Origin of the sequence: Rhizocola hellebori, from assembly GCF_016862955.1 — a bacterium.
Classification (GTDB): Bacteria; Actinomycetota; Actinomycetes; order Mycobacteriales; family Micromonosporaceae; genus Rhizocola; species Rhizocola hellebori.
Genome location: NZ_BONY01000030.1, coordinates 56,194 through 111,760 on the forward strand (window position 1 = coordinate 56,194; position 55,567 = coordinate 111,760).

The 55,567-nt window shown below is 67.4% G+C and carries 55 protein-coding genes (2 of these 55 running past the window's edge); 24 read left to right on the top strand and 31 right to left on the bottom strand.

All coding sequences use genetic code 11. The features are described 5' to 3' along the window. Together Rhe02_RS24090 and Rhe02_RS24095 are read right to left on the bottom strand one after the other, a co-directional pair. On the bottom strand, positions 1-548 hold the start of the coding sequence (locus tag Rhe02_RS24090) for a DUF6351 family protein (protein ID WP_203910603.1). Its footprint begins 1,660 nt before the window's first position; the window shows 548 of its 2,208 coding nt (coding positions 1-548); the start codon lies at positions 546-548; its stop codon lies beyond the left edge, outside the window. A gap of 41 nt (positions 549-589) precedes the next feature. Beyond that, positions 590-934, bottom strand: a complete 345-nt coding sequence (locus tag Rhe02_RS24095) for a VOC family protein (protein WP_203910604.1) — start codon at positions 932-934, stop codon at positions 590-592. 91 nt (positions 935-1,025) lie between these two features. On the opposite strand from Rhe02_RS24095, the gene Rhe02_RS24100 reads away from it, so the two are divergent. The 3 genes from Rhe02_RS24100 (at position 1,026) to Rhe02_RS24110 (ending at position 3,197) form a co-directional block, all read left to right on the top strand. Beyond that, the gene (locus Rhe02_RS24100) at positions 1,026-2,201 is read left to right on the top strand and encodes a sensor histidine kinase (RefSeq protein ID WP_203910605.1); all 1,176 of its coding nucleotides are present in this window, start codon (positions 1,026-1,028) and stop codon (positions 2,199-2,201) included. Continuing rightward, positions 2,198-2,860: a response regulator gene (locus tag Rhe02_RS24105; protein WP_203910606.1), complete on the top strand. Its 663-nt coding sequence runs from the start codon at positions 2,198-2,200 to the stop codon at positions 2,858-2,860. The genes Rhe02_RS24100 and Rhe02_RS24105 overlap by 4 nt, the downstream gene beginning before the upstream one ends. 76 nt (positions 2,861-2,936) lie before the next feature. Further along, on the top strand, positions 2,937-3,197 hold the full coding sequence (locus Rhe02_RS24110) for an SHOCT domain-containing protein (protein ID WP_203910607.1): 261 nt from the start codon (positions 2,937-2,939) through the stop codon (positions 3,195-3,197). Positions 3,198-3,686: 489 nt separating this feature from the next. Here the strand turns inward: Rhe02_RS24110 and Rhe02_RS24115 are convergent, their stop codons facing one another. Continuing rightward, positions 3,687-4,877 (bottom strand): collagen-like domain-containing protein, encoded by a 1,191-nt coding sequence (locus Rhe02_RS24115; RefSeq protein WP_203910608.1) that lies wholly within the window; start codon positions 4,875-4,877, stop codon positions 3,687-3,689. Between the two features lie 64 nt (positions 4,878-4,941). Here Rhe02_RS24115 and Rhe02_RS24120 point away from each other — a divergent pair, with 64 nt between their 5' ends. The 3 genes from Rhe02_RS24120 to Rhe02_RS24130 are packed head-to-tail and all read left to right on the top strand — an operon-like array spanning position 4,942 to position 6,131. Continuing rightward, a complete protein-coding gene (locus Rhe02_RS24120; RefSeq protein ID WP_203910609.1) occupies positions 4,942-5,127 on the top strand; it encodes a hypothetical protein in 186 nt (61 codons plus the stop codon). Positions 5,128-5,163: 36 nt separating this feature from the next. Continuing rightward, on the top strand, positions 5,164-5,478 hold the full coding sequence (locus tag Rhe02_RS24125; protein ID WP_203910610.1) for an LPXTG cell wall anchor domain-containing protein: 315 nt from the start codon (positions 5,164-5,166) through the stop codon (positions 5,476-5,478). After that, entirely contained in the window at positions 5,478-6,131 is a 654-nt protein-coding gene (locus tag Rhe02_RS24130) for a class F sortase (RefSeq protein ID WP_203910611.1), read from the top strand. The genes Rhe02_RS24125 and Rhe02_RS24130 overlap by 1 nt, the downstream gene beginning before the upstream one ends. Here Rhe02_RS24130 and Rhe02_RS24135 read toward each other — a convergent pair. Continuing rightward, positions 6,121-7,617: an amino acid permease gene (locus Rhe02_RS24135; protein WP_203910612.1), complete on the bottom strand. Its 1,497-nt coding sequence runs from the start codon at positions 7,615-7,617 to the stop codon at positions 6,121-6,123. The two genes, Rhe02_RS24130 and Rhe02_RS24135, sit on opposite strands and share 11 nt — an antisense overlap. Before the next feature lie 48 nt (positions 7,618-7,665). Here Rhe02_RS24135 and Rhe02_RS24140 point away from each other — a divergent pair, with 48 nt between their 5' ends. After that, positions 7,666-8,976 carry an RNA polymerase sigma factor gene (locus Rhe02_RS24140; RefSeq protein ID WP_203910613.1) on the top strand — a complete coding sequence of 437 codons (1,311 nt, stop codon included), beginning with the start codon at positions 7,666-7,668 and terminating at the stop codon, positions 8,974-8,976. A 177-nt stretch (positions 8,977-9,153) separates the two neighbouring features. Here the strand turns inward: Rhe02_RS24140 and Rhe02_RS24145 are convergent, their stop codons facing one another. From Rhe02_RS24145 to Rhe02_RS24170, 6 genes are all read right to left on the bottom strand, one after another. Beyond that, positions 9,154-10,038, bottom strand: coding sequence for a dienelactone hydrolase family protein (locus tag Rhe02_RS24145; RefSeq protein WP_203910614.1), 885 nt, complete (start codon positions 10,036-10,038; stop codon positions 9,154-9,156). A gap of 10 nt (positions 10,039-10,048) precedes the next feature. Further along, positions 10,049-11,224 carry an alanine--tRNA ligase-related protein gene (locus Rhe02_RS24150; protein ID WP_203910615.1) on the bottom strand — a complete coding sequence of 392 codons (1,176 nt, stop codon included), beginning with the start codon at positions 11,222-11,224 and terminating at the stop codon, positions 10,049-10,051. A 157-nt stretch (positions 11,225-11,381) separates the two neighbouring features. Further along, complete coding sequence (locus Rhe02_RS24155; RefSeq protein ID WP_203910616.1) at positions 11,382-13,631, bottom strand: M28 family peptidase; 2,250 nt, start codon at positions 13,629-13,631, stop codon at positions 11,382-11,384. A gap of 30 nt (positions 13,632-13,661) precedes the next feature. Then, complete coding sequence (locus Rhe02_RS24160; protein ID WP_203910617.1) at positions 13,662-14,444, bottom strand: DUF2785 domain-containing protein; 783 nt, start codon at positions 14,442-14,444, stop codon at positions 13,662-13,664. A gap of 63 nt (positions 14,445-14,507) precedes the next feature. Further along, positions 14,508-14,789 (bottom strand): hypothetical protein, encoded by a 282-nt coding sequence (locus Rhe02_RS24165; RefSeq protein ID WP_203910618.1) that lies wholly within the window; start codon positions 14,787-14,789, stop codon positions 14,508-14,510. A gap of 71 nt (positions 14,790-14,860) precedes the next feature. Next, the gene (locus Rhe02_RS24170) at positions 14,861-15,268 is read right to left on the bottom strand and encodes a hypothetical protein (protein WP_203910619.1); all 408 of its coding nucleotides are present in this window, start codon (positions 15,266-15,268) and stop codon (positions 14,861-14,863) included. A 67-nt stretch (positions 15,269-15,335) separates the two neighbouring features. Here Rhe02_RS24170 and Rhe02_RS24175 point away from each other — a divergent pair, with 67 nt between their 5' ends. Next, a complete protein-coding gene (locus tag Rhe02_RS24175) occupies positions 15,336-16,028 on the top strand; it encodes an HAD family hydrolase (RefSeq protein ID WP_203910620.1) in 693 nt (230 codons plus the stop codon). A 3-nt stretch (positions 16,029-16,031) separates the two neighbouring features. On the opposite strand, the gene Rhe02_RS24180 is transcribed toward Rhe02_RS24175, so the two are convergent. Continuing rightward, positions 16,032-16,556, bottom strand: coding sequence for a GNAT family N-acetyltransferase (locus Rhe02_RS24180; RefSeq protein ID WP_203910621.1), 525 nt, complete (start codon positions 16,554-16,556; stop codon positions 16,032-16,034). Positions 16,557-16,736: 180 nt separating this feature from the next. Here Rhe02_RS24180 and Rhe02_RS24185 point away from each other — a divergent pair, with 180 nt between their 5' ends. Continuing rightward, positions 16,737-17,888, top strand: a complete 1,152-nt coding sequence (locus Rhe02_RS24185) for a helix-turn-helix domain-containing protein (protein ID WP_203910622.1) — start codon at positions 16,737-16,739, stop codon at positions 17,886-17,888. A 501-nt stretch (positions 17,889-18,389) separates the two neighbouring features. Here Rhe02_RS24185 and Rhe02_RS24190 read toward each other — a convergent pair. Genes Rhe02_RS24190 through Rhe02_RS24200 form a run of 3 tightly spaced genes read right to left on the bottom strand, consistent with a single transcriptional unit; the run spans position 18,390 to position 23,199 of the window. Next, positions 18,390-21,530, bottom strand: a complete 3,141-nt coding sequence (locus Rhe02_RS24190; protein WP_203910623.1) for a helicase HerA domain-containing protein — start codon at positions 21,528-21,530, stop codon at positions 18,390-18,392. Further along, a complete protein-coding gene (locus tag Rhe02_RS24195) occupies positions 21,531-22,154 on the bottom strand; it encodes a hypothetical protein (RefSeq protein ID WP_203910624.1) in 624 nt (207 codons plus the stop codon). Then, a complete protein-coding gene (locus Rhe02_RS24200; RefSeq protein ID WP_203910625.1) occupies positions 22,147-23,199 on the bottom strand; it encodes an endonuclease domain-containing protein in 1,053 nt (350 codons plus the stop codon). The genes Rhe02_RS24195 and Rhe02_RS24200 overlap by 8 nt, the downstream gene beginning before the upstream one ends. Positions 23,200-23,394: 195 nt before the next feature. Between Rhe02_RS24200 and Rhe02_RS24205 the strand changes: the two genes are divergently transcribed. The 3 genes from Rhe02_RS24205 (at position 23,395) to Rhe02_RS24215 (ending at position 26,832) form a co-directional block, all read left to right on the top strand. Beyond that, entirely contained in the window at positions 23,395-23,814 is a 420-nt protein-coding gene (locus Rhe02_RS24205; protein ID WP_203910626.1) for a DoxX family protein, read from the top strand. Between the two features lie 50 nt (positions 23,815-23,864). Then, positions 23,865-26,156 carry an accessory Sec system translocase SecA2 gene (gene secA2, locus Rhe02_RS24210; protein WP_203910627.1) on the top strand — a complete coding sequence of 764 codons (2,292 nt, stop codon included), beginning with the start codon at positions 23,865-23,867 and terminating at the stop codon, positions 26,154-26,156. Positions 26,157-26,217: 61 nt separating this feature from the next. After that, positions 26,218-26,832, top strand: a complete 615-nt coding sequence (locus Rhe02_RS24215) for an NAD(P)-dependent oxidoreductase (protein ID WP_203910628.1) — start codon at positions 26,218-26,220, stop codon at positions 26,830-26,832. Positions 26,833-26,969: 137 nt separating this feature from the next. Here the strand turns inward: Rhe02_RS24215 and Rhe02_RS24220 are convergent, their stop codons facing one another. Genes Rhe02_RS24220 through Rhe02_RS24230 form a run of 3 tightly spaced genes read right to left on the bottom strand, consistent with a single transcriptional unit; the run spans position 26,970 to position 28,862 of the window. Further along, entirely contained in the window at positions 26,970-27,503 is a 534-nt protein-coding gene (locus Rhe02_RS24220; protein ID WP_203910629.1) for a dihydrofolate reductase family protein, read from the bottom strand. 28 nt (positions 27,504-27,531) lie between these two features. Next, positions 27,532-28,272 (bottom strand): SRPBCC family protein, encoded by a 741-nt coding sequence (locus tag Rhe02_RS24225; protein ID WP_203910630.1) that lies wholly within the window; start codon positions 28,270-28,272, stop codon positions 27,532-27,534. 2 nt (positions 28,273-28,274) lie between these two features. After that, complete coding sequence (locus tag Rhe02_RS24230; protein ID WP_203910631.1) at positions 28,275-28,862, bottom strand: ArsR/SmtB family transcription factor; 588 nt, start codon at positions 28,860-28,862, stop codon at positions 28,275-28,277. Between the two features lie 101 nt (positions 28,863-28,963). Between Rhe02_RS24230 and Rhe02_RS24235 the strand changes: the two genes are divergently transcribed. Further along, positions 28,964-29,674, top strand: a complete 711-nt coding sequence (locus Rhe02_RS24235) for a DinB family protein (protein ID WP_203910632.1) — start codon at positions 28,964-28,966, stop codon at positions 29,672-29,674. Then, on the top strand, positions 29,671-30,084 hold the full coding sequence (gene tsaA, locus Rhe02_RS24240; RefSeq protein ID WP_203910633.1) for a tRNA (N6-threonylcarbamoyladenosine(37)-N6)-methyltransferase TrmO: 414 nt from the start codon (positions 29,671-29,673) through the stop codon (positions 30,082-30,084). The genes Rhe02_RS24235 and tsaA overlap by 4 nt, the downstream gene beginning before the upstream one ends. Before the next feature lie 6 nt (positions 30,085-30,090). Here the strand turns inward: tsaA and Rhe02_RS24245 are convergent, their stop codons facing one another. The 7 genes from Rhe02_RS24245 to Rhe02_RS24275 all read right to left on the bottom strand — a co-directional run bounded on the left by Rhe02_RS24245 (position 30,091) and on the right by Rhe02_RS24275 (position 36,700). Further along, the gene (locus Rhe02_RS24245; RefSeq protein ID WP_239124013.1) at positions 30,091-30,297 is read right to left on the bottom strand and encodes a hypothetical protein; all 207 of its coding nucleotides are present in this window, start codon (positions 30,295-30,297) and stop codon (positions 30,091-30,093) included. A gap of 29 nt (positions 30,298-30,326) precedes the next feature. Next, positions 30,327-31,391, bottom strand: coding sequence for a LacI family DNA-binding transcriptional regulator (locus tag Rhe02_RS24250; RefSeq protein WP_203910634.1), 1,065 nt, complete (start codon positions 31,389-31,391; stop codon positions 30,327-30,329). Between the two features lie 110 nt (positions 31,392-31,501). Next, positions 31,502-32,806 (bottom strand): glycoside hydrolase family 18 protein, encoded by a 1,305-nt coding sequence (locus tag Rhe02_RS24255; RefSeq protein WP_203910635.1) that lies wholly within the window; start codon positions 32,804-32,806, stop codon positions 31,502-31,504. A gap of 54 nt (positions 32,807-32,860) precedes the next feature. Continuing rightward, positions 32,861-34,414: a beta-N-acetylhexosaminidase gene (locus Rhe02_RS24260; RefSeq protein WP_203910636.1), complete on the bottom strand. Its 1,554-nt coding sequence runs from the start codon at positions 34,412-34,414 to the stop codon at positions 32,861-32,863. 51 nt (positions 34,415-34,465) lie between these two features. Continuing rightward, positions 34,466-35,641: a L,D-transpeptidase gene (locus Rhe02_RS24265; protein WP_203910637.1), complete on the bottom strand. Its 1,176-nt coding sequence runs from the start codon at positions 35,639-35,641 to the stop codon at positions 34,466-34,468. Positions 35,642-35,689: 48 nt separating this feature from the next. After that, positions 35,690-36,127 (bottom strand): RDD family protein, encoded by a 438-nt coding sequence (locus tag Rhe02_RS24270; RefSeq protein WP_203910638.1) that lies wholly within the window; start codon positions 36,125-36,127, stop codon positions 35,690-35,692. Then, entirely contained in the window at positions 36,128-36,700 is a 573-nt protein-coding gene (locus Rhe02_RS24275) for a hypothetical protein (RefSeq protein ID WP_203910639.1), read from the bottom strand. It lies immediately after the preceding gene. A gap of 59 nt (positions 36,701-36,759) precedes the next feature. Here Rhe02_RS24275 and Rhe02_RS24280 point away from each other — a divergent pair, with 59 nt between their 5' ends. Both Rhe02_RS24280 and Rhe02_RS24285 read left to right on the top strand, forming a co-directional pair. After that, entirely contained in the window at positions 36,760-39,081 is a 2,322-nt protein-coding gene (locus Rhe02_RS24280) for an arylsulfatase (protein ID WP_203910640.1), read from the top strand. Positions 39,082-39,092: 11 nt separating this feature from the next. After that, on the top strand, positions 39,093-39,758 hold the full coding sequence (locus Rhe02_RS24285; RefSeq protein WP_203910641.1) for a hypothetical protein: 666 nt from the start codon (positions 39,093-39,095) through the stop codon (positions 39,756-39,758). Here Rhe02_RS24285 and Rhe02_RS24290 read toward each other — a convergent pair. Further along, entirely contained in the window at positions 39,755-40,657 is a 903-nt protein-coding gene (locus tag Rhe02_RS24290) for a formylglycine-generating enzyme family protein (protein ID WP_203910642.1), read from the bottom strand. The genes Rhe02_RS24285 and Rhe02_RS24290 overlap by 4 nt on opposite strands. 47 nt (positions 40,658-40,704) lie before the next feature. Here Rhe02_RS24290 and Rhe02_RS24295 point away from each other — a divergent pair, with 47 nt between their 5' ends. After that, entirely contained in the window at positions 40,705-41,259 is a 555-nt protein-coding gene (locus Rhe02_RS24295; RefSeq protein ID WP_203910643.1) for an HdeD family acid-resistance protein, read from the top strand. A 10-nt stretch (positions 41,260-41,269) separates the two neighbouring features. Here Rhe02_RS24295 and Rhe02_RS24300 read toward each other — a convergent pair whose 3' ends face one another. Both Rhe02_RS24300 and Rhe02_RS24305 read right to left on the bottom strand, forming a co-directional pair. After that, positions 41,270-41,683, bottom strand: coding sequence for a Fur family transcriptional regulator (locus Rhe02_RS24300; RefSeq protein WP_203910644.1), 414 nt, complete (start codon positions 41,681-41,683; stop codon positions 41,270-41,272). An 87-nt stretch (positions 41,684-41,770) separates the two neighbouring features. Further along, on the bottom strand, positions 41,771-43,198 hold the full coding sequence (locus Rhe02_RS24305) for a DHA2 family efflux MFS transporter permease subunit (RefSeq protein ID WP_239124014.1): 1,428 nt from the start codon (positions 43,196-43,198) through the stop codon (positions 41,771-41,773). A gap of 61 nt (positions 43,199-43,259) precedes the next feature. On the opposite strand from Rhe02_RS24305, the gene Rhe02_RS24310 reads away from it, so the two are divergent. Then, positions 43,260-44,228: a helix-turn-helix transcriptional regulator gene (locus Rhe02_RS24310; RefSeq protein WP_203910645.1), complete on the top strand. Its 969-nt coding sequence runs from the start codon at positions 43,260-43,262 to the stop codon at positions 44,226-44,228. Here the strand turns inward: Rhe02_RS24310 and Rhe02_RS24315 are convergent. Next, a complete protein-coding gene (locus Rhe02_RS24315) occupies positions 44,149-45,738 on the bottom strand; it encodes a VldE C-terminal domain-containing protein (RefSeq protein ID WP_203910646.1) in 1,590 nt (529 codons plus the stop codon). The two genes, Rhe02_RS24310 and Rhe02_RS24315, sit on opposite strands and share 80 nt — an antisense overlap. A gap of 72 nt (positions 45,739-45,810) precedes the next feature. Then, positions 45,811-46,413: a hypothetical protein gene (locus Rhe02_RS24320; RefSeq protein WP_203910647.1), complete on the bottom strand. Its 603-nt coding sequence runs from the start codon at positions 46,411-46,413 to the stop codon at positions 45,811-45,813. A gap of 272 nt (positions 46,414-46,685) precedes the next feature. Between Rhe02_RS24320 and Rhe02_RS24325 the strand changes: the two genes are divergently transcribed. Genes Rhe02_RS24325 through Rhe02_RS24335 form a run of 3 tightly spaced genes read left to right on the top strand, consistent with a single transcriptional unit; the run spans position 46,686 to position 49,683 of the window. Further along, positions 46,686-47,789 carry a sugar ABC transporter substrate-binding protein gene (locus Rhe02_RS24325; protein WP_203910648.1) on the top strand — a complete coding sequence of 368 codons (1,104 nt, stop codon included), beginning with the start codon at positions 46,686-46,688 and terminating at the stop codon, positions 47,787-47,789. Then, entirely contained in the window at positions 47,786-48,532 is a 747-nt protein-coding gene (locus tag Rhe02_RS24330) for an ATP-binding cassette domain-containing protein (RefSeq protein ID WP_239124015.1), read from the top strand. Before Rhe02_RS24325 ends, Rhe02_RS24330 begins: the two co-directional genes overlap by 4 nt. Further along, positions 48,529-49,683 (top strand): sugar ABC transporter permease, encoded by a 1,155-nt coding sequence (locus tag Rhe02_RS24335; RefSeq protein ID WP_203910649.1) that lies wholly within the window; start codon positions 48,529-48,531, stop codon positions 49,681-49,683. Before Rhe02_RS24330 ends, Rhe02_RS24335 begins: the two co-directional genes overlap by 4 nt. Here Rhe02_RS24335 and Rhe02_RS24340 read toward each other — a convergent pair. Next, positions 49,680-50,222, bottom strand: a complete 543-nt coding sequence (locus tag Rhe02_RS24340; RefSeq protein ID WP_203910650.1) for a GNAT family N-acetyltransferase — start codon at positions 50,220-50,222, stop codon at positions 49,680-49,682. The genes Rhe02_RS24335 and Rhe02_RS24340 overlap by 4 nt on opposite strands. Before the next feature lie 34 nt (positions 50,223-50,256). Here Rhe02_RS24340 and Rhe02_RS24345 point away from each other — a divergent pair, with 34 nt between their 5' ends. The 3 genes from Rhe02_RS24345 (at position 50,257) to Rhe02_RS24355 (ending at position 54,817) form a co-directional block, all read left to right on the top strand. After that, the gene (locus tag Rhe02_RS24345) at positions 50,257-51,024 is read left to right on the top strand and encodes a GNAT family N-acetyltransferase (RefSeq protein ID WP_203910651.1); all 768 of its coding nucleotides are present in this window, start codon (positions 50,257-50,259) and stop codon (positions 51,022-51,024) included. A gap of 32 nt (positions 51,025-51,056) precedes the next feature. After that, entirely contained in the window at positions 51,057-51,869 is an 813-nt protein-coding gene (locus Rhe02_RS24350) for an endonuclease/exonuclease/phosphatase family protein (protein ID WP_239124016.1), read from the top strand. 62 nt (positions 51,870-51,931) lie between these two features. Continuing rightward, entirely contained in the window at positions 51,932-54,817 is a 2,886-nt protein-coding gene (locus Rhe02_RS24355; protein ID WP_203910653.1) for an AfsR/SARP family transcriptional regulator, read from the top strand. Here the strand turns inward: Rhe02_RS24355 and Rhe02_RS24360 are convergent. Continuing rightward, positions 54,814-55,567, bottom strand: the 3' portion of a protein-coding gene (locus Rhe02_RS24360) for a hypothetical protein (RefSeq protein ID WP_203910654.1). 104 nt of this gene lie beyond the right edge of the window; the window shows 754 of its 858 coding nt (coding positions 105-858); its start codon lies off the right edge, out of view; its stop codon occupies positions 54,814-54,816. The two genes, Rhe02_RS24355 and Rhe02_RS24360, sit on opposite strands and share 4 nt — an antisense overlap.

A 55,567-nucleotide genomic window follows, 5' to 3' on the forward strand; every position in this document is an offset into this window, starting at 1 on the left:
TGCCCGTTGCTGGCGCGGTAGAGCCGGTCGTTGACGGGTGCGGCGGCCGCGCAGTCACGGCTCCAGCCGGTGACCGCGCCGGTCGCGTCCAGTACCCGATAACCCTGCCCCTCCTGGTTATCGACCACCGGCTGGCCAAGGTCGGCGCTCTCGGTGCGGCAGAGGAAGGGATATTGGCGTGGGCCGGAGAAGATCGGGCCGGCGCCGTGGTCGCGCACGAACTTGACCGCGGGGAAAGCGCTGGGCCCAAAGGCGATAAGGATGTTCCAGCCCTCACGCAGGCCGCCGACCACGCCGGTGAGCGTGCGGGCGGCCGGATCGGCGGTCAACGAGGCGGTGACGTCGACACCGTTGCTGGTCAGCTTGACCTTGTCCATTTTGGTGTGCGCACCCATTGAGACGCGGATGAGCGCGTCCCCGCCGGTCACCTGATCGGCACGGCTGGAGAGCACATCGATGTCGAGGCGGTGGTTGCCCGGTGAGGCGGTAGCCGGAGCCGCGGAGACCACCACTAGCAATAGGGCTGTTGCTATGGCTGGTAATTTCATGCCCGACGATGGCATGAAATCCATTTACATGTCTATGGTGTTCAGCGCAGCAGACAGAACTCGTTGCCCTCCGGATCGGCCATGACCGTCCAATGTTCCTGCTCACGCACGACGGTCGCGCCGGCGGCCAGGATCGCCGCACGATCGCCTCTGATATCGAGGTGGATCCGCCCGACCGGGAGCAGCTCCTCCGCCTGCGCGATCCACACATGCAGCGTGCCGTCGTCCTTGCGGCCGAGCAGCACCGACTCATCGGGGGCCAGGCTGCGGGCCTCGATCGCCGCTTGGTCCTCGGGGAAGATGGGCAGGCCGGTCACCACGCTCCAGAACGGCCCCATGACATAGGGGTCACGGCAATAAATCACCACCGAGTGAATGTTCGCCACGCCAAGACCATAGCGACTACTCCCGGCGGAGTAGGCCGATTATCTGCGCGGGGCGGATGCCGCAGGCGCGCGGATGGGCGATCATGCATAGGTGCGACGTCGACGCCACCGCTTTCGTCCCTGGCCGGTGCCCTTGGCCGTGGTCCAGGTGGCGGCCGGCCTCATTTCGCACACCGTCGGCCCGCTGGGCCTGCTGTTCCTGCTCGCCGGTCCCCTTCTGCTCGGCCTGACCTTGCGCAAACGGCCCGCGCTGGCGGTCACGGCTTTGGGTGCCTTGACTTTGATCTATCTTTCTTTCGGGTACCACATAGGCCCGGCCCTGCCGAGTGCCGTGGTGGCTGTCGCCTATGCGGTCAGCCACGGCGCTCGCCTGGCCGGCTGGCTGACCCTGGCCGGCGTCTACCTGGGCTGGCTCGCCCTCGGCTTCACCGACTTACGTGTTCAAGGCACGCTGTGGCAGGAGCTGCGCTGGGCCGGCCTGGCCCTGCTGATCGGCGGCTTCGCCGAGCTGGTCGACAACCGCCGCCAGCGGGTCGCCGCCTTCCGCCAGCTCTACGCCGAGGAGCGGCTGCGACGTGAGGAGGAACGCGGGCGGCGCGAGGAGCAGGAGCGGCTGCGCATGGCCCGCGAGCTGCATGACGTGCTCGCGCACAGCCTCTCCCTGATCGCGGTGCGGGCGTCGGTCGCGCTGGAGCTGATGGAATCCAACCCGGAAGAGGTGCGCAAGGCGTTGGTGGCCATCAAGGAGGCGAGCAAGGGCGGGCTCGACGAGGTCCGCACGGTCCTGTCCGGGCTGCGCGACCCCGCCCCGCGCTCTCCCGCACCCTCGCTCGACCGGCTCGACGAGCTGGTCTCGGAAACCCCCGGCCTGGCTGTCACGCTCACCAGAACCGGCATCAATTCGCCGCTCCCTTCCGCCGTGAGCCTCGCCGGCTATCGCATCGTCCAGGAGGCGCTGACCAACGTGATCCGGCACAGCCGATCCCGTAGGGCTGTCGTGCACCTGCACCAAACCTCGCACCTGCTCCTGATCGGCGTCAGCGACTTCGGCCCAGCCCACTCCCGGCCCGCCACCTCCGGCCCCGCCACCTCCGGCCCGGGCGACGCCGGCACGGCCGCTGCCGCGGGCGGGTCTGTGGGCGGCAGTGGGCTGATCGGCATTGATGAGCGCGCCGCCGCGCTGGGTGGGGTGGTGCAGGCCGGACCTGACCCGGCGGGCGGCTTCACCGTCCATGTGGCGCTGCCGCTGACCGGAGGTGTTCGATGATCCGGGTGCTGCTCGCCGACGACCAGGCCTTGGTGCGGGCCGGTTTCCGCGCCCTGCTCGACGCCCAGCCCGACATCGCCGTCGTCGGCGAGGCGGGCGACGGTGCCGAGGCGGTCGCTCTGGCCGCCACGCTTAGCCCGGACATCGTGCTCATGGACATCCGCATGCCCCGGCTGGACGGCCTCGAAGCGACCCGCCTCATCGCGGCCGCCGGGTCGTCCCCCAAAATCATCGTGCTCACCACCTTCGAGCTGGACGAGTACGTGTTCACGGCGCTTCGCGACGGCGCGGCCGGATTCCTGGTCAAGGACACCGAGCCGGCCGATCTGATCCGGGCGGTCCGCGTGGTCGCGGCCGGGGAGGCGCTGCTGTCGCCGAGCGTGACCCGCCGCCTGATCTCCGAATACGCCAGCCGCTCCCGTTCCACGCCGACCGGGGCCGGTCAGCTCGGCTCGCTCACCGACCGCGAACGCGAGGTGGTGGCCCTGGTCGCCCTCGGACTGTCCAATGAGGAGATAGCCGGGCGGCTCGTGCTCAGCCCGCTGACCGCCAAGACCCATGTCTCGCGCGCGATGGTCAAGCTCGGCGCCCGCGATCGGGCCCAGCTGGTGGTGCTGGCCTACGAGTCCGGTCTGGTGCGGCCCGGCTGGACGGGCTGACTACTCCCGCTGGGGTAGCCCCAAGTGTCGCCCGCTGTACGACGTAACATCCGCCCGCGGCGCACACCATCGAAGCATGACAACACTTCTGGCGCACGACCCCACCTGGGCCCACGGAGGCTGGTGGTTCCTCGCACCGTTCGTCTGGATCTTCTCGTTCTTCCTGATCGTCGGGCTGTTCCGGGCCATCTTCTGGCGGCGGCGGGGGCACCGCCACTGGTACCGCCACCACCAGGGCACGGGCCGTTCCATCCTCGCTGAGCGCTACGCCCGCGGCGAGATCGACGAGCAGGAGTACCGGACAAGACTCGCCGTACTAGACACGCCGCCGCAATAACCGCATTTCGCCTACCGAGATGGTTGGGTGTATCTGACGAAGATCACCCAACCGTCCTGTGAGGTGTTACGTGCAGATCGGCAAGCTTGCCCTCTCCTGCTCGTTGGCAACCGCCGCAGGCCTGTTGTTGTCCACCTCGGCCATTCCGGCCAGCACCGTCGGCCTGCGCCCCGATCAGCTGAACACCACGTCATGGGCCTTCGCCACACACGACTGTTCGGCTTTTCCCGGGATCCTCTACACGCTGGACGGCTGGCACTTCGTTCTCCCCGAAACCACCGGCCTGCGTTTCCTCTCGGTCACCTTCATCTTCGGCCCCGATCGCCTGGTCGTCGGCCCGGTGCTGAGCACCAACCGCGACCGACCCAGCCGGGGCTCGGGATGGACCGGGCACCTTTCGCCCGACGGCCGCAACGCCTACATCAAGGTTCCGGCCGGCCTCACCCTCCTCGAAGGCACCGCACAGGTGGAGCCCAACTCCGCCAAGGGTTACTTCGACCTGGCCGACGTGTGCGCGCGCCCCACCAAATCCCCGCGCCCCCAAGCCTCGTCCAGCGAAAGCGCCGGCCCCAGCGGCTCGGCCGCCCCCGACAGCACCGCCCCGAACAGCTCAGGCCCCAGCGGTTCCTCCACTCCGAACGGCCCGCGTTTCCCCATCGGCCCGGGAGCGCCCATCGGCCCCGGCTCCCCGAGCCGTCCCGGCTTCCCAAGCCGACCCAGCTTCCCGTCAACCCCGGGCTTCCCCTCAGCCCCCGGCAGCGCCTCCGGCCCTCGCACGCCGTCCGGGCCCAGCCACCCCATCGTCCCCGGCGCACCCTCCGGCCCGAACTCCTCCCGCCCGAACACTTCCGGCCCCAACTCCTCCGGCCCCAACTCCTCCGACCCGAACTCTTCCGGCCCGAACTCGTCAGACCCGAACTCGTCTGGCCCCAACTCTTCCGGCCCCAGCTCGTCGGGCCCGCGCTCGCCCATCGGTCCGGGCGTCCCGGCCGGCCCAGGCTCCCGGCCGGGCTCAGGCTCACCGTCGAGTCCATCGGGCTCCGGCTCACCGTCAGGCTCAGGCTCACCATCAGGTCCCGGCGCACCATCGAATTCGGGCTCGCCTGTTGGTCCGGGGTCGCCGTCGGGTCCGGGCTCGCCGTCGGGTCCGGGCTCGCCGTCGGGTCCGGGCTCGCCGTCGGGTCCGGGCTCGCCGTCGGGTCCGGGGTCACCCTCGGGTCCAGGGTCACCCTCGGGTCCAGGGTCGCCGTCAGGGCCGGGGTCGCCGTCGGGCTCAGAGGCGCCGTCGGGGCCGGGGTCACCGTCAGGGCCGGGAGCGGGGTCGGGGGCGCCGTCGGGGCGGGCTCCGATCGGGCCTGGCCGGCCGAGCGAGTCTGCCACCCCGCGCGGCCCTGGCGCACCGGGCGGGTCAGGGTCGGGGGCGCCCAAGGGTTCCGCGACGCCGGGCGGATCCGGGACACCCGGTGGGTCGGGCGCGCCCAAGGGGTCCGGAACGCCGAGCTGGCCCGGTACCGGTGTGCCCAAGGGGTCTGGCACGCCGGACGGGCCGAAATCCGGTATTCCCAAAGCTTCAGCCACGCCAAGCAGCGCGGCATCCAGCGCCGCCAATGGTTCCAGCGCACCGAGCGGGCCCGGGGCGGGCAACTCCGGTGGCGCGGGCCCGAATACCGGCTCGGCCACTCCCGAGGGCCCGGCAGTGCCGCAGCAGGGCGGAAAGGGTCCCGGCGGCGCGCCAGAACCCGATGTGACACAACAGTTTTCGGACGATCCGAACGAGGACGTTCCGATGGGCGGCGTGGAAACGGGTGGCGGCGCGAGCCAGCACACCACGTTGGCGGGCCGCGCCGCGTTGCTGGGGGCGGCCGCCCTCGGCGGGCTTCTGCTGCTTATGCGCAGCCTCGAAGCTCGTCGGCGTACCCAGAAAAATTGATCCAAGCAACCGAGTAACAGTCTGTGGAGGTATCTGATGCGCGTTGGCAGAATCATTGTGGTGACAGCGATCGTGGCGCTGTCTAGTGCGTTCGCCGGAAGCGCCGCGCAAGCCATGCGGCCCTGGCCGTCCCCGTCGACGAATGGCGGCACGGGCGGCGGCCCGGCCAACAACTGGACCAAGACCACCGCGCCGCCGACCACACCGCCCGCGCCGCTTCCCAGTGGCGGAGCGGACACCGGTGGCGGCGGCAGCAACGGCGTGGCCTTCGCCGGGATCGGCGCGCTGGCCGTGGCGGGCGGCGCTGGGATTGTCCTGTTCCGCAACCGCCGGCGCGACGAGTTCGTCTGATGCAACGGAAGTGGTGGTGGGCCGGCTGCGCGGCCACTGTGGCGCTGGCAGGTTGGGGAGTCTGGCATCTGCACCCAGCGGGCGGGCTTTCAGCCGGCCCGCCACCACTTCCCGCTCCGGTCATCACCGCGGAGTCGCCACAGGCGCAGCCGGTGCGCATGATCCAAACGCTGCCGCGGTCACTGCCGTACAAGATCGTGGTCAAGAAGATCTCGCTATGGGCTCTGGTGGAGCAGCTCGGCATGCGCAACGACACGCGCCTTGAGACACCGCCCTATGACAAGGCCAACAAAGCCTTCTGGTACCGCAACAGCAGCACCCCCGGCGAGCCAGGCCCGGCCGTGTTCCTGGGTCACGTCGACTCCAAGGACAAGATCGCCGCGTTCTTCTATCTCAGCCGGATCCGCCCGGGCAACCAGATCGAGGTCATCCGCGAGGACCGCTCGACGGCCATCTTCGAGGTCAGCTCGGTGGAACAGTTCTCCAAGTCGAACTTTCCCACCGAGCGGGTTTACGGCTACACCGAAGAGCCGACGCTGCGCCTGGTGACCTGTGGTGGCAAATACGACACGAAAACACAGTCCTATGTGGACAACATAGTCGTATTCGCCACCATGGTCAGCTCGCTTCCCTCGCCACCGGTCAAACGCTGACTTCGGTCTGATCGGTCTGCGGCGAGTCGGTCGTCTGCTGCGGGCCGGTAAACCACTTGCGGGCGCTCAGGATCCACCAAAGCCACGCGCCGCCGAGCACGACGGCCACGGCCACGATGGTGTAGTTGAAGTTGGTGGCCGTGATCGGCCCCGCGGTGGGCAGCACGAAGAGCACGCAGATGATGCCGACCCAGACGATCGCCGTCCAGCCGACCACAGCGCTCCACTTGCCCAGGTGCCATTGCCCCACCTGGAAGTCGGGGCGCAGGCGGCGCAGCAGAACAGGCGCCACGTACGAGATGTAAAGGCCGATCACCGCGATGGACGTGGCGGCCAGGTAAGCGGTGGAGTTCCACAGCGACGGCAGCACGAGCAGAGTCGAGCAGACCACACACAGCCAGATCGAGTTGGTCGGCGTCCCGGTACGAGGGTTCACCTTGCGCCAGATACGAGACCCCGGCAGCGCCCCGTCCCGGCTGAACGCGAACGCCATCCGCGAGTTGGCGGTGACCGAGGCCATGCCGCAGAAGAACTGCGCGACCACGCACACGAAAAGCAGCCAGATCCCGAGGTCCTCGCCCGCGGCGTCGATGAAGATCTGCGCGGGCGGCAATGCCAGCGCGGTGGTGCGCTCGGCCTCATAGTCCTGAATGGACCAGGTGATGGCGGTCAGCAGGAAGAACCCGGCGATGACCGAAACCACCACGGACATCACGATTCCGCGCGGCGCGGCCCGGCCCGCGTCGTGGGTTTCCTCGGCCACGTGCGCGCTCGCGTCGTAACCGGTGTAGGTGTATTGCGCCATCAGCAGTCCGATGAGCACCGCGTAGACGGCAGCTCCGCCGAAGGTGAAGCCGGTCGCATTGTGCACCTCGAAGAAGACCTCGGACAGCGGCTTGTGCTGATCGGGCACGATGGCGAGCACGGCGACGATGAAGGCCACGCCGGCCAGGTGCCACCAGGCGCTGATGTCGGAGAGCACCCGGACCAGGTTGACGCCGAAGGTGTTCAGCAGCCCGTGCAAGGCGATGATGACGACGAAGACGAGGAACGTGCGCATCGCCGTCACTTCGATGTCGAAGGCGAGGCTCAGGAAGGCCGAGGTGGTGATCGCGGCGCCGAAGTCGATGGCGGCGGTCACGGCCACCTCGCCGAGGAAGTTGAACCAGCCGACAAACCAGGCCCACGCCGCCTTGTTGCGTTTGGCGAGCGCATGCGACCACCAGTAGAGCGCACCGGCCGTCGGGAAGACCGAGCAGACTTCGGCCATCGCCAGGGCGACCAGAATGACCATGCCGCCGACGAAGAGCCAGCCGAGCGTGATCGCCAGTGGCCCACCCGCGGTCATGGCGATGCCGTACGAGGTGATCGCCCCGGCCAGGATCGAGATGATCGAGAACGAGATGGCGAAGTTGGAAAAACCAGACAGTTTCCGGCGTAGCTCTTGCTTGTAGCCGAGTTGGGCCAATCGTTGTTCGTCGCTCATCTGTCTCTCCTTAGGACGGTTCGCTCCGATCGTCTTACGGTGATGTCTGTGGATGATTCCGCTCTAGTGGCCGCGATGGCAAGGAGAGATCCGGCTGGACTTGATGGTGCCTACCGTCGCTATGCGGATCGTCTTTACGCCTATGCCCGGTCGCTGACCGGCGACAGCCACGCCGCCGCCGACGTCGTCCACGACACGTTCCTGCTCGCCAGCCAGCATGTGGGGCAGCTGCGCGACCCCTCCAGGCTGCCCCAATGGCTCTATGCGATCGCGCGGCACGAGGGTCTGCGCCAGCTGAAGCGGCAGTCCCGGCAGGCCCAGCTCGAGGTGGCCGAGCAGCTGCCCGCCGACACCGTTGACCTGGTCGGCAGGATTCGTGAGGCTGAGATCGTCGAGATAGTCCGGGCGGCGATTGCCGGGCTGTCGGATGCCGACCGTGAGATGGCCGAGCTGGCGGTCCGGCATCAGATGTCCGCGGCGGAGATCGCGGCGGTGCTCGCCGTACCGGTGAACAATGCCCACGCCCGGCTGTCCCGCGCCCGCGAGCAGCTCGTCGTCGCGCTGGGCTGTCTGCTGGTGGCCCGCCACGACGACGGCGGCTGCGCCGCGCTGGGCGAGCTGCTTAGAGGCTGGGACGGTCAGCTGAAACCATTGCTGCGCAAGCGAATGAACCGGCACATCGAGGCATGCGCACTTTGCTCGACGGTCAGGCGCGAGCGTCTGGACCCGGCCGCCCTGCTCTCCGCCTACGCCGCGTTGCCGTTCCTGGCCTCGCCACGGCTGCGGCCGGTGGGCGACGCCGCGGCGCTGGAGCAGCCACGCTGGGACACCCGCTCGGGCTTTCCCCGCGCCAAGCGGCGAGCCGCCATCGGCGTGGCCGTGGGCGCCTTCATCGTCGTGCTGATCGTGGGCGGGACGGCACTGGCGATGCCCGAGCCGCAAGAGGCGCCGCCGCCTCCAATCGCGACACTCGCGCCGATCATGGTCAGCGAGGAGCCCTCCCCCAGCGCCACGGCGGAGAGCCCGAGCCCGACCCCGGTGGTCGGCCCGTCCAGCGCCAAACCGAGCTCGGGCCCGCCGGCGCTGGCGTTCACCGCCACCGCCAGCGCGCCCTGTGTGGCGACACCGATCGTCAAGTTCACCGTCAACGTCACCGCAAACGCCAACCTCGACAGCGGCAAGGTGATAGTCCTCGGGCTCATCGGCACCAAGAACCTCACGGTGAGCGGGAAGACCGCCACGATGACGTTCACCGAAGCCGCCTCCACCGAGATCTCATGGCATGTCGAAATCAAGGCGGCCGACGGCCGGACCAAGATCGGCCCGCAGCAGTCCACCCACAACACCTGCTACCCCTAGCCGAAACGACCAGGTGGCCGTCGCTGGTGACGCCGGTGTCCATCTCCAATGTGGAGATGTCCCGGTTGGACAGTGCCTGGGCGATGGCCGCCAGGCTGTTCCCGGCAACGATCCGCCGTCCATCGTGCGCAGCGTGCTGACATCAAGGGTGCCGCACGCTTGACGTGCCAGGTGTCCTCAGGCCAAATACCGCCCGAACCATTCGAGAACCTTCTGGTAGGCCTGAGCGGCAGCCTCCGGCAGGTAACGCGGGCCTGTTTCGTTGAAGAAGGCGTGGTTCGCGCTCGGATAGGTCACCATCTCGTGGGTCAGGCCCGCCTTCTGCAGCGCCGCGTTCGCCGGCTCCCGGGTCGCGTTGATCCTGTCGTCGAGCTGGGCGTAGATGCCGAGCACCTTCGCGTTGGGCGACTTGGAGAAGTCGGCGTCGGCCGGCGCGGGCCCGTAGAAGGGCGCTGCCGCGTAGAGGCGAGGCTCCCCGGCGGCGAGCAGCGACCAGACCTGTCCCCCGCCGAAGCAGAAGCCCATGGCGGCCGCCTTCTTGCGCGGCACCCGCTTTTCCAGCTCGTCGAGCCCGGAGCGCATGTCGGCGATGAACCGGGCCGGGGGCGCGGCGTTGAGCGCCGCCGTGGCCTGCGCCGGGTCGGTGAACTTGGCGGTGCCGCCCTCCGCGGAGAGCAGGTCCACCGCCAGCGCCGAGAACCCGCTGCGGGCAAGCCTTGCGGGCAGGGCGACGAAATGGTCGGTGAGCCCCCTGTTCTCATGGATGATCAGCACTGCCCCGCGCGGGGTGTCCGCGGCCGCGAAAGACCCCTGCAGCGTGCGGCCCTCCTGACCGGCGAAGGTGATCGCTTCGGTCTGCCCCAGCTGCGGGGTGGCCGGTGCGGTCGCGGTCGGCGCGGTCTCAGCGGGGCGGTCTGCGTCGCACGCCGCCAGCAAAGGCGTCGCCACGGCCGCGGCGACTCCCAGCAAACCCAAGCGGTGCAACGCTTCGCGCCGCGAAATCAGGCCGTCGGCGTAGTCGACGACGACCTCCTCGGTGAGATAGCGGTTAATCTCATTCATGCCCGTCAACCTACCCTCTCGCCGGGCGTTCCGAGCGAAGCCGGCTGCGCTCGCGCTGCTCGCTCATCAGCGCATCGAACCCCGCCCGGTCGATCGGCACCCCCGCCTCGGCCGCGATCTCCTGCGTCAGGTCGACCGGAAAGCCATGGGTGTCATGGAGTTTGAAGACTGTCCCGGCCTCGAGCCGGCCCCGGCTCAGCTCACGGTGCAGTAGCTTGGAACCCGAGCGCAGGGTGCGTTCGAAGACCAGCTCCTCACGCTCGATCACCGGGTGGCCGGTCAGGCGGCCCAGACTACAGCCGCCGGTGCCGAGCCGGTGCAGCTGGTAGATCGCCCGGCGCAGCAGGCGGCGCAGCACGTAACCGCGGCCGCCGTTGGCCGGGGTGACCCCGTGCTCGATCATCAGCAGGCCGGTACGCAGATGGTCGGTGATGATCCGATGCGCCACCGGCTCGTCGTCACGGCCGGTGAGCCGCCTGACTTCGGCCAGCAGCGGCGCAACGACGTCGATCGCCTGCAGGTGCGGCACGTCCTGCAGCACCATCGCCATCCGGTCGCAGCCCATGCCGGTGTCGACCAGGTGGTCGCCGAGGAACACCAGGTTCCACACTTCGAGGAAGCGCTCGCTGTTGACCTCGGGACCGCCATCGCGGCCGTAGCGCTCGCCGCGGTCGTAGAAGATTTCGGTGGTCGGCCCGCTCGGCCCATCGGCCACCCCCATGGACCAGAAGTTGTCCTCCGGGCCGAGGCGCTGGATGCGTTGCGGCGCCACGCCAAGTTTGCGCCACAGGGTGACGGTCTCCTCATCGCCGCGCAGCACGGTCACCCAGAGCCGCTCGCGGTCCATACCGAAACCACCGGTCAGCAGCTCCAGCGCCCACGCCATCGACTCGATTTTGTAGTAGTCGCGGAAGGAGAAGCTGCCGAGCATCTCGAAGGAGGTGCCGTGGCGCGTGGTGTGGCCGATGTTGTCGACGTCGACTGTGCGCACGCAACGCTGCGTGGTCATCAGACGCGGCCGGGGAGGCTGCTGCTCACCCACGAAATAGGGCTTGAACTGCACCATGCCCGCGTTGGTGAACAGCAGGGTCTCGTCGTCGGAGACCAGCGGCCCCTCCGGCATCGCCAGGTGGTCACGCTCGCCAAAGAAATTGAGAAAGATGGATCTAATGTGATCGGATTGCATGGCTGGACGCCTAACGTGTCAGAAGGAAAGAAGGCAGCGATCAGCGAGCGTGGGCCTGACCCACACCGGTAGCTCGCGCGCTTGCCGCTTTCCATGACACGCCGCCATCCCACCAACCGGGGATGGCGGCCGTCAACCTATTTACTTAGCTCCAGACTCAGAGCTGGTAGCTTCGCTTCACCAGCACCAGCTCGGAGAAGTGCGACCCGGCCACGTCCACGCCCGCGGGGCGCGGCTTGAAACCGGGCAGCGCCTCCAGACCGTCGCTGCCGTCGGCCGCCGCGATGCTGACCTTCTCACCCGCGCCCACGGTGACCGTCACCTCCAGACCCTCTGGCGGCGGCGCGTGGAAAAGCAGCTGCAGTTGGCCCTCCCGGCCCGGGAAAGCCTTGCCCTGCACCATGATTTCGCGGCCGGCCACGTCGAGGTAGATCAGGCGCACGTCTCGCTGCGGGGCGACCCGCAGCCGCACCGTGCGGCCACCGCTAACGGTCTGCTCGGAGAGCACGGTGACCAGTGGCGGCGGCAGGCTGGCCTGCTGAGCCTGTCCCGTCCACACGCCTTCCAGCATCGGGAAGCCCGCGACAGAGAACTCCTCTTTGGACACGAACTGCTTGGTCCACTCCCCCGGCGACGACTCGCTGCTGACCCAGAGCGCGGTGCCGGTGTCGGTGTCGAGCGCATACATCAGCTGGCTCGGGATCGGGTGGGTGACGTCGAAGCGATCCACGACCAGGCCCGCGCCGGTGAGGATCACGGCGATCAGCGCCGCCGAGCGCACCGCCCAGCCCGCCCACGGCGCCTCATCCAGCAGCGACAGCGCGGCGAAACCGAGCAGCACCGCGAAAAGCGCGGGCGCGGCCGCGGTGGCCAGGCCGAGGGCCGGGAAGAACAGCGCCACCGTCGGCGCTAGCACGAGGGTCGCGATGGCCACCGCCAGCGTGAGCACCGCCAGCCGCCACACGCCCTTCAGGAAAAGCGCGCCTATCCCGGCCAGCGCACCGGCCAGAGCGGGGATTGCCGCCAGGTAGGAGCCGCCGGGAACGATGACCGCCATGACCAACGCGAACAACGCCAGCCAGGCCAGGCCCGCGATGGCGAGGCAGGCGCTGTCGACCTTGCGGCGCAACAGCATCCACCAGCCGAGCATGATCGCGACCACGATCGCCACCACCGCCCACCTGTACCAGGCGGTGCGCCACGGATCGATCATGTTGCTGTAGCCAGGCCTGATCGTGGTGAGGACTAACCAGAACAGCTGGGCTGCCACCGGTACCAAGATGATGGGCAGTAAAGAAACGACCGTGGCCGCGACTATCCGGCCGGTGGTGGTGTGTCGTTTCCGGACGGTCAGCACGGCCAGCGCTATGACCGCAAGCAGCGCGACAACCGCGATCGGCAGAACGAACGATCCGGGATAGGTGACCAGGATTCCCAGCACCGGAAAGTAGGTGGCGTCAGGCCCGGTGGACTTGGCGATCTTCGCCAGATCGGCCTCGCCGAACGCCTCGGTCAGCGCGAGCAGGTTGTCGCCGTGGTGCTGCAGGCTGGCCTGATCCATGCGGTCGGGCGTGTCCTGCGGCTTGTGATAGGCGGCCGAACCATCGATGTAGGCGCTGTTGAGCCCGCCAAAGCGACCGGTGATCCGAAATGGGGTGAAGTCGGTGTCGTTGGGCAGGATCCGGTAGACCTCGACGGCGAAACTGGTCGCCACCGGATGCGGCGCGTGGGCGCCGAAAACGCCTACCACGTCAGCGTTTCCGGCCGAGGTCTCGAACATGACCGCGGGCCCGCTGCTGCCCCGGGCCTCCACGTTGAGCACTATGCCGCCCTGTTGCGCGAGCGGATGCTGCTCGACGAAGGCCTCCGCCCCGCACAGGCATGCCTCTTCGGCGTCGGTCAGCACCACCACGATGTCATTGCGTGGGGCCGGTCCTTGTTTAAGCGCCCGAACGGTTTCCAGAATCGTCGACACTCCCGCGCCGTCGTCGTTGCCGCCCGGCCCGGTCTGCACCGAGTCGTAGTGCGCGACCAGAAAAATCCGCCCGGTCGACGCGCTGCCCGGGATCAGCCCGACCACATTGCGAACCCGCGCCCCGCCCTTTATCGTGTTGTCGCCGTTCTTGCCGATGGTCACCGCATCTTGCACCTGCGCGTCAACGCCCAACCCGCGCAAGGTCTTCAGCAGATAGTCGCGCACATCATCGTTGGCTCTGCTTCCCGTGACGTGGGTCGTCTTTCCCACCTGCTGCACATGCTCAAACGCCCTGGCAGCACTGAAATCCGTGGCCGGCGCATCGCTTCCGCGGGGCGATGGCGGCATGACGCTCCACACGCTCAGCGCCCCGACGGCGACCACAGCGGCGATGGCGAGCAACGATTGAAAGGTCTTCGGCACGCCCGCCATCCTGCCATGCCCGTCTTCGAATGGCTCGGCCTAGCCGAGATACCTGTTGGCAGTGCGCAGACAGCCGGCCAGGCCATCGAGGATCGCAGCTTCATGCGGCGGCTTCGCTGCCGGCCGGTCCTGGCCCGGCCGGCCATACAGCCGCACTCCGCGATGGCAGGCAACATAGAGCGAGTTGAGTGTCCGGATGGTATTTGACTTCGCCGCCGGGAACGGCCCCGGCTCCATCGCCTTCAGCGCGGCTTCGATCGACGCCAGCCACTGCGCCACATCCTGGGCCGTCAGCTCCTCGCGGAGCAGCACCGCGGTAACCGCGGAACTCACCCGGTCGTCCTCGCCATGCGCGAACAGGTATCCGGTCGGCGCGGTCAGGCGAGCCGACACCACCTCCAGCAGCTCGCTCAGCTCGGTCCGGCCCAGGTGCCGCGACCGGCCGAAAGCCTCCACCGCATCCGCACCATGGGCCACCGCATGCAGCCAGCCGAGCTTGGCGTCATAACCCCGAAGATCCTTTTCATGGGGGTACCAATCGGCGAACGCGCTGCGCCATTCGTTTACCGTCGCGGCGTCGAGCTCCCCTATGACTTCATCGCGCAGCAGAACAGCGACCAGAATCAGCGGTGCGAAGGTGCGGGCCTGAATTTCCGGATGAGCCAGCTGACCAGCCTGCCGATCCCCCACCGCCCGCAGCCGCCCGTCGGCCTCACCCGCGCCGATCCGCTCCCACAACTGCGCATAGGCGGTCTCGTCGCGCACCACCGGGTCGGGAGAAGTCAGCATCGAGCACAGGTCGTCGAGGGTGTAGGTGGTCATCGCGCCAGCTTGCCATCTCGACGGCCGTCGCGGTGACCCGTGTGCTCTCTCCACATTGGCCGGTCAGTTCCGCCTCTTGCGCCGCGAGTTACGCTCGCCCCCTTCCGCGCCCATGGCCGTCAGCAGATAGATGGTGTGATTCAGCTCGGACTGAAGCTTGGCTATCTCCCTCAGCGAGGTGGCGATGGACAGCAGCGCGTACTGGCTCAGGCTCAGCTCGCGCAGCCCGGCGGAAAGGTCCCCAGGCTCGACGCCCTGCGCGATCAGCGCGCTCGCAAGGTTCGAATCGGCAAGATCATGTAACTCCCCCGTGGTCACCGTGCCCTGGCCCTGATCCTCCGCCATGAGTAAACGTTATGACCACCGCTGGCAGTAGAAGCACGATTCCGCTCTTTTGTCTGTGTGCGCCCGAGGACCTAGCCGTAGTCGTGCCCTTCCGCGGTCACCTGCATTCCGTCCAGTTTCCATCGACGATTCCCTATCACGATTTCCACCTCTGTGTACCGGATCAGGCCCAGCCCGGCGTTACAGCCCGTGCCCGAGGCCACGGTCAGCGCCGCCGGCTCGCCCGGCTTGATGGTCGCCGGGGTGACCTGCCAGTCCCCGTCAAAGAACGTGCCCCGCCGCACATTCAGCTTGGCGTGCACCTTCGTCTCAGGGCTGAGGTGCCCGCCTGCCGCCCCCGCACGCTGCCACTCCGCCCTGGTGTCCAAGTCGCCCTCCGCGCACGCCCTGACCCCCGTCGTTTGCGGCTCCGGATTCGGCTTCGCCGCGCACCCGGCGGCCACCACGCCAACCATCGCCAGCGCTATCGGCTTCCTCATGCCGCTATCACGCGAGCGCCCCAGCACCCGTTGCACCCCGCTGTGCCAACTCTGCTTCACTTGCCCCGTGGAAAGACTCGTTCTCTGGGACATCGATCGCACGCTCGTCACCATGGCCGGTGTCGGTCATGCCCTCCTAGCCCAGGCGCTTCAAGTGACCACCGGCGTCGAGCTCGTCCACCAGCCCGAGCTGGGCGGCAAGACCGACCGCGAGCTGATCACCACCGTGCTGACCGCGCACGGCCTGGACGCGGCCGAGCCGCTGATCGAGCGCATGCACGCGGAGATGGCCGTCGCCGCCCACGAACGTACCGACCACATGCGTGCCGTCGGCTTCGCCCTGCCCGGCGCATCGGCTGTGCTCGCCGCCCTGGCAACGGTTCCCGGCGTCGTGCAGTCCGTCGTCACGGGCAACATAGCCCCGGTCGCCCGCCTCAAGCTCGCCGCCGTCGATCTCGACCGGTTCATCGACTTCGAGATCGGCGGCTACGGCTCCGAAAGCCTCGTCCGCGGCGATCTGGTCAACTTGGCCCGCTCCCGGGCCGCCCGCAAACACCGCACCACGCTGTCCAACGAGTCGGTGATCGTCATCGGCGACACGGTTCACGACATCGTGGGCGCCAAGTTCAGCGGCGCCGTCGCGATCGGGGTCGCCACCGGCTTGAACACCACAGCCGACCACTTGCACGCCGCTGGCGCAGACGTGGTGTTCTCCTCGCTCGAGGACACCGCGGCGGTCCTCGCCGCAGTGCTCGCCTAGCTCTCAGAACACCGCCAGCTCGGAGTGGGTCATCTCGTACTCGGTGATCGACGGATCCGGCGGATAGGCCATCGTCGCTCCGCTGCGCTCAAACCCAAGACGCCGGTAAAACGCTTCAGCCCGACTATTGATTTCGGTGACGAACAACCTCACCTGCTCCGCCCCGGCCGCATCGCGCGCCCATCGGATCACCGCGCCCACCACCGCGCCGGACACGCCAAGCCCGCTGCCCCGAAAGTCGGGCGTGACGTAGACGCCGAACAGATGCACCGTCGGCTCGACCACCTTGTCATCCATGAACCCGCTCGCCTTGCCCACCAGGTGACCGTCATGAGTGGCCACGAAGGTGGCCATCGTCGCGTCGGTCGCACCTTGGCGCACGCGATCCTGCCAATACTCGTCCGGCTCGGCCACCGACTCGGCGTACTGCTCCACAAACGCCAGCGGCGCCGCCTGCAGCGCCTCCAGCCGCAGCTGCCGAAACTCGCGCCAATCTTCGGGTTCGAGACGCCTGACCGCAAACTCCATGCCGCGATCATGCCGCAGCCCCGGAACCCCCGAAACCGAGTTTCCACGTGTTCGCCCCACCCCGAATCGTCACAACCCGATCGTCTAAGTTAACATTTAGACTTGCCTATGGTGAGGTAGCGTGAAACCTGCGGCCTGAGTTGCGGGGCGTTCATGATGCCGCCAGTCCTCCTCCCCTGGATGGTTGACATGACATTCGCCGCACGCCTCCAACAGCTCATCGCTGTGCGCGGACTGTCTTATCGCGCCCTCGCGGCGCAGACCTACTACAGCAAGAGTTTCCTGCACGATCTGGCCCGAGGCCGCAAACAGCCCAACCTCGATACAGCGACTCGCATCGACGACGCATTGCAGGCGGGCGGCACGTTGGTCGCCCTTGTCACGTCAGCTTCCGAAGACGAAACTGCTGCCGCCGAACTCGCGCGCCGAGTCAATGCCAGCGATGTCAGCGACGAAACCATGTCTCAGCTCGAGGCGGCGTTCGATGATCTCGCGGTCCGCTATCCGAACACCGCGCCGGGTCTGCTCATCGGGCCGACACGTATGCATCTTGACCACGTCGGGCAGCTGCTTGACGCACGGATGACCCTGGTCCACCACCGCCGCCTTCTCGTAGTCGGTGGATGGCTGTCCCTGCTCGCCGCCACCCTCCACATAGACATGCGCCAGCCCGACGCAGCCCGCGGCCGACTCGCCGTGGCGACTGACCTCGCCCGCCACGGCGAGCACGACGAACTGCGCGCATGGTGTCTGGAAACCCGAGCATGGGAGTTGCTTGTCAACGGCGAGTACATGGGAGCGGCGAGTCTGTCGCGCCAAGCGCAGGCCCTCGCACCGCGCGGCACCTCAGCGTTGATCCAGGCCACCGCGCAGGAGGGCAGGGCCTGGGCACGGATGCACGACATCGCGGCAACTCGCCGCTCCCTCGACGCCGTCGATCGCCTTGTCAGCTCACTGGCACAACCCGACCGACCAGAGCACCACTACCGCTATGACCCGGACAAGGCCTTGTCCTACACCGCCACCACGCTTGCGTGGGCGGGCGACCCGGCAGCAGAGCCCTACACCAGAGCGGTGATTGCTCAACTAGAAAGCAGCCACGGCGTCCCCCGCCCACGACGAGCCGCGCTCGCCCGCCTGGATCTGGGTCTAGCCCTGGTTGCCCGCGACGAGATCGATGAGGCGGCGGCTGTTGGGGTGCAGGCGATCACGTCCGGCTTGCTCGTCAAGTCGACGTGGTGGCGTGCCACAGAAATCCTCGCCGCCGTTGAAGAGTCGGGACTCGCCGAGGCTGCAGATCTGCGTGAGGCCTACGAGACCTACCGGCCATAGCTCAGCGGACACCCGACGGACGCTCCGGATATTCCAGAATGACCGGCCCCAGGCGAGGCTGACTACGGGCATCGGGCCGTATGAGGGACGAACCCTCCCGTCGGCCCGATGCCTCGAACCGCCAGGGCGGCATCGCTCCAGGATTCCGCCATCCTCGACACCGCTGGAGGAACGTTGTCCTTGGTTCCGCTTTGGACACCGCACAGCGGTGGGTCTGTCCCAGTCGACGTCACGTGGCGGGTATTAAAACTGGCCCGCACCGAGGATCGACGGTGGAAGCTCGCTGCGGTGTCCGACCATCCTCACGGCGACTGGCAATCGGCGTTGGCCGTGGCTCGCGATTGGTTCAGAACACACCGCGACGACGTAGAGCACGGGCAGCTGCGGATCCACGTCGAGCCTCTCAACATGCCTGGCGCGCAAGCTCCTGCCGGCTCTCGTCAGACCGCCGTCAGGTGAGCGGCAAGGCGCGATCATGGCCCGGCTAGCAACCGGACGCCTTTAGACTGCGCGGGTACCATCGGCGGGTCCAGTTCCGGCCGCGCGGGCGATTACCTCTTCTGTTGTCAGGGGGCTGCTTGGGTGGTGGCTGAGGCACATCGGCATCTGGATTTTGCTGAATGCCGTTCCTTCGCCCGAGGCGTAGAACTGGCCGGACGACAGTAGTGAGATGTCCAGCACCTGGCTTCCCTTGGCCTGTGCCATTTCGCGGGCCGCGCTGATCTGCGCCGGGCTGTTGAGGAAGCCGAAGAACTGGGTGGCGGCGTTGCCGGGGATCCTGTTGTGCAGAGCTTTCGGCGCCTGGGTCGCGAAGACCAGGCCCAGCCCATACTTTCGGGCTTGGGAGGCCAGGGCCAGAGTGCTTTGGGTGCAGGCGGTCATGGCTCCGGAAGGTGCGAGGGTCTGCGCTTCGTCCATGACCAGCAGGCCGCCGAGCGGGCGATCGCCGGCCGGGTTTTGCCTGATCCAAGCGAACAGGGCCATCTGAAGCTGATTGACGAAGCCCTGCCGTTGGCTGTCGGACGGCAAGCCCGCGAAGCTGATGACCGATATCCTGGCCCGCTTGCCGGGGGCCGGTGTCAGCAGGATTCCGGGATCGACGGGCTCGCCTTCGCCGCCGAACATCGGGTCGTTGACCATTGCCGCGGTGAGGCTGTCGGACATCTCCGACGCCAGCTTGTCGGCCCGGCTCAAGGAGATCAGGCCGTCGGGCAGCTCAGCTAGCAGCTTGACGAACTCCTTCAGGCTGGTTCCGCCGCGGCGCGCAAAGTGTTGCAGGGTCGCCCGCAGGACGGCCCGGCCCTGGGACGCCTTGGCGAGTTCACTGTCCACTTTGGCGCGCGGCGCAAGCGCTGCCACAGCGGCGTCTATCGCCACGCTGAACTCGTCCGCGTCGTCGATCACACTTCGAAAGTCGGGCAGTGGCTTGAAACTCAAGGGGCGGCCGGCTGTTCGGCGCGGAGTCCACACCACCACGTCGGTGTTGGCGATGTAGTCGCGGGCTTTGTCGGCGTCGCCAGGGCCCCAGTTCGACGGCGCGTCGGGCCATGGATCGCCCAGCCTGGCAAGGTCGTTGTTGGGGTCCAGGACGATGGCCGAGACGCCGTTGAGGGCGCACTCCTCGACCAGACGCCGGATGAGAACCGTCTTTCCCGACCCCGATCCGGCGAAGATGGCCGTGTGCTTGCGCAAAGACTCCAGTGGCAGGCCCAATACCTGCTCGCCGTCGGCGAACCTGGCCAAGGCGACCACCGGCCCGCGCGGCGTGGCCGGCGTGCGCGGCTTGGCCGACGGCGGCAACACTTGCGGCGGCGCGCTTCCTCGCGTACCAAGAAAATCCCCGAACACCGCTTGGAAAAGAGCGGTGGAGGAGGCGTGCCGGCGCGCGACCAGCCACTCGTTGAGCGCGGGGTCGCGCTCGGTCAGCACATCCTTAAGCGCGGCAAAGACTTTCAGGTCAGACTCTGCTATCGGCAGCGTGACGCCACCCGCGGCGGCGAACTCCGCGAGCACCTGCTGAGTCTTCGGGCCCTTGTTCCAAGGCTTGTTCCGCAACAAAAATAACTTTCTGCCGGGTACCTGATGATGCAAACCCGCAGTCGTAGAAGCCGCCCGAATCCGGTTCAGGGCGGCCACCGCGTTGTCGCTGGCGATGCCGCGGAAGGCCCAATGCGTCTCGTTTTCGGTCGCCTCGTCGAGGTCCTCGCGGAGGCGGGCGTGCAGCGGCGCCTTCTTCCCGGGCGGCGGATCCTGGAACAGCACCCGATCAGCCGACTTTATCTCCTCGATGAAGGCGGCCAGGCCCGCCGACAGCAGGCTGGGCAGCACGCCATCTTCGGTCGCCGGATCCAGGGCCGGCCCGACATCGACTATCTTGCACAGCCCCGCGAAGCGCCGGTCGAGCGCCTTCAGCGCATCCGCGGGAGCCTCCGGTGGCGTTGGCGCGGCCAATGGTGGCGGCTGTTTGCCGTCGATCAGGTGTTCCAGCTCGGTCATCCTGTTGTGCTGGAAGCATCTGTCGATATGCGCGGCCACGGCCTTCATCAACCCGCGCGGGGTGAAGTCCGTCGCCTCCGCGAAGGCTTCCGGCTTGACCGGCCACGTGGGATACGCCGGCACGAAGCCGATGTCGCGATACTGGGCGGCCAGCCGCTTCTCGATCAGCTCCCGGCCGAACTCCGCGGTGGGGATGGTCTGCAACGCACGCGCCTCGTGGAACCGGTCCGGCACGGTGTCGATCGCCCGGCTCTTGATCAGGACCCATGACTCCGGCAGGCTCGTCAACACGGTAACCGTGCGCCGGGTGGTTTCCCGCAACCGCATGAGCCCGTCGGCCACCCGGTCCAGCAGCAAGACTTCATGCGGATCCGGGAGACCGTCGGTGGTGCCGATGGTCTTGTCCAGCGACTGAGCCAGCAGGGTGTCGATCTGGTCAATGGCGATGACCGCCGGCCCGGTCAGCGCCAGCAGCTGGGATAGTTCCTTGAGCACCTGCTGCGGCGGTTTTCCGCTGCGGTGAAGCCCCCAGATCGCGCGTTCGTTGGCGTCGGTGTCGTCCATCGACTGCAGGTAGTTGTAGCCGATGTCCTGCAAGGCCTGGTCCGCCGAGGCATAGAGGACGACCGCGCGGGCCGTGTCCTGGCAAGCCATGCCGACTTGGCGGTTGTGGTGGCGAAGGTTGGCGATGAAGGCGGCCATGTCGTCCGGTGTCAGCTTCAGATCGCCGGCGATCGCGCCCTGCACCGCCCCGGAAAGCCCTATCTTGGCCGACAGCCGGCGAAGAAACGTCTTGAGTTGGCTTTCCCGCTCATTCGACTCCCGCAGCAGGCCGTCGAGAATCGAAATCATCGTGCTTTCCCAGAAGCTGGTCCCGTCGAGCAGGCCCACCAGGAAGAAATATCCGCCGTCCTGTTGCACCTGTTCCCTGACCCAGCCGAGCATGTGCGTCTTGCCGGAGCCGCGCTGCCCTTGCACGGCAACGCCCAGAGGACTTCGGTCGGCACTGGCCCCGGCGGTCTTGACCCCGGCCAGGATCCGCTGGACGACCTCGCTGTGCAGCCCGGTGACATGCAACGGGGAGCTGTTCCAGACGTCGTCGGGAACATTGGCCCACTCAAAGGTTATCGGCTGCGTCCATTCCATCTATGGCTCATCAATCGATAGGTGAAGCCGATCCTCGTTGCCAATGCGGATGGTGGCCTCGCGATCGGCCGACGTCATCAGCTTCCTGTTCGACGGTGGCACGATGTTGACCACCTTCTGCCTGCTCATCTGATAGAGGACGGCGTCAACCTCGCTCTTGGCGATGCCGCTGAGCTTGGCGCGCAGATCGGTGAGGCTGACCCAGCCGCGCGGTTCCGTTCGCAGCTCGACGTAGGCCTGACGGATCATCACCTCCACCTCCGCCCGCTCGGTGATCACCGGAGAGAAGATGTCCTTGAGCTTCACGCTCGGGTTCCGCGACAGATAGCGGCCGAGCCCACCAAGCAAGGAGTAGAGAGCGCCACCCGCCGTGCCGCTGCCGCTCGATGGCGGCTCCGAGAGCTCATCGCGACACCATGCCCAGCCCGCCTCGGTCAGCGTGTGGACGTGTTCACGCCCGATCTTGGTGGTGTCAATGAACCTGGCTATCGGCGTGAGATCCTTGCCTGTCAGCGGCGAGAACCCGCCGATCGCCTTGATCTGCTTGTTGGTGAGGCCGCGACCCTCGGCCATGAGAAGCAATAGCGTGGCCCGCTGCGCGATTCCTAGGCGTTTCTCAGACATAGCTGTGTGTCTCTCCTGGCTGTGATCGTCGTGTTTGGAGAAGTTTCTCGATCGCTGCGACGACGGCGTCCACATCGCCCAGCACATCGGAATTGGTGAAGCGGAGCACTGTCAGCCCGTGACTTTGCAGCAGCACGTCGCGTCGCCGATCCTGCGCGTACTTCCACCTGTCCAGATGATCGGGCCCGTCGATCTCCACGACACAGCGTTCGTGTCGCCACCATAGATCAAGCCGGACCGGGTTGACGAGAGCGTGCGGACTGTAGGCCTGGTTCCAGACCCGGCCGGCCGCCCAGGCCCGTCGCCCCAGGGCTTCCTCGAGTCTCTTCTCCGCCGCGCTGGCATGATGGGGCCGCCCGGCGATAGGCGGATATACGATGACCGGCCCCACCGGATTCGCAAGCATTTCTGGCGTTGCGCGCGCTGGACTTTCCGGCAGATGACCGGGGAGGCTGACCGGGAATGTGGCCAGCCGGTCCGCGGCGATTGACTGCCCGGTCAACCAGATCGCCATACGTCCGTGTTGGGCGATCCACTCGCAGGCCGACACCAAAGCGGCTTGGCCTGAGTCGGACAGCTCGGCCGGCACCGGTACCAGAAGGGCTAAATCATTGCGGTCGTAGCTATTCTTGAGCACTCTGGCCAATCCGGCCGCCCGGGTCTGCCGCGGGAAGCGGGTCAGCGCGGCGAAGTCACGGCGCAGAACACCCTCCGCCAGGTCGGCCAGGAACGGCCCGTAGTGCTCCGACGTGGCCGCGGCCCGCTTGGCCAGGATCCGGATGGCCGGCACCCCCAGACCGGCGGCAGAGCGGATGGTCGAGGCTTCCGGTATCCACGACGGGAACAGCTCGGTGGCGGCGTCCTGCAACTCGCCCAGCACCGCATCGACAACCCGGGAGACCGAGGTCTCGGCGTGCGGGTAGTAGGTCAGCACCACGGGGGCGTCTCGGGGAAGCGGGTCCATCGCGGCCGCAACGGCTTGCGCCTCAACGTCTGCCAGGCGCACGGCGCGGCCCGCGGGCAGCTGTCTCCAGAACTCCGTCACAACCCTCCCTTCCCCGACGCCGGAGACACAGGTTAGGCGACCTCAACGTTCCGTGCACTACCTAATACGTTTAGTGAGGTAGCCGATCATGCTAAACACCGCCGCCATCGGGCCGATCGCCACCGCTTGACGCCGGGAGATCGAGGCGTACATTGACGAAGCGTCATGATTGAATCCTCAACAATGGAGGATGCCATGGATGTCATCGTCTTGATCGGACGCATCCTGTTCGCCGCTCTCTTCCTCGGCTCGGCCTACGGCCACTTCGCTCAGCGCGAGGGGATGGCTCAGTTCGCCGGTGCCAAGAAGGTGCCCATGCCGATGGTGGCGGTGCTGGGCGGCGGGGTGCTGCTTGCGCTCGGCGGGCTCAGTGTCCTGTTTGGAGTTTATGCCGACCTCGGATCGCTGCTGCTGGTGATCTTCCTGGTACCGACCGCGGTGCTGATGCACTCGTTCTGGAACGAGTCCGACCCGCAGGCGAGAATGATGGAGATGGTCCAGTTCAACAAGGACCTGGGGCTGGCCGGAGCGGCATTAATGCTCTTCGCTCTCTTCGCCCTCGTGGGCGACGATCTCGGTCTGACGCTCACCGGGCCACTTTTCGACCTCAAGTAGGGCGGACCCTGGTCTACCGATCGCCCGGATTTGAAGTAGCCTGGTCGCTCATGGGCGTCACGTTTCGATTGAAGAACACGTTCCGGCGGTTTCTGGAGCGGCCAGGCACCACTGTTGATCTCCGGCCGTTCGAAAAGCTGCTGCCGGAGATAGAGGCCCGTGGCGAAGAGCTGGCCGACCTGTCCGACGAAGAGCTCACCGAGCTCGCGGGACAGGCCAAGGAGCTGGTCGAGATCTGCGCGCTGGGCCGCGAGGCAGGCTGGCGCGCCCTCGGCGAGCGCGCCTATGACGTCCAGGTGCTCGGCGTGCTCGCGCTGCTGGGCAAGACCGTGGCGGAGATGGCGACCGGTGAGGGCAAGACGCTCGCCGCGGCCATCGCGGCCTACGGCCATGTGGTGCGCGGGTTCGGGCCGGTCCATGTGATCACGGTGAACGACTATCTGGCCAGGCGTGACGCCGGCTGGATGGAGCCGGTCTACAAGCTGCTCGGGCTGACCGTGGGCTATGTGACCGGGCTTTCCACGCCCGCCGAGCGCCGCGAGGCCTACAAGCAGGACGTCACCTATGTGTCGGTGAGCGAGGCGGGCTTCGACTACCTGCGCGATCAGCTGGCCACCGACATCGACGATCGTATTCAGGCGGAGCTGGGCACGGCCATCGTCGACGAGGCCGACTCGATCCTCATCGATGAGGCCCGGGTGCCGATGGTGCTCGCGGGCACGATTGCCAACGAGCAGGACCCGGTGCACACAGCGGCGGCGCTGGTGCGGGCGCTGCGCCCGAAGCGCGACTACGAGATCACCGACGACGGCCGCAGCGCGGCTTTCACCTCGGAAGGCCTGGCGCGGCTGGAGAAGGTGCTCGGCGATATCGATCTTTACGACACCGAGCACATTGCGCAGCTTTCCGCGCTCAACGTCGCCCTGCACGCGGAAGCGTTGCTGGAGCGCGATGTCGACTACATCGTGCGCAACCAGACAGTGGAGCTAGTCGATGAGATGCGCGGCCGGGTGGCCCACCGCCGCCGGTGGCCCGACGGCCTGCACGCGGCGGTCGAGGCCAAGGAGGGCCTGAACGCCACCGCCGAGGGCGAGGTGCTGGGCACCATCACGGTCCAGGCTTACGTGATGCTCTACCCCAACCTGGCGGGCATGACGGCGACCGCGGTGCACGTGGGAGACGAGCTGCGCGAGTACTACAGCCTTGAGGTCGCGGTCATCCCCTCCAACACGCCGTGCGTTCGCGAGGACGAGGAAGACCACATCTACGCCACCAACGCCGAGCGCGACGAGGCCCTCATCGAGGTCATCCGGGAGCATCACGAGGCGGGGCGCCCGGTGCTCATCGGCACGCTCGACGTCAGTGCCTCGCAGATCCTGCACAAGGGTCTTACCGATGCCGGGGTGCCTTGTGTGGTACTCAACGCGAAGAACGACGACGAAGAAGCCGCCATCATCGCCGAGGCCGGAACGTATGGGGCCGTTACGGTTTCCACACAGATGGCCGGGCGGGGCGTCGACATCCGCCTGGGCGGAAGCGACCAGTCGGATCGCGAGCGGGTGGCCGAGCTGGGCGGGCTCTACGTGATCGGCAGCGGCCGCCACAACAGCCGCCGCGTCGACGATCAGCTCCGCGGCCGGGCCGGGCGCCAGGGCGACCCGGGCGGCTCGATCTTCTTCGTGAGCCTCGAGGACGACCTGGTACGCCACCACGCGGCCGACTCGCTTCCGGCGTGGCCGAAGATGAAGTTCGGTGGCCTGGTCGACGACGAGCGGGTGACCGCGGCGGTCGAACATGCCCAGCGGGTCGCCGAGGGTGTCAACCACGAGATCCACCGCAACACGTGGCGCTACAGCGTGGTTATCGAGCAGCAGCGCAAGGCGCTGGCCGAGCGCCGCGAGCGCCTGCTGACCACCGAGGTGGCCGCCGAGATGCTCAAGGCTCGCTGCCCGGAGAAGGCCGACGAGATCGAAGACGACTCCCTGCTGGAGCTCGGCCGGGCGATCGCCCTGTTCCACCTCGACAGGCTGTGGGCCGAGCATCTGGCCGAGTTGGCCGAGGTTCGCGAGGGCGTTCACCTGCGCGCTCTGGGCCGGGTCGATCCGCTCGACGAGTTCCACCGCTCGGCCGTTCCGGCGTTCAACCGCCTGATCCCCGAAATCGAAGAGCGCACGGTGGCCACCTTCGAAGAGATGGACCTCGACGAGGGCTGGGCGCCGGAGCGCGCGGAGCTGATCAGGCCGAGCGCGACCTGGACCTATCTGGTCAACGACAACCCGTTCGGCTCGGAGCTCGACCGCCTCATCTCGATGGTCGGCCGCACCATGAAGTCGAGGGGGTAAGCAAGGCCCTCTCCAGCCCGGTCTGCCAGCTCAGGCCGGGCTGGCCGCATAGGATCCAGCCATGCGGATCACGGTGATCGGGGCGAGCGGGCCGACCGGGAAGGTCTTCTGCCAGCTGGCCACCGAGCGCGGGCACGACGTGGCGGCATATGTGCGCAGCGCCGAGCGGATGGCCGGAGTGCCGGCGGCGAAGGTTTACGCCGGCGGGCCTTTCGACGCCGCCACCCTCGAGCCCGCCGTCGAAGGATCGCAGGCTGTGCTCATCGCCTTCGGCCTCAAGGGCGCCCGCCGCACGCCGCTTTACTCCAAGGGCACTCAGCTCGTCGTGGACACCATGCACCGCCTCGGGCCTAGGCGGCTGGTGGTCGTCTCCGAGGCGGCCTACGCGCCGCACCTGGCGGGCTGGCTGGCCCGGACGGTCTCCAGCGCCTACCACCTCACCCAGCGTCCCATCATCACCGAGCGGCGGCTGCAGGACGACATCGTCACCACCAGCGGTCTGGATTGGACGATTGTCCGCCCGGGTCTGCTCACCGATGCGCCCGCCAGCACGGCGGCGTCGGCGTCGCTGGAGCCCTTCCGGCGGTTCACTCGCGTTTCCCGGACAGCGCTGTGCCTGAGCATTCTCGAATGGCTCAGCGACCCGGACACCTTCGGCCACGACCTCTACTACTGAACGCGTGCGAAGCAACGCGCGGCAGCGCCGCCGGAAAGCCGGTGTCTTCCCTCGCGATCATGAGGCGAGGAGCATGCCTCATGATCGCTCAGTCCAGACACCGGCGCGGCGCTGCAAATTGGTGGTTGCGATACAAGTTATGCGGGTCCGTAGGTCAGGTACATGACGCCGGTTTCGAAGGTCTTGGAGTCCAGCAGTTTGAGCGGCTGGGAATCCGAGCCGTCGGGGAACAGCCGCTTTCCGCTGCCCACCACGATCGGGTGCACCAGCAGGCGCAGCTCGTCGAGCAGGCCCGCCCGCAGCAGCGAGCGCACCAGGGTCGGGCTGCCGCTCATACCCAGGTCGCCACCGGGCTCCTGCTTGAGCTTGGCCAGCTCGTCCAGCCCGATGACGGTGGTGTTCTGCCACTCCGGATTGGACAGTGTCGTGGAGACCACGTATTTGGGTGTGTTGTTCATCTGCGCCACCATTTCCCCGTCGGGGTCCTGATGCGGCCAGTAGGACGCGAACTCGTCGTAGGTCACCCGGCCGAGCAGCATGGCTTCCGCGCCACCCATCTGTTCCCCGACGGCCTGGCCCATCTCATCATTGAAATACGGGAAGTGCCAGTTCTGTGGCGCCTCAACGACACCGTCGAGCGAAATGAACAGGCCGGCAACGATCTTACGCATGGCAATTCTCCTTAGCTGACAATTATGGTTAGGCGAAAAGGTTGGTGAGCCAGGACTTCCACTCGTCGGTAGCCTGCTTGGCATCGACGTCGGCGAAGATGTGGTGACCGACGCCGATCATGCCCTGGCCGCCGACGAAGCGGTAAAGCGCATCGCTTGTGCGCACGCCCAGGAAGCTCGGGTAGAGAGCCGAATCGACGATGCCTTCAACGGTTTGCCCGGCGAAGGTGAACTTGACCGGCGTGCCCGCGGTGACCTCGCCGGTGATGCCAAGGCCGCGTTTGACGCCCGCCCAAGCGGTTTCCTCGTCGGGCTGGGGCGCGGCCCAGGCTGCGACCGGGGTGGCGAAGCGGCCGAGGAAATGGGTCAGGTATTCGCGAAGCGTCGCGAAGTACATCGGGTCGCCCTTGCGCAGCGCGTCGTATTCCCACTCCCAGTCGTCCTGGCCGAGGAACCCGCTGTGCACCAGGCGAACCGTGGTGCTGCCCTGATCGCGTCCCTCGACGAGGTATTCGAAGGCGTGGAACGTGCCGTCCTCCCCCGCTGCGCTGCGGAAGGCGAAATGTGAGTTGGGCTCCCACGCGGTGATGGTGGACTCCATTGCCATGCCTTCCATCTCCATGACCGCCTTGCCGCCCTCACCCGGCTCGACCTCGTTGCGGCCCATGAACCAGGAGTCGATCCCCGGCCCGGTCGCGATGGCTTGCCAAACCTGCTCTGGTGTCGCGGTCACCGTGATGTCGTTGACCGTCTCGAATTCGTGGCCCATCTCTACTGCTCCTTGGTAATGGTCGGGTGAATGGCGACGATGACGCGATGGTCGCGGCCACCAGCGGCACTCTCATCGTGGTATTTGCTCACCAAGCCGGTGACGGCTTTGGCCAACTCTTCGGCGAATGCCGAACGGTCGGCGGCCGAGGCGAAGCGGACGTTGCCGTCCATGGCGAAGGTGGAAAGCTTCTTGCGGGCCCGCGCGGCGCGGGTCATGAGCATGCCGACATCGCGCACCAGCCGTGAGGCGAGCGCGAGCAGCCACTGCGCCGAGAGGCGGTCGGGCGAGCGCTCCGGATCGGGCTGCACGGCCGACAGCGCGGCCGGCGAGATGACGTAGGAGGCGGCGGTCGCCTGCAGCACCCGCTCGGTGACGTTGCCCTTGCGGCGCTCCTCGACGAGCTCCACCAGGCCGTGCTGCTCCAGCGTGCGCAGGTGGTAGTTGACCTTCTGCCGGGCCAGGCCCACCTTTGCGGCCAGCGTCGTGGCTGAGCCGGGCTCGGCCAGCTCGGCGAGCAGGCGCGCCCGGATCGGGTCGAGCGAGGCCTCGGCCACCGCCGCGTCCTCAATCACCGCTATTTCGAACATGACCAGAGCATTTCACCGACAACTATTTTTGTCAAGCCAACTTTTATCGTCGGTTTGCCGCGGGCGATGTCGGCGGAGCGACCACGATAGGGTGTGCGGTCATGACAACCTTCAATCGGTCCGACGACCTGCGGGGAGCGAAGTTCGTCGAAACGGACCTGTGCGGCGCTCGATTCGTCAAGGCTGACCTGTCCGGCGCCGTCATGCGCGAGGTCGACATCGACGGAGCGGACATCGATGCGCCTTGGCTCTCCGGCTCCTTGCGCGTCAACGGTGTCGACGTGGTCCCGTTCGTCGAGGCCGAACTCAACCGCCGCTTCCCCGGCCGCGCCGACCGGCGCGCGGCAGATCCCGAGAGCCTGCGCGCGGCCTGGGCCACGCTGGAGCACACCTGGGCGGCCACGCTCGAACGCGTCGCGGCGATGCCGCCCGGCACGGTCGATGTCTCGGTGGACGGCGAGTGGTCTTTCGCGCAGACGCTGCGGCACCTGGTCCGTGCCACGGACATCTGGCTGCGCCGGGCGGCCCTGCAGCTCGACCAGCCGTTGCACCCCATTGGTCTGGGCCACGACGAGAACACGCCGGAAAGGCCGCCTTATGACGAGGTGCTCGAAGTCCGCGCGGGCCGCGTCGCGATGGTGCGCGACTTCCTCGCCACCGTGACCGCGGACGAGCTGGCCGCGCCGCGCAAGAACCCGCACGCCCCCGAGGAACCGGAGACCGTCCTGTCCTGTGTGCACGTGGTCCTCGAAGAGGAGTGGGGGCACCTCCGCTACGCCACCCGCGACCTCGACACCATCGTGGCAGGATGACTGGGGTGTACGAGATAACGCCGATTGGGCGCGTGGAGTCGCCGCTGCTGGAGCGGGGCATGGCGCCGCGGCAGGGTGATGAGGGTGCGCCAGACGCCTGGCTGGCGTTCGAGCCGCGGGTGCGCGACGGGTTGCAGGATGTGCGTGCGGGCCAGGAGCTTCTGGTGCTGACGTGGCTGGACAGGGCGACGCGCGAGGTGTTGACGGTGCGCCCGCGGGGTGAGGGCGACCGGCCGCTGACCGGGGTGTTCAGCACCCGGTCGCCGGATCGGCCCAACCCCATCGGGCTACACCGTGTGCGCGTGCTTGAGGTTGACGGACTGCGGGTGAAGGTAGGCGATCTGGAGGCATTGGACGGCACTCCGATCGTCGATGTCAAACCGGTGCTGGGACAGGTGAACGAACGGTAGCGCCGTTCAGGATGGGCACACGGATTGTTGCGGCTCAAGCTTTTGCGCCAAGCGATGCAGGCCGGCGGCGGCCACCCGGCGCAGTGCATGGGTGCGGGTTCGGCTTGGGGGTTTGTGCCGGGCTTTGTCGGGCACTACCGGGGCGCCCGGCTGGGCGGAGGTGACGTGTTCGCGAACAGCGCTGATCGCGGTGACCATTCCTAGCGGATCCATGACAATCTCCAAAATGGACAGTGAACTGGTTAGGCGTCGGGGGCCGGGCCGGTGGAGGCCCGCACGACCAGCTCGGTGGGCAGCACCACCTGCCGCTGGGCCAGATCCTCGGGCGGGTTGAGCAGCAGCGCCCCGGCCTGGCGGCCTTTCTCCAGGGCGGGCTGGCGCACGGTGGTCAGCCCGGCGGTGGTGGCGTCGGGGATGTCGTCGAAGCCGATCACCGACACGTCGCGTCCGGGCCGCAGGCCGCGCGTGTGCAGCGCATCAAGCACCCCCAGCGCGAGCATGTCGGAAACGGCGAGGATGGCGGTGGGTCGTGGGGCCCGATCGAGCACACAGGACGCAGCCTGCGCGGCCGCCGCTCGGCTGTTCTGGGCGGCGTTGACCGTGGCGATTTCGGGCCATTCCACGCCCACCTCCGCGAACGCGTCGCGATAGCCGGCGAGCCGTTCGCGGCTGACATAGTAGGGAACGTCTTCCGGCCTGGCTGTCGCCACGGGGCGGGTTTCCCGCTCTGGAACGATCCAGTCAGCGATCAGGGCTATCCGGCGATGCCCGAGCGCGGCGAGGTAACGCCCCGCGGCCAGGGTCGCCGCAGCCTCGTCGATGGCCACGAACCGGGCCTCGGGGTCGCCCGCGTCGCGCCTTTCCGAGCTGACGACCGGCAACTTCCGTAGCCGCATCGCCGCTTGCGCGGAATGCCAGTCGGGAAGGCAGTAGACACAGAAACCGTCGACCACCGCGTTTTGCACCGCAGCGGCTGCCGCCGTGGCGTCTTCGGCCAGGGGCATCAGCAGCAGGCCGGTGTCATGCAACTCAGCGGTTTCGGCGAGCCCGCGCAGGAACTGGACCGCGTAGGGGTCGGTGAACGCGTAGGACAGCGTGGCACTGAAAAGCACGCCGATCGCTCCAACTCGGCCCTTGCGCAGGGATCGCGCCGCCGGATCGGGGCCGGCGTAGCCGAGCCGCCGGGCCGCATCGAAGATCTTTTCGCGTAGCTCGGGCGAGAGCTGGTCGGGCCGGCTGTAGGCATTGGACACCGTACTGCGCGACACCCCCACCTCGTCGGCGACGGTCTGCAAAGTCGATCTCATGACTCGGCCTTCTGTATCGATCCAGTGCTTCTGAATCGATACAGTACTCCGATCCTCTAGATACGCAAGCCCGGGATGCGGCCAAGCCGCATCCCGGGCCAGGACTCGAGCTAGCCGCCCAGTCCGAAGCGGATCGTCTTGGTGAGGGTGGCGTTGGCGTCGTCGCCGTCAAGCGACCACATCATTGCCCCGCCGAGGCCTTCCCGGCGGATGAAGAGGCTCTTTTGCAGTACCACAAAAGGATCGTCATATGTCCAGAAAGTGGTGCCGTCGAAGAGCCACGCGTGCCCGGCCCGCAGGTCGCGGTAGACCGGATAGCCGAGGGTCTTGAGGACCTTGTAGTCCTCGTAACCCGCTTCGAACGTGGCCGGTGCTGGGCCGGCGGCGGGCTGGAAAAGCCCGTCGCCGCCGCCGGTGACGCCGGTCCATCCCCTTCCGAAGTAAGGGATCCCGACGACTATCTTGTTGCGCGGCGCGCCGCGGTCGAGCCACGAGCGCACGGTGCGGTCAAGGGTGAAGTCGGGGGTGACCGGAGCGCCCGCGGGTTCGCGCAGCGCCGATTGCTGGTTGGTCAGCGACTCCCACGTGCCGTGGAAGTCGTAGCCCTGGACGGTGGCGAAGTCCAGCGACTTGAAGACCTTCTTGGTTTCGAAACCGGCGTCCATCGCGGCCGGATTGGCCGGCAGGAACGCGCTCAGCTCGTAGCGCTGGTGGTTGGCGCGGCCAAGCGCGTCGAGCTGCTTGCGGAATTCGGCAACCAGGCCGGTGAAGTTGGCTTTGTCCTCCGGGCTGATGACGTTGCCCGGCTCGCCTTCCCAGTTCGGCCATTCCCAGTCCAGGTCGATGCCGTCGAAGACACCGAGCCCGGAGCCGGGGCCACCACTGCCACCATCGAGGTTGGGCAGGTTGCCCTTGATGAAGACGTCCAGACAGGACTGGACGAAGGCAGCCCGGTTCTCGGGCCGCGCCGCGGTCGAGAAATAGGTCGACCAGGTCCAGCCGCCAATGGACAGCAGCACCTTGAGCTGTGGGTGCTTCTGCTTGAGCTTGAGCAGCTGGCCGAAGTTGCCGTTGAGTGGCTCACCCCAGGCGTCGCCGACCCCGTCGACGGAAAGCTCGGCGGGAACGGGCCACTGGTAGTCGGCCCACGCGTCGCCGGCTCCGGCGGCGTTGGCCTCGAAACAGTGACCCTGCTCGTCGATGTTGGCGAACGCGTAGTTGAGGTGGGTCAGCTTGGCGGCAGCGCCACTGGTGTCGAGGTTCTTCACGTAGAACTGGCGTCCGTAGATGCCCCACTGCGTGAAGTAGCCGACCGTTCTCGGCTTGTCGCGATCGTTGTGCCCCTGCGCCGGAGCGGCCGCCCCGAGCGCCGCTACCGTCGCCAGCGTGGCGAGAAGCACTGTCAGTCTGCGCATAGATTCTCCTCGTCATTGACGACCAATGATTAGGAAACTTACCTAATAAGAGCGCTAAGGGGTAGGCCAACCAATCTGCGGAGAGGGATAAAAGTCGACTCCCATCACCTGCCAGCGCGGGCCTTGTGCGGCAAGGCGTTGCCGGAACGCCTCCCAGTTGTGGCTGCTCGCCGGTGACCAGGCGAGTTCCATCAGAGCCGGCAGGCGCGGAAAAGCCAGGTATTCAATGTCATTGGAGGTGCGGATCGTTTCACTCCACAGTGGAGCCTCCACGCCCAGCACAGACGACTCCCCCACCCCGGCCACGTGCGCGCCCGGATTCCACTCGTATGCGGTTTGCACCTCGATAAGCCCGGCCCACTTCAGCCCGAGCCGCGTGGAGTTGCGGTATTTCATGTCCAGATAGGTCTTGTTGGCCGGCGACATGATTATTTTGGTACCGCGCCCAGCCGCCTGAGCCACCGTCGCGTTGGCGGTCGTGGTCCACCAGAACTGCGCCACGGTCGACGGCAGCTCGGTGGCGTTGAGCACGTCATGAAACCCGATCACCGTTTTGCCATGGGCCGCAACGATTCCCTGCACCCGATTGACGAACGTGGCGTAATCGGCGGCCGAGGTCGAGCTCGCCTCGTCGCCGCCAATGTGGAGGTAGGGTCCCCGCGTCAGCGCCGCCAGTTCTCCGATCACGTTGTCGATAAAGGTGTAGGTCAGCTCAAGCCCGACGCACAGCGAGCTGAAGCCGACCTTCATTCCGGTGTACCGAGCCGGGGCCACCCCGTTGCAGTTGAGCTTGGCGTAGGAGGCCAGCGCCGCGTTGGTGTGGCCGGGCATATCGATCTCGGGAACGATGGTCAGGTGGCGAATCACCGCATAGTTCACGATCTCGGTGTAGTCGGCCTTGGTGTAGTAGCCGCCCGGGTCACCGCCGACCGCGGTGGCGCCGCCGTAGCTGGCGAGCCGGGGCCAGCTGTCGATGGCGATGCGCCACCCCTGATCGTCGCTCAAATGCAGGTGCAGGTGATTCACCTTGTACAGGACGATCTGATCGACATATCTCTTTATCGCCGGCACCGGAAAGAAATGTCTGGCCACATCAAGCATCGCGCCGCGATAGCTGAACCGCGGGTAGTCCACGATCTGCCCGCCCGGCACCAGCCATGGCCCGGGTTGGACGGTGGTGCTCTCGGCCGTGACCGGCAACAGCTGGCGCAGCGTCTGCACCCCGTGGAACAGCCCGGCCGCTTGATTGGCCCGGATGGTGATCGAGGTGGCCGTGATGTCGAGCTGGTAGCCCTCGGCTCCGGCCGATGCGGGCGCGCCCGACAGCAGAAGGGATATGCCCACCCCGGTGGCCAGGTAGACGACGGCCGGGAACCCGGTGGACGGGCGCAGGATGCCGGCCAGATAGCAGCCGATCTGCGCCGACCCGGGCTCGACGAAGATGGCGGTGTTGGCCGTGATCTCAAACGTGACCCCGGGCGTGGGGGTGGTGCTGACCGGCACCGGCACCACCGAACCGAGCGAGACCGGCGCTTGCAGCCGGGTATGGGTGGGCACGCCGAGCCCGGTCAGGCTCAGCAGCAGGGCGAGGGATGCGCGCAGGAACATGGGAGACCTCCGGGGGAAGGGCTACCCATTTACGCTAGTCGACATTCGCTTTCAGGCGACCGGGATCGCGCTGCCTTTCACATACTCGTCCCACGGCAGCGCCCAGGCGGTGAACCCGTTGCCGGGGACCACTTTGCGCTCGGTCCCCTTGATGGTCACCGGGTCGCCGAGGCGGGTGATGTTGAAAAGCCACTGCGCATCGGCCATAGAGACGTTCACGCAGCCGTGCGAGACGTTGCGGACCCCCTGATCCTTGACCGACCAGGGCGCGGCGTGGATGAACTCGCCCGACCAGGTGAGCCGCTGGGCGTATTGGATTTCCACCTTGTACCGGTCGACGTCACCGGGCTCGTTCGTGGTGTCGAAGATGGTCTTGGTCAGTTTGTCCATGATGACCAGCGTGCCCGAGGAGGACGGCGTGGCGGCCTTGCCCAGGCTGACCTTGAGGGTCTTGATGGACTCGCCGTTGCGCAGAACGTTCATCTCCTTGGTGGCGTTGTCGACGATCAGCTCGATCTTCTCGGTGGAGATGTTGCCCACGCCCCGGCGGTCGGCGTCGCCGTAACGCCCATCGCCCATCGGGTGGCCCTCCAGCGCTATCCGCGCCTCGATCTTCGTCCCCGGCTGCCAATAGTCCTTGGCCCGGTACATCACCTGCTTCGGGCTGCTCCAGTGCCAGACACCGGGCTGCGGCGGGGTGGTGGTGACAAACAGTCGTGACTGGACACTGGCCCGGGCGCTTTCCGGAACCGGGTTGGAGAACTCGACCACCACCGGCTGGGCCACGCCATAGGTGCGGTCGGCGAACAGGTAGAGCCCGATTCCGTTGCGCTTGGAGGGTTTGGCCATGGTCTTGAAGGACGTCGATTCGGTGACGCTCTTGCCGTCGCTGCCCTTCGCGGTGACCGTGGCGGTGTAGCCGGTGGCGAATTTCAGCGGGGCGTCTGGCACCCAGCTGGTGCTGTCCTCGCGCAGTTTGCCCGCCACGGCCGCGCCGGAAGCATCGGTGACCACGACCGACTCGACGGTGCCATTGCTCACGGTCAGCCCGATCTCCGCGCTGATCGGCAGGTTGTCGGTCTCCTTGGCGGGCGCGACGGCCAGCGCCACGGGCGCCGCGGCGGACGCGGTGGAGGACGGGGCGGGCGACACCCCGGGCACCATGGTGGGCGCGGCGCTACAGGCGCTCAGCAGCAGCACAAGCGAACCGACCAGAAGAACACGCATGGCGCTCATGGTCCCCGATTTCCGGTGCGCTGTGTGTCCCCGGATCGGCTATATAGCTAACACTTTCCGCTGTTTGTACCAAACGGCGGTCCCGAACAGGCGATCGTGCAAGGCTCTGCGCTTCGGATCCCAGAGCGCGAAGAACAGCCCGGCCAGCCAGAGCAGCGGCACGAGCAGACCGACGAAAGCGCGCAGCAGAGCGCGCCAGAGGGTCAGCGGCGAGCCGTCGGCGCGGCGCACCACCGTCCCGAAGAGCAGACCGCCCAAGGTCTGCCCGGTCGCCCACCAGCAGAGGGAGAAATACAGGATGGGGATCAGCGCAGCCGCGAACTGGCAGGCGGCTTTGAGCCAGCCGGGCGCATCACCGTCGATCGAGGCCCACATCGACGGTGGCCCGTTGGCCACGGCCGGTACGGCGATGGAGAGCACGACGCCGTCGACCACCAGCGCCGCCAGCCGGGTCACCACGCCGGCGTAGTGGGACATTTACTTGCTTCGGAACAGCCGGCGGAAAGCGATCTCCAGCCGGTCGTCAGCCTCGGCTGAGGTCTCCCGCAGCTCCAGCGTGGCATCCGCCATCGCGCTCTGGCTCTGCTCGGTGATCATCGTGCGGACGTTCGGGTCGTGGGCGAGATCGTCGATGATCACGGGCAGCACCTTGCTGCGGATCTGGGGCATCACCCCATCGAGGATCCGCGGCACGATGTTGTTGACGATCTGAGGCATCATCTCCTCGACGACCTTGGGCACCACCTTCTGCTCGGCCCAGTCGAACGAGTCGTCCATGACCGAGCGCAGGGTGGCCTCGGCGTCGCGGCGGCTGCGCGACATGGCGATCGCGCCGCGCGCTCCCGCGTCGTGCAGCAGCTGCCTCAGGTCGATCGCGGGTGCTTTGATCCGCATCGCGGTGAGCTTCTTGGCGGCGCTGCGGGCCGACTTGCGGCCCTGGTCGGCGAGGCCGACCGCGATGGCGACGGGCGAACTCGCGGAGGTGCGCCCGGCCAGCCGCTCCGCCGTGAGCACTACCGTTCCGAGGGCAAACCTTGGCAGACCGGTCATAAGATGATTTTGCCTCAGTCTCCGCACGGATATGTGCACTTCCGGATATTCTCGGCTCCATGAGTCGTCCGTTCCAAGGGGTCATCAACGTCGACGTTCGTGAATCAATCCCCGACTGGGAGGCGTTCGCCGCGCCGAAAGCGCCCGAAGGCGCGCCCAACGTGCTGATCGTGCTCTACGACGACACCGGCCTGGCCGCTTGGTCGCCGTTCGGTGGCAAGATCGAGATGCCGACGCTGCAACGGCTGGCGGACAACGGTTTGCGCTACTCGCAGTGGCACACCACGGCCCTGTGCTCGCCGACCCGGTCGACCTTCATGACCGGGCGCAACCATCATCAGAACGGCATGGCCTGCATCACCGAAGGCTCGATCGGTTTTCCCGGCGCCAACGCGCACATCCCGCCCGAGTGCGGCTCGATGGCGGAAGTGTTGCGGCAGAACGGGTACAACACCTATTGGATCGGAAAGAATCACAACATCCCGATCGAGGAGTCCACCGCCGGATCGAGCAAACGGCACTGGCCACTGCTGATGGGCTGGGATCGCTTCTACGGCTTCATCGGCGGGGAGACCAATCAGTGGTACCCGACATTGGTGGAGGACAACCATTTCATTGACCAGCCCTACCAGCCGGAGCAGGGCTACCACCTGTCCAAGGACCTCGCCGACCACGCCCTGCAGATGCTGCGCGACTCCCGCCAGTCCGCGCCCGACCGGCCGTGGCTGATGTGGTTCTGCCCGGGGGCGAACCACGCCCCGCACCATGTGGCCAAGGAATGGGCCGACAAATACAAAGGCAAGTTCGACGACGGATACGAGGCCTACCGCGAATGGGTGCTGCCGCGCATGGTCGCCCAGGGCGTGCTGCCCGAAGGCACCGACCTCACCCGCATCAACCCGATGCCGCCGGGCACCCACGACGCCGGTGACGACATGCGCCCGTGGGCGGATCTTTCAGAGGACGAGAAGAAGCTCTTCATCCGGATGGCCGAGGTTTATGCGGGCTTCTCCGAGTACACCGACCATCAGGTCGGGCGGATAGTCGAGTTCCTCGAACAGACCGGGCAGCTGGACAACACCATCGTCATCTACTGCGCCGACAACGGCGCCTCCGGCGAGGGCACCCCGAACGGATCGGTCAACGAGAACAAATTCTTCAACGGCTGGCCCGATGAGATGTCGGAAAACCTTGCCCACCTTGAGGATCTGGGATCGCCGGAGACCTACAACCACTACCCGACCGGCTGGGCGGTGGCTTTCTCCACGCCATTCAAGATGTTCAAACGCTATTCGTACGCCGGGGGCACCGCGGATCCCTTGGTGATCCACTGGCCGGCCGGGATCAAGGCCCGCGGCGAGGTGCGCCATCAGTACCACCACAGCACCGACATCGTACCCACCATTTTGGACTGTATAGGCATCAAGTTCCCGGCCCGGCTCAACGGCCACAAGCAGGTGCCGCTGCCCGGGGTGTCGATGCGCTACTCCTTCGACAAGCCGAAAGCCAAGACCCGCAAGAAGCGGCAGTACTACGCGATGCTCGGCACCCGCGGCATCTGGCAGGACGGATGGAAGGCGGTCACCGTGCACGGCCCCACCTCCGGCCTGGGCAACTTCGATGCCGACGAATGGGAGCTCTATCACGTCGACAAAGACCGCTCGGAAGCGCGCAACCTGGCCAAGCAGTTCCCCGACAAACTCAAGGAACTGGTCGACCTGTGGTTCACCGAAGCGGGCAGGTATCAGGTGCTGCCGCTCGACGACCGGTTGCCCTACGAGATCCTCAACGACGCCCGGCCGCAGGCCATGGCGCCCCAGGACAGCTACGTGTACTACCCGGACGCCGCCGAGGTGCCCGAGGCGGCCGCGGTCAACCTGCGCGGACGCTCCTATCGGATCCTGGCCAGCATCGAGATCACCGACGGCGACGCGGCCGGAGTCATCTTCGCCACCGGCGCCCGCTTCGGCGGCCACGCGCTTTTCCTCAAGGACCGCAAGGTTTGGTACGTCTACAACTTCCTCGGCGTCGAGGAGCAGACCTTCGTCTCCCCCGAGCCGCTCAGCCCGGGCCGTTATGTGCTTGGGGTGGAGTTCGCCAAGGAGGGCCAGGGCAAATATCACGAGACGCTGGGCACCACCAAGCTGTGGGTCGACGACGCCATGGTCGCGCAGGGTCCAATGAGGACACAGATCGGCACCTTCACCCTTTGCGGCGACGGCCTGTGTGTGGGGCGCGACTCGGGCGACCCGGTCACCGCCAAGTACCCGAAACCGTCGGCTTTCCGGGGCGGCGTCATCCGGTCAGTGGAGATCAGCGTCGGCGACGACCAGTACGTGGACCTGGAAAAGGAGGCCTTCGCCGCCCTCGCTCGCGAGTGAAGGACACCGAAATGATTCGGAGCCTGTGGGTCATGGTGGTGTTGGCCGGCTTGGCCGTCGCCGCGTGCGACGAAGCCGGAAGCGGCGAGGCCGATCAGGAACGGTTGCGGGTCATGCAGTCCGAGCCGCTGCTGTCCAATGCGATCGGCGCGCCGGTGGCGGTGGCCGGGTTCACCGAGGGAAGCCTGCCGCCGCGCCGCGGCCGGGTACAGGCCAAGTTGTTCGAGCAGAACGCCAACGACGCGCCGACCACCGCCCAGCTCAAGACGCTCGATGCGATGAAAGCCTTGCGCGACAACGGCTGGACGGTCTACTTCGTGGCCTGCCAGCCGCCGCTCAAGCCGGGCGATCCGGTGCCGCCCAGAGATCTGATCGGCCCGTTCCCCAGTGAGGAGTGGTGGGCGTTCGGCGCCTACGCCTACAAAATCAAGGACGGTGTCTCCTACTACGCCGCCGCCAACGGCAACGGCCGGCTCAAGGGTTCGGCGGCGGTCGATCTCGATCTGCGCGCGCCCAGCTCCAAGGAAGCCGGCTCAGACCTTTTCGCCGATCGGCCACCCGCCCTCGCACCGGGCGCCAGCTGCCTGGAGGCCAACGGCCTGCCCGCTCAGGCGGCCAAGGCCGGGGTGGCCCTGGAGCTCGACGAGAGCGCGGGCGGAACGGGCGGACACCGCTAGCTTTCCCTTACCACCAGCCGGAAACCGAGATGGCAGGTGGAGGTGTCGACCGTCTGGCGCATCCTGGCGGCCGGCCGGTAGCGCCGGCAGTAGTTGGGGGCGCAGAGAAAAGAGCCACCCTTCATCACTTTCTCGGCCCCGACCCCGTCTGCGCCACAACACGCGGCCGCCGGCTGCTGGGCGCCGAACGGGGACGACGTCCACTCCCATACGTTGCCGATCATGTCGAAGAGCCCGAACCTGTTGGCGGGGAACGATCCCACCGGCGAGGTTCGCTCATATCCGTCCAGACGCAGGTTCACCGCCGGGAACTCGCCCTGCCAGGTGTTGGCCAGGTGGCTGCCGCCGGGCGTGAACGAGTCTCCCCAGGCGAATTCCGACCGCGTGGCCGAGCTGGCCGCGTACTCCCACTCGGTCTCGGTCGGCAGGGCCGCCCCGGCCCAAGCCGCGTAGGCGGCCGCGTCCTGGTAGGCGACATGGACCACGGGATGATCTTCCAACCCGTCCAGGCTTGAGCCCGGCCCGTAGGGATGCCGCCAGTCCGCCCCGGGTACCAGGCTCCACCACTGCATGTGGTCGCGCAGATCCACCCGCCGCCCGGGTGGGGTGAAGACGATGGAGGCGGGCACGAGCAGCTCGGGGTCGGCGTCGGGGTAGTCCTGCGCGCTGGGTGCGCGCTCCGCGACGGTCACGTAATGAGTTGCCGCCACGAAGTCCTGAAAACGCGCGTTGGTCACCGGATGCGGGGCGATCCAGAACCCGCCGACCTCGACCGTGCGCGCGGGCGCCTCCTCCGGATAGTGATCGTCAGAGCCCATGGTGAAACTGCCGTCGGGGATCCAGACCATGCCGTGGTGCGCCACCGGCGGGGATGAGCCGAGGGAGATCAGCTGAGTCATCCCCTCAAACTACCGCGTAAGGTTACTTTTGCTCATATATTCGAGCTATGACGACCTTAGGGGTTAGAAGTGCGAGAGCAACCGGTTTGCCCTGGTGGCTGCTTCTCGTCACCGGTGCATTGTGGATCATCGTCTCGTGGCTGGTGCTCGGTTACAACAGCCGCTCGGTCAACGCCATCGCCGTCCTCGCCGGCGCGGTGATCCTGGCCGCCGGGGTGGGCGAGCTCTACCTCATGTTCTTCGTCCCCGGCTGGAAATGGCTGCACGGTCTGCTTGGCGCGCTGTTCATCGTCACCGGCTTCTTCGCCTGGATCAACCCGGGCAAGACGGTCTTCTGGCTCGCCGCTTTCATCGGCTGGTACCTATTGTTCAAGGGCGCCGCGGATATCGTCCTCGGGTTCCTCACCAAGGCCACCAACGAGGCGTGGTGGCTGGGCGTCATCATCGGCATCGTCGAAATGCTGCTTGGCTTCTGGGCCGCGGGCCGGTTCGAGCGCTCCCTCTACCTGCTGATCGTCTACGTGGCCGTCATCGCGCTGGCACGGGGCATCACCGACATCATCATGGCCTTCCGCGTCCGCAAGCTGGCCCACGAGGTCTGACGTGGACGGGCTACTCGGGTTTGGCGGCGCAGGCGGAGCAGGTGCCGAAGATTTCCAGCGTGTGGGAGACGTCGGTGAAGCCGTGTTCGCGGGCTATCCGGTCGGTCCAGGACTCGACCGCAGGGCCGTCGATCTCCACGGTGCGGCCGCATTGGCGGCACACCAGATGGTGGTGATGGCGGCCCTGACCGCAAAGGCGAAACAGCTGCTCGCCGCTGGGCAGCCGCATGGTGTCGGCCTCACCGGCGTCGACCAGGGTTTGCAAGGCGCGATAGACAGTGGTCAGCCCCACCCCGCTGCCCTGTGAGCGCAGATCGGCGTAGAGCTGTTGCGCCGTGCGGAAGTCGTCAGTCTGCCTTAGAAGACCCAGGATTTCGCCACGCTGCTTGGTGTTGCGGCTCGCGCCCGGCAACGACTCCGCCACGATTCACTCCCTTGCCCGTAGATCGGCCCGGCAAGTCTACCGCCCGGGCTTTACCCGCCCGGGCGGTAGCGTTTCGGGACGATTAGCTCACGCGTTCGCCCGGGCCTTGCGCGGAAGCAGGAAACCGATGCCGAAGGCGGCGATGGTGAGCCCGACCGCGATCAAGGTCACCACCGAGGCGGCGCGAACCGCTGTCGTGGCCGAGATGGCCGGGCCGGTGATGCCGAAGAAGATCGTGCCCAGGACTGCCACCCCCAGCGAGGCGCCGAGCTGCTGCAGGGCTTCCAGGCTGGAGGAGGCGGAACCGACCTCGTGGTCGGCGATCTCACCCATGATGATGTCGAAGAGCGGCACGAAGATCATGCCCATCCCGAAACCGAACGCCCCCAACGGAAGCGCCAGCTCCCAGCTGGTCAGATCGATGCCGGAGCCCTGCAGCACAAGGTAGACGCCCACCATGCCGACGGTCATTCCGATCAGTCCGATGTGGAGGATCCGGCGGCCCAGCTTGGCCATCATGGCGGCGGCGAAGCCGGAGCCCAGGAAGGCCCCCAGCGCCCACGCCGACATGGTCAGGCTCGCCCGGATCACCGAGTAGCCGAGCCCGAGCTGAAGGAACAGGCCGACCGCGAGGGAGAAGCCGACGATCGCGCCGAAGAAGACGATGACGAAGATGACCCCGGAGCTGAACGAGCGCTTCGCAAAGACACTGAGCTCCACCAGGGGGGTACGGCCCTTCAAGCGCATCTGGTAGACGACGAAGCCTGCGAACATGGCCAGCGACGCGCCGAGCATGGCGAAGATCCACGACGGCCAGCCCAGCTCACGGCCCTGCACCAGCGGGAAGACCAGCAGGAACATCGCGGCTCCGGCCAGCGCCATCCCGGGCACATCCAGCTGGGAGTGGCGGTGGGTGGGCGCGTTGCCGGGCAGGATGCGCCGGCCGGTCACCAGAGCCCACACGCCCAGCGGCAGGTTGATCAGAAAGATCATCCTCCATCCGGTACCCGCGATGAGAAAGCCGGCCACGATCGGCCCGATGACGGTGGACAGGCCGATGACCGGGCCGAAAGCGGCGAACGCCTTGCCGATGTCCTGCGGCGGGAAAAGATCACGGATCAGCCCGAAGCACTGCGGGATCATCACCGCGGCGAACAGGCCCTGCAGCACCCGCGCGCCCACCAGCACGCTCGGCGACCAGGCCAGCGCACAGGCCAGCGAGGTGACGGTGAACCCGGCAACCCCGATCATCAGCATTCGCTTGCGGCCATACATATCGCCCAGCCGTCCCCCGGTGAGCAGCCCGACGGCCAGCGCGAGGGTGTAGCCGGCCGCGATCCACTGCAGGCTGGCCAGGCTTCCGCCCAGCTCGGCGTAGATGGAAGGGGCGGCGACATTGACCACCGTGGAGTCGAGCAGGTTCATGATCGTAGCGGCCAGGACGACGGAAAGGCCGAGCCACCGGGCGGTAATCGCCGGTGCCGGGCGGGTCGCTGTTGCGGTCATCGCGTTCATGGGACAAGCCTGTCAGGGCATTAGGAACAACTCGTTCCTAATGATCTGGCAAACTGAAATCATGTTGGAGACCTCCGCCCGGCTGCTGCGCCTGCTTTCCCTGTTGCAAACCCCGCGCGAATGGACCGGCACCGAGTTGGCCGACCGCCTCGAGGTGAGCACGCGCACGGTGCGCAACGATGTGGATCGGCTGCGCCAGCTCGGTTATCCGGTGCACGCCACCCGGGGCGCGGTCGGCGGCTACCGGCTGGGCGCCGGGGCCAACCTGCCTCCCCTGCTGCTCGACGACGAAGAAGCGGTCGCCGTCGCGGTCGGTCTGCGCAGCGCCGCCGGCGGATCGATCGCCGGGATAGAGGAGATCTCGCTGCGGGCGCTGGCCAAGCTGGAACAGGTGCTGCCGACCAGGTTGCGGCGGCGCGTGAACGCGCTGCAGACCTATACCGTGGCGGTGCCCGCGTTGCGGCGAGGCCCCACCGTCGACGCCAGCTTGCTGACCACCCTGACCGCGGCCTGCCGCGACCATGAGCGGGTCCGCTTCGGCTACTCCGACCACTCCGGCGCGGACAGTGTCCGGGTGGTCGAGCCCTACCGGCTGGTCAATTGGGGCCGGCGCTGGTATCTGCTGGCCTACGACATCGAGCGGCACGACTGGCGCATCTTCCGGCTCGACCGGGTGCAGCCGCAATCGCCTACCGGGCAACGTTTCGCGCCACGGCCCATGCCCGAGCCGGACGCGGCCACATACGTCGCCCGCCGGGTCTCCACCGCGCCGTGGAAATACACCGCCAGCGTCACCTTCTACGCTCCGGCCGAAACCATCGCCGAGCGGATCCCGCATCAGTTCGGCGCGGTGGAGGCGATCGACGACCACACCTGCGTGTTCAAGACCGGGGCCAGCTCGGTGGAGGAACTGGCCATGTGGCTCGGTTACCTGGGGGTCGACTTCACGGTCACCGAGCCGCCGGAGCTGGTGGCGCACTTGCAGAAGCTGTCTGTCCGCTTTGGACAGTCGGGGCAGCCGCGGGGGTAGCCACCCACCGGTCGGTGTAGTACCACCGCTGCAGCGCGCCGTCCTTGGCCCGGGCGAACACCCACGGGCTGCCATCCGCGGCCACCACCGCGGCCACGTCACCTTCCACGACGCCGCCGAGGTTGTGGTCGAACCAGGTGCCGTTGACGTAGTACCACCATTGCAGCGTGCCGTCCTTGGCTCGGCCGAACACCCACGGCGTGCCGTTGCGGGCCACCGCCACCGTCACCGGGCCGGTCAATGACGCGCCAAGGCTGCGCGCCGACATGGCCGAACCCGCGAAATACCACTGCGCGAGCGTGTCGTCGTCGCCCCGGCCGAACAGCCACGGGCTGCCGTCGGGGGCCACCACCGCCGTGACGTCGCCACCGGCCGGGCCGCCCAGGTCGCGGTCGGACCACGTTCCGTCCACCAGATACCACTGATGCAGCGCACCCTGCGTGGTGCGGCCGAACACCCATGGCGTGCCGTCCTTCGCGAGCGTGGCCGTGACCTCACCGGTCACCGACCCGCCGAGGGTGCGCTCGATCCAATGGCCTGCCGCGAAAGTCCAGTGGTGCAACGTGTTGTCGGCGGCACGCCCGAACACCCACGGGCTGCCGTCGGGCGACACCGCCACCGCGGGGTCACCGGCCAGCGAGCCGCCAAGGTTGCGCTGCGGCCACGTGCCGTTGAGGTAGCTCCAGTGCCGCAGCGTGCCGTCGGTGGCGCGGCCGAACACCCAGGGATTGCCGTCGGGTGTGCGCACGGCCACCGCGTCGCCGGCCAGCGAGCCACCGAGACTGCGCTCCAGCCACCCATTATTGGCTTCGTACCACTGATGCAGGGTGCCATCGGCCGCCCGGCCGAACACCCACGGGCTGCCGTCGGGGGCAAGCACGGCCGTCACCTCGGTGGGCGGCGCGGGCGCCGTGCTAACGGTAGGCGCCGGGCTGGCCGAGGTCCACCACGAGGTCTGCTTGAGGGCCCCCTGACGGCTGAAGCTGATGTGGATGTGGTTGGTGTGGCAATCGCCCGGGCTTCCGTCGCAGGGACGCGGCTGCCAGCCTAGCTTGGGCGAGAAGGCCTTCCACATCTGACGATCCCAGATGATGTACATGACACCCAGCCGGCGGGCGTTGGCGTGCGCGTTTCCCTGCTCGTCGGTGGCGAGCAGCCAGTCCAGAATGCTCTGCGCCGTCTGGCGCTGCTTGGGATCGGCGGCGTCGAGCATGTAGTCCAGCGCGCGCCCTTCCTTGTGCTCGCTGGTGCCGCCCACATCGCAAGCCCGGTCTATCCCCCAGCTGTGTTTGCCGAAGTTGTCGTTCAGCAGGTCCTTGACCGCCACCACGCCCGGCTTCGCCACCGGATCACAGGTGTTCTGTGCGTCGTAGACCGCGTAGGCATCTATTTTCGAGCCCAGCGGGGCGATCTGAGCGACCGGGACCAGGCCAATGCCCACAGACGTTGCGGCACCGGCACTCGCGATCGCCGTGGCTATCAAACTGACGAGCATTCTCTTCGGCAACACGCTAGCAAAGATAGACACGCGCCCACCCCGCTATGGTTGCGATTCAGTCACAGAATTCGATATTGGGATGTATCACAGATGCGCCACGGTCAGCCATTCCGCCGATCGCGGGCGATAGCCGTGCCGATCCATCAGGTGCCCCACCATCGCGGTCACGTGGCCCGCGCCGTAACCGATGGCCACCTTGACATTTTCGTGGCCGCGTTCACGGTGAAGCCGGGACAGCGCCTCATGCAGACGGTCGTCGCGTTCGCCGCCGAACTCCTCATCGAGCTCCTCCATTCCCTCGGACAGCTCCTCCGCCTCGGCCGTCGGCAGGTCTTCAAGCTCGACCGCCTTGGTCCACAATGCCTTGGTGCCACCGAACAGACGGCCCAGGACGACCACGGGCAGCAGGCAGTACATCATCAGCCGATGGCTGAGTTTGAGCCGTTGCCAGCTCGCTTCGAATTCGGCGGCGGTCACGTCCGGGTTCAGCACCGGCACCTCGAACAGCGAGTAGTCGATTTGTTGCTCCACCAGGCCGAGTTTGCGGTTGAAGCGCGCTATCCGGTAGCTCAGCGTCAACGCCCGCACCAACGCGGTGCCCTTGCCATCGGGGCCCTTGCTGACGCCCTCGGCGACGATGACGTCCGCTTCGTTCAGGCATGGCGTCATGGTGGCCGGTGAGCGCAACCGGTCCCGTCTCCTAATTGGACGGTGGCGGCCGGGGGACTTCGGCCGCCACCGCGTCTGATGACAGCTGCGTGGCATGTCGGTCCCAGCCGCGCACCGGCTGAAGATTATTTACGGATGCAAAAGTCTTAGCGGCGACAGAACATCGGAGGATTCGGGTCGCGGCAAGATTCATGTCGGGATGTCGACAACGAATTGCGACGAACAGCTAACAGTGGGTGATCCGGGGGCATACGATATAGCCAGATAACGATCTTGACGGGGGATATGGGATGGCTATCAGGTATCGCGCCGGCCTCGCCGCCGCCGCGGCTTTGACGCTCGCGGCTGGCCTGTTGACGGCCTGCGGCGACGACAACAACTCAGGTTCGGACAGTGGGTCAGGGGGCGGGACAAAGATCGCACTCCTGCTGCCGGAGTCGCAAACCACTCGCTATGAGGCCAAGGACCGGCCGCTGTTCGAGGCCAAGGTGAAGGAGCTCTGTCCCACCTGCGAGATCCTTTACAGCAACGCGCAGCAGGACCAGGCCCGCCAGCAACAGCAGGCCGAAGCCGCGCTCAACAACGGCGCCAAGGTGCTCGTGCTCGACCCGGTCGACGGCGCCGCGGCGTCGACGATCGTGCGCCTGGCCCAGAGCAAGAACGTGCCGGTGATCTCTTACGACCGGCTCATCCAGAACGCCAACGTCGACTACTACATCTCGTTCGACAACGAGAAGGTCGGCAAGCTGCAGGGCAGCACGCTGGTGGACAAGCTCAAGAGCGATGGAAAGTCGTCCGGCAAGATCGTGATGATCAACGGCTCGCCGACGGACAACAACGCCAAGCTGTTCAACAAGGGCGCGCACAGCGCGCTGGACGGCTCCGGCTTCGAGGTCGTGCCCAAGCCCGACTTCTTCACGCCCGAGTGGAAGCCCGAGAACGCGCAGAGCTTCATGGAAGGTCAGATCTCTCAGCTGGGCAAGGACGGCTTCGTCGGCGTCTACGCGGCCAACGACGGCACGGCCGGTGGCGCCATCGCCGCCATGCGTGGCGCGGGGATCACCCCGGTGCCGCCCACGACCGGGCAGGACGCCGAGCTCGCCGCGATCCAGCGCATCATCGCCGGTGACCAGTTCATGACGGTGTACAAGGCCTTCAAGCCCGAGGCGGACAAGGCCGCCGAGCTGGCCGTGGCCCTGGCGCAGGGACAGAAGCCCACCGCGCCGACGACTGTGAACAACGGCTCGGGCGACATCCCGTCGTTCCTGCTTGAGCCACAGGCCGTCATCAAGTCCAACGTCAAGGACACCGTGGTGGCCGATGGCCTCTACAAGCTGCAGGAGATCTGCACCACCACCTACGCCGAGGCGTGCAAAGCGGCGGGGCTGCAGTGACCGAAGCAATCTTGTCCATGCGGGGCATCAGCAAGCACTTCGGTGGAGTGCAGGCGCTGTCCAATGTGGACTTGGACGTCTATCCCGGCGAAGTTGTCGCTCTCGTGGGCGACAACGGCGCCGGGAAGTCCACCCTCGTCAAAGCGATCTGCGGGGTGAACCCGCCCGATGAGGGCGAAATCCTCTTCCAGGGCACGCCGGTGCGCATCGACACCCCGCACGCGGCGCAGTCGCTGGGCATCGCCACGGTCTTCCAGGACCTGGCGCTCTGCGACAACCTGGATGTCGTCTCCAACCTTTACCTGGGCCGGGAACGCCTGCGGCTGGGCGTGCTCGACGAGGTGGAGATGGAGCGGCGCAGCGGGCAGCTGCTCAAGGAGCTGTCCGCCACCATCCCGAGCCTGCGAACGGTGGTGGCCGCGCTCTCCGGTGGCCAGCGGCAGACCGTGGCCATCTCCCGTTCCCTGCTCGGCGAGCCGAAGGTGGTCCTGCTCGACGAGCCCACGGCGGCGCTAGGCGTCTCGCAGACCGAACAGGTGCTCAACCTCATCAGCCGGCTGCGCGAACGAGGGCTCGGCGTGATGGTGATCAGCCACAACATGGTCGATGTGCGGGCGGTGGCCGACAAGGTCGTGATTTTGCGCCTGGGCAAGGTGAACGGCCGGTTCAACATGCACGAGGTGACCAATGAGCAGATCATCGCCTCGATCACGGGCGCCTCGATGAACGGTGGTGTGGCATGAAGGGCGTGCGCCTGGGCGACCTGATGGCTTCGGCACCGGTCGTCATTGGACTGATCATCATCGTCATCGTCTTCCAGAGCCTCAACTCGACCTTCCTCAACCCCTTCAACCTCGTCAATCTCCTGCTGCAGATCGCCGCCCTGGGCGTCCTGGCCACCGGCGTCACGCTGGTGCTGATGCTGGGCGAGATCGACCTGTCCATCGGCTCGGTCAGCGGCGTGGCCGCGGCCATCCTGCTGGTGACCAACGTGCGCGACGAGCGCGCGGCGTGGATCGCGGTGGCCTTCGCCGTCTTGGCCGGCGCCCTCATCGGCCTCATCCAGGGCAGCATCTTCACCAAGGTCGGGGTGCCCTCCTTCATCGTGACCCTGGCCGGATTGCTTACCTGGCAAGGCGTGCAGCTGCGGATCCTGGGCAAGCAGGGCACCATCAACCTGCCGCCCAACGGGCCGCTGGTCGAGCTGGCCCAATTCCGCTTCCTGCCGCACAACGGCGCGATCGCGCTGGCGGCGCTGATTCCGTTGCTGCTGCTCGGCTTGCAGCTGTGGAACCGGCAGCGGCGAGTCAAAGCGGGCCTGGAGGTCGGCCCGATCTGGTGGCCGGTCGTGGTGGCCGCCGTGTTGCTCGTGCTGCTCGAGCTCATCGTCATGAAGCTCTACCAGGACCGCGGAATCCCGTGGACCTTCGTGTTCATGGTGGCGATCGTCGCGATCGTGGACTGGATGCTGCGCCACACCCGCTACGGCCGCCAGATTTTCGCCGTCGGCGGCAACATCGAAGCGGCGCGCCGCGCGGGCATCAACGTCAACTGGATCCGCATCTCGGTCTTCACGCTGTGCAGCACACTGGCCGCGGTCGGCGGCATCATCGCCGCGATGCGGCTGGGCTTCGCCAACCAGCAGTCCGGCGGCGGCGAGACGCTCATCAACGCGATCGCGGCCGCGGTCATCGGCGGCACGAGCCTGTTCGGTGGGCGCACCCGCCGCTTCGCTCCTCTGCTTGGCGCGCTTGTCATCGGTACCATCGCCAATGGTTTGGAATTGCTCAGTCTTTCCTCGGACGTGCGCCTCATCGTCACCGGCGTGGTCCTGCTGGCGGCCGTGGTCATCGACGCTCTGGTGCAGCGCAACCGCACCATCCATGGCCGCTAAGGCGTGGTGGGTACCCAGAACCGCAGCTTCTCTTTGCGCTGATCCTCAAGAACACCGCCGTTGCGTTCGATGACGCGGCGGGAGGCGATGTTGTCGACGTCGCAGGTGATCAAGGCGGGATCGATGCCCAGACCGAAGCTGACGGGCAGCGCCGCGCGCAGCATCTGGGTGGCGTAGCCCTTGCGGCGCGCGCTCGGCCGGATGTCGTATCCGATGTGGCCGCCGGCCTCGAGCAGGATGGGGGTCAGCGAATGGCGGATGGCGATGCGGCCGAGGAACTCATCGCCGTCGACCAGCCACATGTTGGTCACCGGCGCGAAGCCCTCCCGGGGAGGCGTCTTCTCGAAGGCCATCGCCCGCTGGCGCGCTACATACCGGGCGAACGCCACCGGGTCCGGCCAGAGCCGGCCGAACCGGTGGATCTCTTCGCCGAGCATGGTGCGATCGTCGGCCTGCCCACGTCCCTCCGCCTTGAACTCGGCGACGGCGACAAGGAAGGATCTGTGCACCCGCGGATCGGGGTTGATCAGTTCAGGCATGCCCTCATTTCTACCCGTGCGGCAGACTGTAGTGATGGCCCCTCTCCACGACCCGGCCGCGATTCGGATAGCCGCCGCGGTCGATGCCGCCCATCTGAACGAGGTGGGAGCGCTGCTCAACCGGATCTGGGGTACTCCGCCCGGCTTGTGGGTTATGCCACCGGATGTCCTGGTTGCTGCTGTGCACGCGGGTGGCGCCGTGCACGTCGCCTATGACGGCGACCGGCTGGTCGGGGCCTGCGCGGCGGTGTTCTGCGCGCCCGCCGAGCGGGCTGTCTACTCGCTGGTAGCCGGAGCCAGCACCACCGGCCGCGGTGTCGGCTATGTGCTCAAGCAGGCACAGCGGGCGTGGGCTCTGGAAAACGGGGCGACCACGATGCGGTGGACCTTCGATCCCCTCGTCGGGCGCAACGCGCGGTTCAACCTGATGAAGCTGGGCGCGATCGGCGCCGAATACGCGATCGACTTCTATGGGGTGCTCGAGGACGAGGTACAGGGAAGCGACGAGACCGATCGGCTGACCGTCCAATGGCGACTGGACGCGCCCGCCCGGCCCGACGAGGTGTCGCCGCCCGAGCACCCCTCCGGGCTGGCGCCCGACGGCGGGCCGTTGACCGCCAAGGACAACGGCATGATCTGGTGCCGGGTGCCGCCTGACATCGTGGCGCTGCGCCGCGACGATCCGGCGCAGGCCAGCGAGTGGCGTCTGGCCGTGCGTGAGGTGATGGACCCCGCCTTCGCCAAGGGCTACCTGGCCACGGGCATGAGCCGCGACGGCTGGTACCGGCTGGAGCAGCCTTAACCCAGGTGTGGCAAGGTGATCACGTGCGGGTGATGACGTGGAATCTGTGGTGGGGCTTCAACGATTGGAAGAAACGTCGCCAGGCGATCCTCGAAGTGGTTCGTGAGCAACAGCCCGACATCTGCGGGTTGCAAGAGGTGTGGGCCGACGACAACGAGAACATGGCCGAATGGCTGGCCGACCACCTCGGCTTGCACTGGGTCTTCGGCGCGCCCAGCGACCAGGAACGCTGGCGCAGCCGCATCGGGGATCCGGCCGCCCGGTTCGGGGTGGCCATGCTCAGCCGCTGGCCCATCCGCGATGAGCAGGTCCTCGATCTGCCGCAGGACCCGTCCCGGCCCTTGCTGAGCGCGATGATCGACGCGCCGCATGCCACGATTCCCTTTGTCACCACGCATTTGAGCGCGCTGCCGCTGGGCGGGTCGGCGCGGCGGGTGACCCAGGTCGAGGCGATCGCCCGGCACGTGGCCGCGCTGCCCGTGACCGATCATCCGCCTATCGTCACCGGCGATTTCAACGCCGAACCCGACTCCGACGAGCTGCGCCGATTCGGCGGCAACCTCACCGCACCGGTGGTGGAAGGGCAGATCTTCCTCGACGCGTGGCGGGTGGCCTCCCCCACCGATCCGGGTGTCACCTGGGACAGGGCCAACCCCTATGTGGGGCAATGGATTGAGCCCAGCGCCCGAATCGACTACATCCACATTGCCGGGCGCAGCGCACCTCTGGGACACGTCCGCTCGGCCCATCGCGCCGGAATGAGCCCGGTCGATGGAGTCTGGCCCAGCGACCATTACGCCGTCGTCGCCGACATCTCCGAAGGAGCACAGGTAAGGGAATCGTAAAACCCTGTCGGTTTTCCTCCGGACAGGTTGCCGACGTGCGAAAGGGCCGGTTATCTGTTCCCATGGTGGTCTTTGTGCTTGCGGCTGCGGGCTACGGCAAGACCACTGCGCTACGCCGTCGCCACCTCGATCCGGAGACCGTGTGGCTCAGCGGGCTTCCCACGTTGCCGCTGCCGCAGGCGAGCGCCATCGTCATAGACGATCTGCCGCCGCTGAGCGCCGCGCAGGCCACCTCGTTGCTGCAGGCGGCCGTGCTGCAGCCGGTCACGATGGCCTCGCGGCATCCGCTGCCCGTCTCCACCGCCCGGCTACGCGGCCAGGGAATGTTCAGCCAGCTCGGCCCGGCCGACCTGGCGCTCGACGCGACGGCCGGGCCTGACCTGCTGGTCAGCGACTACGGCCTGCGCGACCCCGACCTGTGCGACCGGGTGATTGAGGCGACGGCCGGCTGGCCGGCCCTGGTCCGGCTGGCCGGCGAGGCGCTGGCCGACGGCGATCCGCTCCTGCCCGAACAGGGCAGTCCACTTTGGACCTACCTGACCGACGAGGTGCTCGGGCCGCTGGGGCCGGAGACGCTACAGCTGCTCGGCGAGATGGCCGGCCTGGCGCCGATCAGCATCAAGCTGGCCGACGCCCTGGGTCATCAGCGGGCCGCCGAAATCGTCCCGCTCCTCAGCGCCACCGGCCTGCTGGTGGACGATCGCCTCGTCCCGGTCATCGCGCATCTGTTGCGGCGCAACGAGCGCAGCGGCGCGGCCGCGCTGCTGGCCGGGCACTGGTACGAGGAGCACGGCCCACCGGTCTCCGCGGTAAAAGCCTTCGCCCTCGCCGGCCGGCCCGACCAATGTGGACGCCTGCTCGACTCGCACGGCGAGGCCCTGCTCGCGGCCGGGCACGCCGGTGTCATCGCCGAGGTGACCACCGCGATCCAGCCCGCCGACCGCAGCCGCCGCCAGCAGCTGCTGCTCGGCGACGCGCTGCGCACCTCCGGCTCGGTGATCAAGGCGGCCCACGCCTACGCGACGGTCGCCGACCTGGAGCCGGTATGGGACTGCGGAGTCGCCTGGCGGATGGGCCTGATCCACTATCTGCGGGGCGATTCGCACGCCGCGCTCAAAGCGTTCACCCGCGCCGAGGAAACCGAACAGAACACGACCGACCTTGCCCTGCTGCAGTCCTGGCAGGCCTGCGCCCACCTGCAGCTCGGCGAGACAGCGACCGCGCTGGAGACCGCCCGGCGGGCCTGTCGCACAGCCTCCTCGTCCGGTGACGACATCGCCCTGGCCACCGCCTACGTGAGCCTTGCCCTGTGCCACAGCATTTCCGGCGAGAGCACCGACAGCGACGAGCTCTACGAACAGGCGCTGAGCATCGCCGAAGCGCACGGGCACGTGGTGTTGCGCGCGCGCATCCTCACCAGCCGGACCTACCAGCTGCTCAACGAGGCGCGCTATGCCGAGGCGCTGGAGGCGGCCCGGCAGACCACCCGTTGCGCGATCACCGCCGGGCACAGCAACCTCCAATCGATCGCCCTGTGCAACGAGGGCGACGCGCTGCTGATGCTCGGCCGCTACGACGAGGCCACCCGCCAATACGAACGCGCCCAAGCACTCTGCCGCCGGATGGGCTCCCGCCGCTCCGCCGCCGCCCACCTCGGGCTCGGCGAGATCTATCGCCGGCGCGGCTGGTCCGAGCAGGCCCGCAGCGCGTATGAGGCCGCCGCCACCCTCGCCGAGGAGGGCGGGCTCAACCAGGTGCGGGTCTGCGCCCTGGCCGGGCTTTCCCGGGTGCTGGTCGCCGACCACCCGCAAGCGGCCACCCAAACCGCCGAGCAGGCGACGCGACTCGCCTCGGACAGGGTGGTGGTCACCGCCCTGCTCGCCCAGGCCTGGGTCGCCCTGCACCTCGGCGATAACGCCACGGCAGGCGCGCTGGCCAGCGACGCGGCCAAGGTGGCCCGCGCCGAACGCGACCCGGCCAGCCTCGCCGAATCACTGGAGATCCGTGCGGCGGCCGAGACCGACCCGACGCGTTCCCGTGCCGCGCTGCGCGAAGCGCAGGCCATCTGGTCAAGCGCGGGCGCGGTCGTCGATGCCGCCCGGGTCCTGAACAAGCTCGGTCACCTGCCCGGTGCCGAGACCGACGACCGGCTCGGCGCGCTGCTGGCCGCCGAAACCCTCGCCGCTGCGGGCGTGCCGGTGACCGGCGACGGCCTGCGCCAGGCCGAGAACGCCGTCCTGATCAGGGCTTTCGGGCGCTTCGAGGTCTGCCTGCACGGCCAGGTGGTGCCGGCTACCCAATGGCAGTCACGCAAGGCACGCGACCTGCTGCGCATTTTGGTGGCCCGGCGGGGAAGACCGGTACCCCGCGGCGAGCTGTGTGAAATGCTTTGGCCCGACGACGATCAGGCCAAGACCGGGCACCGCCTCTCCGTGTTGCTCTCCATCGTCAAAGGGGTACTGGATCCCGACCGCGCCCTGCCCGCAGACCACTATCTGGTGGCCGATCAGGCGAGCATCGGCCTTGACGCGACCAGGCTGCGCATCGACGTTGAAGAATTCCTCATCGACGTCGGCCACGGCCGCCGGTTGCGCGAACGCGGGGCGACCGCGGAGGTCTACCGGCTGCTGAGCGCGACCGTGCAAAGCTATCGCGCGGACGTGTTCGAGGACGAACCCTATTCGGAATGGTCCACCGCCCTGCGCGAGGAGGCGCGCGCGGCCCACGTGAGCGCCCTGCGCATGCTGGCCCAGGCCTCCCGCAAGCTGGGCCGGGTCAGCGCCGCGATCAGCCACCTGATGCGCTTGCTCAGCATCGACCCCTACGATGAGGCCGGCCACCGGGCCCTGATCGATACGCTGGTGACCGGCGGCCAGCACGGGGAGGCGCAGCGGGCCCAGGCGCGCTATCGCGAGGCGATGCGCGCCATCGGCGTCAAACCCGCCTAGTCATACCAGGATCCGATCGTCAGCGCATAGACGGTCACCTCATCGCCGGTGGCCGTCCTCGCGGCCGGCGCCTTCGAGCCGCCGGAGCCGGGCAGCCAAGACATCCGGCCGCTCGCCCAGCCCGCTTCGGGGAGGCTGAAGTCGATGCCCATGCCCAGGCCGTCGACGAACAGCCCGGACCGGTTCGCCGAGATGCCCGCGCCGAAGACCCGCCCACCGTGGAAGGCCGGATCCACCTTGAGATAGGTCTGTCCCCTCGGCACGACAGCGGTCGCCGCGGAGGTCACCTCGGTTCCGCTGAAAAAGTCGTAACCACAGATACCGTAGGCGATCACGGCTGCGCCAGGGGCGGAGACGCCACGTACCAGAACCGAGGTCTGGTCCAGCGCCGGCTCGACCGCGCTGACGTAGGTCGTCGTCAAGGTGGACCAGGGCACGTTGAAACCTGTGCTCCACAGGACCTTTCCCTGCGGGCATTGCGCCCGAGCGTTGCCGAAGAACGAGATCCCCATCTCCCGGTGCACGGACTCGTCTCGATCGCCGCAAACGGCCAGCGCCACCACCGCCCACGGCGCCAGGTTGTAGGGCAATGCCTTGGCGTAGGCGGTCACCGTGTCCAGGCCGACGTTCGGCACCACCCCGGTCAGCACCACCTTGCCCTCGCCGCCCAGGACGTACCCGCCGGAGCCGACCACCATCGACCCGTCCGGGCAGCTCGCCTCTGCCGACTTCTCAGCCTGGAGGTCGAAC

Excerpts from the sequence above, each read along its gene's own strand:
- Rhe02_RS24105 (WP_203910606.1), top strand. The coding sequence starts at position 2,198 with ATGATCCGGGTGCTGCTCGCCGACGACCAGGCCTTGGTGCGGGCCGGT.
- Rhe02_RS24110 (WP_203910607.1), top strand. The coding sequence starts at position 2,937 with ATGACAACACTTCTGGCGCACGACCCCACCTGGGCCCACGGAGGCTGG.
- Rhe02_RS24125 (WP_203910610.1), top strand. The coding sequence starts at position 5,164 with ATGCGCGTTGGCAGAATCATTGTGGTGACAGCGATCGTGGCGCTGTCT.
- Rhe02_RS24130 (WP_203910611.1), top strand. The coding sequence starts at position 5,478 with ATGCAACGGAAGTGGTGGTGGGCCGGCTGCGCGGCCACTGTGGCGCTG.
- Rhe02_RS24135 (WP_203910612.1), bottom strand. The coding sequence starts at position 7,617 with ATGAGCGACGAACAACGATTGGCCCAACTCGGCTACAAGCAAGAGCTA.
- Rhe02_RS24145 (WP_203910614.1), bottom strand. The coding sequence starts at position 10,038 with ATGAATGAGATTAACCGCTATCTCACCGAGGAGGTCGTCGTCGACTAC.
- Rhe02_RS24150 (WP_203910615.1), bottom strand. The coding sequence starts at position 11,224 with ATGCAATCCGATCACATTAGATCCATCTTTCTCAATTTCTTTGGCGAG.
- Rhe02_RS24155 (WP_203910616.1), bottom strand. The coding sequence starts at position 13,631 with ATGGCGGGCGTGCCGAAGACCTTTCAATCGTTGCTCGCCATCGCCGCT.
- Rhe02_RS24160 (WP_203910617.1), bottom strand. The coding sequence starts at position 14,444 with ATGACCACCTACACCCTCGACGACCTGTGCTCGATGCTGACTTCTCCC.
- Rhe02_RS24165 (WP_203910618.1), bottom strand. The coding sequence starts at position 14,789 with ATGGCGGAGGATCAGGGCCAGGGCACGGTGACCACGGGGGAGTTACAT.
- Rhe02_RS24170 (WP_203910619.1), bottom strand. The coding sequence starts at position 15,268 with ATGAGGAAGCCGATAGCGCTGGCGATGGTTGGCGTGGTGGCCGCCGGG.
- Rhe02_RS24180 (WP_203910621.1), bottom strand. The coding sequence starts at position 16,556 with ATGGAGTTTGCGGTCAGGCGTCTCGAACCCGAAGATTGGCGCGAGTTT.
- Rhe02_RS24185 (WP_203910622.1), top strand. The coding sequence starts at position 16,737 with ATGGTTGACATGACATTCGCCGCACGCCTCCAACAGCTCATCGCTGTG.
- Rhe02_RS24190 (WP_203910623.1), bottom strand. The coding sequence starts at position 21,530 with ATGGAATGGACGCAGCCGATAACCTTTGAGTGGGCCAATGTTCCCGAC.
- Rhe02_RS24195 (WP_203910624.1), bottom strand. The coding sequence starts at position 22,154 with ATGTCTGAGAAACGCCTAGGAATCGCGCAGCGGGCCACGCTATTGCTT.
- Rhe02_RS24205 (WP_203910626.1), top strand. The coding sequence starts at position 23,395 with ATGGATGTCATCGTCTTGATCGGACGCATCCTGTTCGCCGCTCTCTTC.
- secA2 (WP_203910627.1), top strand. The coding sequence starts at position 23,865 with ATGGGCGTCACGTTTCGATTGAAGAACACGTTCCGGCGGTTTCTGGAG.
- Rhe02_RS24215 (WP_203910628.1), top strand. The coding sequence starts at position 26,218 with ATGCGGATCACGGTGATCGGGGCGAGCGGGCCGACCGGGAAGGTCTTC.
- Rhe02_RS24220 (WP_203910629.1), bottom strand. The coding sequence starts at position 27,503 with ATGCGTAAGATCGTTGCCGGCCTGTTCATTTCGCTCGACGGTGTCGTT.
- Rhe02_RS24225 (WP_203910630.1), bottom strand. The coding sequence starts at position 28,272 with ATGGGCCACGAATTCGAGACGGTCAACGACATCACGGTGACCGCGACA.
- Rhe02_RS24230 (WP_203910631.1), bottom strand. The coding sequence starts at position 28,862 with ATGTTCGAAATAGCGGTGATTGAGGACGCGGCGGTGGCCGAGGCCTCG.
- Rhe02_RS24235 (WP_203910632.1), top strand. The coding sequence starts at position 28,964 with ATGACAACCTTCAATCGGTCCGACGACCTGCGGGGAGCGAAGTTCGTC.
- tsaA (WP_203910633.1), top strand. The coding sequence starts at position 29,671 with ATGACTGGGGTGTACGAGATAACGCCGATTGGGCGCGTGGAGTCGCCG.
- Rhe02_RS24245 (WP_239124013.1), bottom strand. The coding sequence starts at position 30,297 with ATGGATCCGCTAGGAATGGTCACCGCGATCAGCGCTGTTCGCGAACAC.
- Rhe02_RS24250 (WP_203910634.1), bottom strand. The coding sequence starts at position 31,391 with ATGAGATCGACTTTGCAGACCGTCGCCGACGAGGTGGGGGTGTCGCGC.
- Rhe02_RS24255 (WP_203910635.1), bottom strand. The coding sequence starts at position 32,806 with ATGCGCAGACTGACAGTGCTTCTCGCCACGCTGGCGACGGTAGCGGCG.
- Rhe02_RS24260 (WP_203910636.1), bottom strand. The coding sequence starts at position 34,414 with ATGTTCCTGCGCGCATCCCTCGCCCTGCTGCTGAGCCTGACCGGGCTC.
- Rhe02_RS24265 (WP_203910637.1), bottom strand. The coding sequence starts at position 35,641 with ATGCGTGTTCTTCTGGTCGGTTCGCTTGTGCTGCTGCTGAGCGCCTGT.
- Rhe02_RS24270 (WP_203910638.1), bottom strand. The coding sequence starts at position 36,127 with ATGTCCCACTACGCCGGCGTGGTGACCCGGCTGGCGGCGCTGGTGGTC.
- Rhe02_RS24275 (WP_203910639.1), bottom strand. The coding sequence starts at position 36,700 with ATGACCGGTCTGCCAAGGTTTGCCCTCGGAACGGTAGTGCTCACGGCG.
- Rhe02_RS24280 (WP_203910640.1), top strand. The coding sequence starts at position 36,760 with ATGAGTCGTCCGTTCCAAGGGGTCATCAACGTCGACGTTCGTGAATCA.
- Rhe02_RS24285 (WP_203910641.1), top strand. The coding sequence starts at position 39,093 with ATGATTCGGAGCCTGTGGGTCATGGTGGTGTTGGCCGGCTTGGCCGTC.
- Rhe02_RS24290 (WP_203910642.1), bottom strand. The coding sequence starts at position 40,657 with ATGACTCAGCTGATCTCCCTCGGCTCATCCCCGCCGGTGGCGCACCAC.
- Rhe02_RS24295 (WP_203910643.1), top strand. The coding sequence starts at position 40,705 with ATGACGACCTTAGGGGTTAGAAGTGCGAGAGCAACCGGTTTGCCCTGG.
- Rhe02_RS24305 (WP_239124014.1), bottom strand. The coding sequence starts at position 43,198 with ATGAACGCGATGACCGCAACAGCGACCCGCCCGGCACCGGCGATTACC.
- Rhe02_RS24310 (WP_203910645.1), top strand. The coding sequence starts at position 43,260 with ATGTTGGAGACCTCCGCCCGGCTGCTGCGCCTGCTTTCCCTGTTGCAA.
- Rhe02_RS24325 (WP_203910648.1), top strand. The coding sequence starts at position 46,686 with ATGGCTATCAGGTATCGCGCCGGCCTCGCCGCCGCCGCGGCTTTGACG.
- Rhe02_RS24335 (WP_203910649.1), top strand. The coding sequence starts at position 48,529 with ATGAAGGGCGTGCGCCTGGGCGACCTGATGGCTTCGGCACCGGTCGTC.
- Rhe02_RS24340 (WP_203910650.1), bottom strand. The coding sequence starts at position 50,222 with ATGCCTGAACTGATCAACCCCGATCCGCGGGTGCACAGATCCTTCCTT.
- Rhe02_RS24345 (WP_203910651.1), top strand. The coding sequence starts at position 50,257 with ATGGCCCCTCTCCACGACCCGGCCGCGATTCGGATAGCCGCCGCGGTC.
- Rhe02_RS24350 (WP_239124016.1), top strand. The coding sequence starts at position 51,057 with ATGACGTGGAATCTGTGGTGGGGCTTCAACGATTGGAAGAAACGTCGC.
- Rhe02_RS24355 (WP_203910653.1), top strand. The coding sequence starts at position 51,932 with ATGGTGGTCTTTGTGCTTGCGGCTGCGGGCTACGGCAAGACCACTGCG.